This window comes from Mesorhizobium sp. B264B1B, assembly GCF_020165765.1.
Lineage (GTDB): Bacteria > Pseudomonadota > Alphaproteobacteria > Rhizobiales > Rhizobiaceae > Mesorhizobium.
Window position 1 is genome coordinate 1 of the sequence record NZ_JAIUIS010000023.1, and the last position, 57671, is coordinate 57671.

Here is a 57671-nt window from a genome sequence, read left to right on the forward strand (position 1 = left end):
CCCCCCCCCCCCCCCCCCCCCGCTCCTGTTTTTGCGTGACCGGCAATTAATTCATGGCCTGCTCTCAGGCCGCTTTCGCTTCCGTCTCGTGCAGCGCGAAGGATCGTCCATCCGCGTCGAAGATATGAAGGTCTCCGGCGTCGGCGCTCAGCCGCAGTGTCGCCCCGCGCTTGACCTCGACATTGCCCGGCAGCTTGGTCACCAGCGGCAGGTCGGCGCGGCCGATGTCGACATAGACGAGTTGCACCTCGCCGAGCTGCTCGACATAATCCACCGTTCCTTCGAACAGATAGTCCGTGCCGCCGGCGATCGTCAGGTCCTCCGGCCGCACGCCGAAGCTCACCGACGCGCCCTTGGCCGAGGCCGGCGTCGCGATCGGCACCGTAGCCTTGCGGCCGCCGACATGACTGATGACGGTCGGATTGCCCGATTTGTCGATGGTCGCCGGCAGGATGTTCATGGCCGGCGAGCCGATGAACTGGGCAACGAACAGATTGCCGGGTTTCTTGTAGAGTTCCATCGGCGTGCCGACCTGCTCGATATGGCCCTCCTTCAGCACCACGATGCGGTCGGCCAGCGTCATCGCCTCGACCTGGTCGTGGGTGACATAGATCATGGTGGTGTTGGGCATCGATTCCTTGAGCTTGGCGATCTCGATGCGGGTGGCGACGCGCAGCGCGGCGTCGAGGTTCGACAGCGGTTCGTCGAACAGGAACACCTTCGGGTTGCGCACGATGGCGCGGCCGATGGCCACGCGCTGGCGCTGGCCGCCCGACATCGCCTTGGGGAGGCGGTCGAGATAGTTGGTCAGCTGCAGGATCTCTGCCGCCTGGCGCACGCGCTTGTCTATCTCGGCCTTGCTTTCCTTGCCGATCTTCATCGAAAACGCCATGTTGTCGTAGACCGTCATATGCGGATAGAGCGCGTAGGACTGGAACACCATGGCGATGCCGCGTTTCGACGGCGGCACGTCGTTGACCACCTCGCCGGCTATTCTGAGCTCGCCCGAGGTGATCTCCTCGAGCCCTGCGATCGAGCGCAGCAATGTCGACTTGCCGCAACCCGACGGCCCGACGAAGACGATGAACTCGCCCGATTTGATGTCGAGGTCGATGCCGTGCAGAATGTTGAGATTGCCGTATGATTTCTTCACTTGCCTCAGCGTGACATCGGCCATGTTTCCCTCCAGTGGTCCCTAGAATTCAGTCGATGCGCCCGAACCAGGCGCCGTAGCCGCCGAGGCGGATGGAGCCGGAGCTCTGCTGTCCCGAAAATCCGTGTCCGGGCAAAGGTTGCAGCGATCGACCGCCAAGGTCAACCTCCGCTGGCCCGGATCCCAGGTTGAAGACGCAGACGATCTGCTCGTTGCCGGCGCGGCGCGTGAAGGCGACAGTGTCGCCCTGGCTCTCGATGAAACTGATATCGCCCTTGGCCAGCGCCGGATGGGCGCGGCGGAAGCCGAGAAAGCGCCGGTAGTGTTCGAGCAGCGAATGCTCGTCGCCTTGCTGGACATTGACGGCTTGCGACAGGTGCTTGGCCGGCACCGGCAGCCACGGCTTTGCCTGGGAGAAGCCGCCGTTCCTGGCGCTGCCGTCCCACACCATCGGCGTGCGGCAGCCGTCGCGACCCTTGAATTCCGGCCAGAAACGGATGCCGTAGGGATCTTGCAGATCCTCGAACCGCAATTCGGCTTCGCCGAGCCCCAGTTCCTCGCCCTGATAGATGCAGACCGAGCCGCGCAAGGACATCAGCAATGCCGAGATAACCTTGAGATACGCGGTCGGGTCGGCTTCGTTGGCGGCCCAGCGCGAGGCCGGGCGCATCACGTCATGGTTGGAGAAGGCCCAACACGACCAGCCGTCGCTGGCAACCTTGCCAAAGGTTTCCAGCACCGAACGGACCTTGGCGGCGCTGATCTTTTCCGGCGCCAGGAAGTCGAAGGAATAGCACATGTGCACGCGCTTGCCGCCGGCTGTATAGGCCGCGACAACGTCCAGTCCGCGCTGTGAATCGCCGACCTCGCCGACCGCGGCCGTTGCCGGATATTCGTCGAGCAGGGCGCGGAAGCGTTCGAGGAAGCCGAGGTTCTCCGGACGGCTCTTGTCGTAGATGTGGTCTTGGTAGTTGTAGGGATTGACCGCGGGTGCGGTCTGGTCGTTGCGCTGCTCCGGCGGCAGCGGCGGGTTGTTTTCCAGCCCCTGGCTGTGGAAGTAGAAATTGATGGTGTCGAGGCGGAACCCGTCGACACCGCGCTCCAGCCAGAAGCGGGTCACGTCGAGCAGCGCGTCCTGGACTTCGCCGTTGTGGAAATTGAGGTCCGGCTGTTCCGCGAGAAAGTTGTGCAGGTAGTATTGCTGGCGGCTGGTGTCCCATTGCCAGGCCGATCCGCCGAAGATCGACAGCCAGTTGTTGGGCGGCGTGCCGTCCGGCCTGGGATCGGCCCAGACGTACCAGTCGGCTTTCGGATTACTGCGGTTCGATCGGCTTTCCCTGAACCAGGGATGGATGTCGGCGGTGTGCGACAGCACCTCGTCGATCATCACCTTCAGCCCCAGCCTGTGCGCCTCCGCCGTCAGCGCGTCGAAATCGGCCAGCGTGCCGAACATCGGGTCGACGTCGCAGTAATCCGAGACGTCGTAGCCGAAATCCTTCATCGGCGATTTGAAGAAGGGCGAGATCCAGATGGCGTCCGCGCCGAGCGCGGCGATATAGGGCAGCCGCCCGATGATCCCCTTGAGGTCGCCGATGCCGTCGCCATTCGAGTCCTGGTAGCTGCGCGGATAGATCTGGTAGATCACGGCACCTCGCCACCAGTCGCTATCGACGGCGAGATCGGGCCTCGAACTGGCTTTCAAAGCGGATTGCATGGTTTCAGCCTCCTTTCACCGAGCCTGCGAGCAGCCCGCGGACGAAATAGCGCTGCAAAGAGAAGAACACGATCAGCGGCACGATGATGGTCACGAAAGCCGACGTCGTCAGGATCTCCCAGTCGCCGCCACGCGAGCCGAGCAAGGCATTGAGCTTGGCGGTCAGCACGATCTGATCCGCCTCCGTGCCAAGGAAAACCATCGCCACCAGGAGATCGTTCCATACCCACAGGAACTGGAAGATGGCGAAGGACGCCAGCACGGGAAATGACAGCGGCAGCACGATCTTGACGAATATCTCGAAATCGCTGGCGCCGTCGATGCGCGCCGATTCCATGATCTCGCGCGGCAGGCCGGCAATGTAGCTCCGCAAGAGGTAGATGGCGAAGGGCAGTCCGAAGCCGGTATGCGCCAGCCAGATGCCGAGATAGGTCTTGGAGGGCACGCCGAAGAAGGCGCCGACGCCGTTATAGAGCTTCAACAGCGGGATCAGCGACATCTGCAGCGGCACCACCAGCAGGCCGATGATGACCGCGATCAGAAGCGCGCGCCCGGGAAAGCGCATCCAGGCCAGAGCGTAAGCCGCAAAGGCGGCGATGAGGATCGGGATGACGGTCGCCGGGATAGTGACGGTCAGCGAGTTCATGAAGGAGCGGCCGATGCCTTCCGAAAACAGCACGGTCCTGTAATTGTCGGTGGTGAATTTCGGCGGCGCCGAGGAGGCATAGTAGACGCGCTGGCCGCGGTCGCCCTCGAACGCCTTGGGCGAGGTCATGACGAAGCTGCCGTCGGCATTGAGCTGCAAGGTAACGCCATCGCCGAGATCGGCCGATGTGCCGGCCGGATATTGTGTCGGTGCCGCCGACTTGACGCCGAAGGCGCTGATCTCGCGCTTGGCGCCATCGCCGAAAATGTTGCCCTGGAGGACGAACTTGCCGTCCTTCTCGACCTGCGCCGAGGCGGGCGGCAGGCGTCCAGCTTCGGTCTGGGTCGAACTTGCGAACGAGTTCCACCAGCCCGAGGCGATGATCTGGTCCTTGTCGCGCAGCGACGATACCAGGATGCCGAGCGTCGGCATGGTCCAGATCGCAACGAAGACCAGCACGGCGATGTGAACGCCGAAGCGGCTGGCGAAGGAGTTTCCGGTCGCGACGGTCATCTCAATGTCCTCCCGTCTCTTTGTTGGCCTGGCGTATGTTCCAGACCATGATCGGAATGACCGCGATCATGATGATGATGGCGATTGTCGCGCCGCGGCCGAAATCACCGCCGCCACGGAACATCCAGTCGAACATCAGATTGGCCAGCACCTGGCTGTTCCATTGGCCGTTGGTCATGGTCAGGACAATGTCGAATACCTTGAGCACCAGGATGGTGATTGTGGTCCAGACCACGGCGATGGTGCCCCAAATCTGCGGCACCATGATTTTCCAGAAGATCTGGAACGGATTGGCACCGTCGATGACGGCGGCTTCCAGCGTCTCTTCCGGAATGCCGCGCAGCGCCGAAGACAGGATGACCATGGCAAAGCCGGTCTGGATCCAGATCAGGATCACCATCAGGAAGAAATTGTTCCAGAACGGCAGCGATATCCAGACCTGCGGCTGGCCGCCGAAATGCTGGATGATGGCGTTCAGGATTCCGATCTGCGTCTGGCCTTCGCCGCGATACTCATAAATGAATTTCCAGATGACGCTGGCGCCGACGAAGGAGATCGCCAGCGGCAGGAAGATCAGGCTCTTGGCGATCGTGCCCCACCAGATCTTGTCGGTAAGCACGGCGATGATCAGGCCAAGGAAGGTACAGGCGGCGGGCACTACGGCCAGCCAGAGCACATTGTTGAGGATCGAATTGCGAAACTCGCGGTCGCCGAAAGCCCATTGATAATTGGCCAGGCCGACGAAATTGGCGCCGCCGCGATCGAGGAAGGACAGCCGCAGCGTCTCGACCACCGGATAGATGAGATAGATGGTCAGGATGATCATCGCCGGACCGACGAACAGCCAGGGCCGGATCAGCCCTTGCCGGCGCAGATTGTCGACGGCGGCGGCACCCGAGACGCCGCGCGAGGGAAAGGTGACATCGAGCAGTTTGTTGGCGCCCCAGAAATAGGCGACGCAGCCGCCGACGCCGATGATGATGACGAATATGGCCGAGAAAATCTGAGCCGCCATGGGTCCCTCTCCCTGCACGACCCGCCAGGATGGAAACGATCCTTGCGATTGCGCCGCGCGCCGATCTCGTTGTTGAGCGCGGGCAGGCAGGGAAGCGTGTGGCTCCGTGCCCGCCGCATGCCGGAATGTCTACGCTGTCACGACTGGATCTGACCCGTCCCGGTTGGCCGGGCTGGGATGTTGCGATGGGGCCGGTCGGATCCGGGCCAACTGGCCCGGATCCGCTCGGGAGGTGGAAGCCTAGGCCTCCGCGGGTGCGGCTCTTACTTGATCGCGTCCCAGCTCTTCTGGATGTCGGTGGCGACGTCCTGCGCCGACTTGCCGCCGACCAGGTCGATCATGCCGGTCCAGAAGGCGCCGGCGCCGATCTTGCCCGGCATCAAGTCCGACCCGTCGAAACGGAAAGTCGAGGCATTGGCCAGGATCTCGCCCTGCTTGCGCAGCGCATCGCTGGCATAGGCATCCTTGTTGACCGCCTTGAACGGCGTCACGAAACCGCCTTCGGCCATCCAGATCTCATGGGCCAGCGGCATCTTAAGGAATTCGATGAACGCGCGGGCGGCCTTCGAGTCCTTGGTGATCATCGCCAGCGTTCCGGCGCCGAGCACGGGAGTGCCGAGTTCGGGCTTGGACGCATAGGGCGGAAAGTAGAAGAAGTCCGCGTCCTGGCCGATTTTCGTGCCTTCCGGGAAGAAAGTCGGGATGAACGACGCCTGATGGTGCAGGTAGCATTTCGGCGGCACCGCGAAGAGGCCCTTGGGGCTGTCGCGGAAATCGGTCGCCGCGACCGCCTTGGCGCCGCCATCGACCATCTTGTCGTCGGTCGCGATCTTGCCGAAGATGTCGATTGCATTGACCACGGCCGGGTCGTTGAAGGGGATCTCGTTCTTGACCCATTTGTCGTAGGTTTCCGGAGACTGCGTGCGCAGCATCAGGTCTTCCACCCAGTCCGTCGCCGGCCAGCCGGTGGCGCCGCCCGAGCCGAGCCCGATGCACCACGGCGTGCCGCCGTCGGCGATAATCTTCTTCTCGAGATCGGCGAGTTCTTCCTGCGTCTTCGGCACCTTGTAGCCGGCTTCCTCGAAATTGTCCGGCGAGTACCAGACCAGCGACTTCACGTCGGCCTTGTAGGGGAAGGCGAAGAAGCCCGGCTTACCGTCCTTGTCCTTGAAGGTGCCGAGGTCGACCCATGACTGGCCGGCGCCGTAATTGTCCTTGACCCATTTGGCGGTATCGTCGCCGAGCGGCGTCAAGAGACCCTTGGAAGCAAGGTCCTGGATCAGGCCGGGTTGCGGCAGAACGGCGATGTTGGGCGGGCTGCCGGCCTGCGTGTCGATGACGATCTGCTGCTCGTAATTTTCCGAGGAGGAATATTTGATCTCGGCGCCGGTGGCTTCCGAGAAATAATCGAGTACGCCGCGCACCAGGGTCTCGTCCTCGCCGCGCCATGGCCCGAAGATCGACAGGGTCTCCCCCTTGAGGTCGACTTTCTTGAGCTCTTCGTAGTTTGCCCAGTTGAAACGCTTGTCGTCGCCCGGCTTGAATTTCAGTTCGGCCTGCGCGGGCGCGCCGAGGGCGAGCACGGCAAGCGCGGCGCCCAGCAAAAGCATTTTCTTCATCGGTATTCCCTCCCAGTGGGTCACAAACACCGGACGGAACCTCCATTCCGCCCGCCGACGCCGCAGGACTGTGACTCAGTCGGAAAGGAACCGCAACCTTTCGAAGAGTCTTCCAAAGCGCTTTGGCTATTTCGATCTCGCCATTGAATCGTCCAGAAGTCAAGAGGCGTGGTAACTTAATCGATTTAGTTCCGGAGTCTGGCGCCTGGAAAATCGCGCTACAGCATGCTTTTTTGGCAGTGCAGCAGCAATTTATGTTTCAAACCTGCACCAAGCCTGCCTATGGTCGCCATGATATGACGGGCCTGCCGCAGGGCTTGGGTCGATTCAATTTGAAAGCGCTTTGAGGCATGGAGCCCTCTCGTGAACCTGAAGCAACTCGCGCACATGCTGGCGCTTTCGCAGACCACGGTAAGCCGGGCGCTGAACGGCTATCCCGAGGTCAACGAAGAGACGCGCCGGCGCGTCATGGACGCCGCCAAGCGCCATGGCTATCGCCCCAATCCGAGCGCACGCCGGCTTGCGACCGGCAAGTCCGGAATGATCGGCTATGTCTTGCCGACGGGTGCTGCCGTCGACATCGACCCGCACTTCGTCGAATTCCTGTCTGGCCTTGGCGATTATGCGCGCTCGCACGAGCTCGACCTGGTGCTGTCTCCCGCCGACGCCGACGACCAGGAGACGACTTACCGGCGCATCGTCGCCAACCGCCAGGTCGACGCCGTCTACATCTCCTCGCCGACGCCGGCCGACCGGCGCGTGGCGCTGGTCAACACGCTTGGCATACCCTTCATCATCCATGGCCGCAGCGAAGGTTTCGATTTCGATTATCCCTATCTCGACATCGACAATGAGGGCGCCTTTCACGAGGCGGCACGGCTGCTCGTCCAGCTCGGCCACCGGCGGCTGGCGCTGATTAATGGCGATGACCGCGAAACCTTCGCCGTGCATCGCGAGCGAGGCGTGCGCCGGGCGCTCGCCGCGAGCGGCCTGACCTTGGGCGACCGCCATGTCTGCTCCGTTGCCATGACCGAGGAGAACGGCTATCGCGCCGCCCGGCGCCTGCTCGAACAGGACGGCGCGCCGACCGCGATCGCCTGCTCCAGCCTGATCATGGCGCTCGGCGTCGTGCGCGCCGTGCGCGACCTCGGCCTGAGCATCCCCGGCGACATCTCATTAATTGCACATGACGACGTCTTCCCATGGCTGAAGCCGGAGAATTTCTCCGTACCGCTGTCGACGACGCGCTCCTCGATCCGGCTCGCCGGCGCCCGCATCGCCGAGCGTCTGGCCGCACGGATATCGGGCCTGGAGGAGGGCCCGCGCGGCGAGGTCTGGCCGGTCGACCTGGTGATCAGGGGGTCGGTTGCCGGAGCGCCTGCCTAGGGTTAGAGCCAATCGCTCCGAGGGGCCGAGTTCGACCGCTTGCGGGCGTTGCCGGAAGATCGATTGCAGTGTCATGGATAGTGGTCTGCCTGCACCGCGCTTGCTTTGGCTTTTAGAGGGTGGCAACCAGTAAGCCAAAGCCATCAACCAGCCCTCCTGGATGCCCAATTTGCCCATATTCCCGTTCTCCGAAATGGACCCAATCCAACATCCTGGCCCACCGCCGAAGCGTTCGGAGGTGGTCATCATTGGTGGCGGCATTATCGGCGTAACGACGGCTCTTTTCCTGGCGGAGCGGAACATTCCGGTCACGCTGCTGGAAAAAGGCCGCGTTGCGGCCGAACAATCGTCCCGAAATTGGGGCTGGATTCGAAAGCAGGGGCGCGACGCAGATGAACTGCCAATTGTCATCGAGGCTTTTCGCCTATGGTGGCAACTGGCTGAGGAATGCGGCGAAGACATCGGGCTGGACCAGACAGGTGTGACCTATCTGGCGAACTCCGACAAGGACATGGCCGGTTTCGAAGAGTTCATGAAGATCGCCGCCATCCATGGGCTCGACACTCGCCTCCTGGACGCGGACGAAACCGCGAAACTCATCAAGGGCATGTCGCGCAAGTTCAAGGGCGCGATGACGACGCCCTCCGACATGCGCGCGGAGCCTTGGTTGGCGGTACCTGCGCTTGCTCGTCTTGCCGTCCGAAAAGGCGCCAAGATCATAGAGAATTGCGCAGCGCGAACCCTCGAAATCTCAGCTGGCAGGATCAGAGGAGTGTGGACCGAGGCGGGATACATTGAAACCTCCAGCGTACTGGTCGCGGGCGGCGCCTGGTCGTCGCTGTTCCTGAGAAGACACGGCGTCTCCATCCCCCAACTCAGCGTCAGGGTAACCGTAGCCGCAACGGAGCCTATGCCTGAAATCTATGCAGGTGCGGCAGCGGACGAACACATCGCTTTCAGGCGCCGACAGGATGGCGGATACACGCTCGCCCCGGGAGGCAGTAATTTGCTTTACCTGGGACCCGACGCATTCCGGCACGCCACCAAGTATCTTCCCGCCCTCATGGCCAACCCGCTCGGAACCCGCTACTTTCCGTGCGCCCCATCGGGTTACCCTGACAGCTGGTCGATTCCGCGCGATTGGACCCCGGATTCCCAGAGTCCTTTCGAAAGAATGCGCGTGCTCAACCCGGCCGCTGAACGCTCCGGCCTCCGTTCTGTAGAGCGCAATTTCAGACGCCTTTTTCCACAGTTCGAAACAGTTCGCTTGAAGGCAGGCTGGGGAGGCATGATTGACGCCATGCCCGATGTCGTCCCCGTCGTGGATCACGCCCGGGCAGTCGTCGGTCTTTTCGTGGCCACGGGAATGAGTGGTCACGGCTTCGGTATCGGACCTGGAATCGGTCGCGTCGTTTCCGACCTGATACAGGGTAACGCGAGTGGGCATGATCTCAGCCGCTTTCGGCTGTCACGCTTCTATGATGGAAGCGCCGTTCGGTTGGGTCCGGCCCTCTAGATGTTTAGTCCAGCATTCGTCCCGTCTCGGCCATCGCAAATAGCCGACTGAATTTAGGAGCATGTTGCCAAGGATCATTCCTTCGCCGTCTCGGCGGCCTTGATGTCCAGCAGCCCGTAGCCGAAGTCATCGTCCCGCCCTTTCGAACCGAGATCCCGGGCCGTTGCGGCAAGCGCCTTTTCGATGGCGTCGGCCGAGCGGTCCGGCGCGGCGTGGATGAGATTGGCAATGGCGCCCGAGACGATCGCGGCGGCGAACGATGTGCCGGTGACGACATCCGAGCCGGCTCCGCTCGGCGCCACCATCTCGACGCCCGGCGCCGAGATGAAGACATAGCCGCCGCGATTGGCCTGCGGCATTAGCCCATCCCTGGCGTCGGTGGCGGTCACCGCGATGACGCCGTCGAAGGCGGCCGGGTAGCCATAGGGCGCCTTGGGCCCGTTGTTGCCGGCGGCGGCGACCAGAACCATGCCGAGCGCGCGTGCATTGCGGCAGGCGACGCCGAGCAGGTCGTTCTTCGGACCGACGAAACTCATATTGATGATGCGCACGTCCTGCTCGGCCGCCCAGTCGAGCGCAGCGAGGATGACGTCCATTGTCGACTTGCCGCCTTCGAAGGCGCGTGCGTGATAGATCCTGGCGCCGGGCGCCATGCCCTTGAGCGCGCCGACGCCGGCGATCAGCCCGTCGATTGAGGTGCCGTGGTCGCGCTCTTCGACCGGCACGTCGGGCATAGCGTCGAACTGGCCGGCGATGACCCCGGCCAGTGTCGGATTGGTGTCGTCGACGCCGGTATCGATTACCGCGACGCGGACGTTCTCGCCGCTCGCCTGGTTGGCGTCGAGCGCGATGCGCTCGAACGCATAGTTGACGATGCCCGCCGCCTGCTGAAGCGAATAGATATGGTTGGGCTCACGCCGCTGCGTGCGGCTGTCGGCGGCAAGCTGCGCCAGCACCACGCCGACGGGGCGGCCGTCGGGAATGCCGAAGCGCACAAGCATGGTGCCGAGCAGAAACGACCGCCGCTGCGAGCGCACATCGAGGCCGAAGGAAGCGGCGATCTGCTGCACGGCGCCCGCATCGCCATCGACGGTCACCAGCACCTCGTCGGGCACGAAATCGCCGGCCACGGCGCGTGGCGGCTGAACGGCGATGAGATCGCTCGGCGAGACGATCGGCCCGCCCGAAGGCGGTCCGGCCTGCGTGCCGGCGGGCGGCGCCGCCGGGTCCGGCCGTGGCGTCGGCACCGGTGCCGCGGGAGCGGCCGGATTGGGAAACAGGTCGACGATCAGGGCGGGAAGAAACACGGCACCGGCTGCGCCGTCACTGTCGCCGCCGCCCTTGCCGTCCTTGCCACAGTCGGCGCCTGCCGCATCGGTGCCGTCGCGGCAGTCGATCTTTCGGTCGGCATTGGCGTCGTTGCCCTGCGCCGACGCAGGCCCGGTGGCGATCGTCATCGCCGCCGCAAGGATTGCCGCAAATCGAATGACCGCCTCAGCCGCCATCGGCCGGTTTCCTTCCCTCGATCACGGTGTCGGTGAAAGGCTGGGCGGCAACAAGGCCGAGTTGCCTGGTGTAGTCGGCCGCGTTGGCGGCCGGAATGCCGAGCCGGAACACGCCCTCGGCGGTCGGTCCGTCCAGGATCTTCAGTCCGCTGCTGCCGAGAAAGGCGGCGATGTCGGACATTTTCGCGTCGGGCCTGAACTTGACCAGGGCGAACGGCATCTTCGCCATCTCGTCCTGCGCGCCCGCGATCTCGAAATTGCCGCCCTTGCCGCCGGGCTGCACGAACGACTGCACCATGACCAGCGCCAGCAGAGCCGCGGCCGCCGCCCAGGCGACGCCGACCGGCAGCGCCATGAAGCGGCTCCAGGCCTGCGCCAGCCAGGACGAACCGGCGGCGGCGCGCGCCGGGCCAGCCTCGGCATCGAGCGCCCTGGAAAAGCGGCTCAGCGCATCGGCCGGCGGACGGATCGCCTCATTGGCGGCCGCGGTGCTGGAGAATTCAGCCTCCGCCTCGCCAAGGGCGGCCATCGCCGTCGGATCGCTGGCCAGCCATTCCTCGACGGCCTCCAGTTCCGAGCCTTCCAGCGAACCGTTCAGGTAGAACGGCAGCAACGTTTCCATTTCGTCGCGGCGCGACATCTTTTCAGCGGCGCTCATGGCCACCCCCTGTCGTAACCGGCGGCCTTGAGGGCTTCGCCGAGTTTCTTGCGGGCATAAAACATGCGGGTCTTGACGGTCGCGACCGGGATGTCGAGCACCTCGCCGATCTCGGTCACCGATTGCCCCTGATAATAGGCGAGATCGATGACCACGCGATGCTCGCGCGGCAAGGCATCGATGAAGCGGCGCAGGGCGGTGCTCTTGTCCTCCTTCATGGCAACGATCTCGGGCGTATCGGCGCCGTCGGGCACCGCGGCTGCGGCCTCGTCGTCGATCCAGTCTTCCTTTTTCTTGCGCAACAGGGACAGAGCCTTGAAGCGGGCGATGCCGAGCAGCCATGTCGAGACTTCGGAACGTCCCTCGAAACCCGGCGCCTGGCGCCACAGTTCGAGGAACACCTCGTTCGCGATGTCGTCAGCCATCATTTCCGATCCCGTCTGGCGCGCCACGAAGCGGTATATCCGCGCGTGGTGGCGCATGAACAGGAGCCGCACGGCGGCCCGGTCGCCCTTCGCGACCCGCTCGACAAGCGCGCGATCGGTCTCCATCGCGCCGGTCATGACCGATCGAGCCGCCTGGCTCCTGCCTGCTCTGTCGCTGATCGGCTCAAAAAGGTTCATCCTCCGCCAAGGAATTTGCGGAGGCTAACCGAAGAAGATGAGCCTTGCCAGTGGGTGAAGGGGAAGCTAGCTCAGGAAAGGCTTCGCCTTCATCGTCGCCGGCACCGACACCCCCAGTCGGCTTAGAACCGTCGGCGCCAGCTGCAGCTGGTCGAGCAGTGTGTCGGCATCCGGTCCCTTGCCGGCGCCGAAATAATACAGCGCGAAATCCTGCATCTCCTCATCATGGCCGCCATGGTGGCCGCGGTCGGTCTGGCCGTGATCGGCGGTGACGATCACTTCATAGCCGGCGTCGCGCCAGCGCGGCAGGAAAGCGGCCAGCATGCCGTCCATCGCGTAGCAGGCATGGTCCATCTCGTGACAGTCATGGCCGAAACGGTGGCCCATCGAGTCCAGCGTGCAAGTGTGCAGGATGCCGTAGTCGATGCCGTGGCGGCTGCTCAGCATGGTCAGCGTGGCGAACAGGTCGACGTCGCTCGGCGTCATCTGGTTGCGCGCGTTGTAGCCGGTCATGGTGTGGAAGCGGCCATGCGTGATCGGCCCGCCCGGCTCGTCATACTCCATGTCCTCGACGAGGTCGAACGGGTAGGAACGGAAGAACTCCGACCAGTAGGAGTGGGTGACCGCGCCGGTTATTCCCCCGGCCCCGGTGACCTCCGAGAAGATGTCGGGCTGGCTGACGCGGAAGCGGTTCTCGTTGGAAAGAATGCCATGCGCCTGCGGCGGCACCCCGGTGTGGATCGAAGCATAACAGCAGGCCGAGGTCGACGGCAGCACCGAGCGCATCTTCCATACCCGCGCTTCGCCCGACTGCACCCAGCCTTCGAGGTTGCCCATCAGCCGGCGCCAGTTCCGGTAAGGCACGCCGTCGAGGATGATCAGCAACAGTTTGGTCTTGAGCGCCACGAGCTGCTCCATGCGATTGTCGGGGGAACGAGCACGCCGCGTGTCGCACGGACACGCGGCGTGCTCGGCAGGAACTTGATGTCAGGCGTTCAGCCAGCATTCGGCGAGCGCGTAGCCGTCCATCATCTCGCCGATCGGGCTCTTGGCGAAGCCGCCGATCTTGTTGGTGGCGGCGTCGATGAACTGGTTGAAGAAAGGCACGATCAATCCGCCTTCGTCGCGCATCAGCTCGGCCATGTCGTGATAGATCGCCTTGCGCTTGTCCTGGTCGAGCTCGCCGCGCGCCGCAAACAGCATCTTGTCGAACTCGGGCCGCTTGAAACGCGTGTCGTTCCAGTCGGCGTTCGACACATAGCCGGTGGAATACATCTGGTCCTGCGTGGCACGCCCGCCCCAGTAAGACAGCGAGAAAGGCTGCTTGTTCCAGACCTCCGACCAATAGCCGTCGCCAGGCTCGCGCTTGATCTCGATCTTGATGCCGGCCTTGGCGGCACTCTGCTGATAGAGCTGTGCCGCATCGACGGCCCCGGGGAAGGCGACGTCGGAGGTGCGCAGCAGGATCGAGCCGCTGTGGCCCGACTTCTTGTAGAGCGCTGCAGCCTTTTCCGGGTCGAACTTGCGCTGTTCGATGGCCGAAAACAGCGGATAGGCCTCGTTGATCGGGAAGTCATTGCCGACCGAACCGTAGCCGCGCAGGATCTTTTCCAGCATCTCGTCGCGGTCCATGGCGAGCTTGAGCGCCATCCTGAGATCGCCGTTGTCGAAGGGCGCGGTGTCGCAGAACATGTTGAACGGGTAATAGCCCTTGCCCGAAACGTTCTCGATGCTGACGCCGGGGATGCGCTTGACGAGATCGACCACCTTCGGCTCGACGCGATTGATCATGTGCACCTGGCCGCCTTGCAGGGCCGCCAGCCGCGCCGTCGCATCGTTGATGACGACGATCTCGACCTGGTCGGCATGGCCCGCCTTGTCGCCCTGCCAGTAATTGGCGAAGCGCTCGCCGCCATGGCGCACGCCGGGCTGGTTGACGGTCACCTTATAGGGGCCGGCGCTGATGCCCGCGTTCGGATCGTCCTTGCCGCCATTGGGCTGGATGACGAGATGATAGTCGGCCATCAGATAGGGGAAGTCGGCATCGGCGTCGGCAAGCGTGACGACGACCTCCTTGCCGTTGGCCTTGATGCCCTTGATGTTCTTGAGAATGCCGAGTGCGCCCGACTTCGACTTCTCGTCGGCGTGGCGCTCGATGGTGGCCGCGACATCCTCCGCGCCGACCGTCTTGCCATTGTGGAACTCGATGCCGTCGCGGATCTTGATCGTCCAGGTCTTGGCATCCGGGGAAGCGCCGATGTCCTCGGCGATCAGGTTGACCAACCTGTTGTCGGGGGTGAGGCGAACCAGATATTCGCCCCACTGCTTGCCGAAGCTGAAGGTGACCTGGCTGAGGTTCAGCGCCGGATCGAGGCTGTTGGTCGATTCGCCGCCCTGCAGGCCGGCCTTGAGAATGCCGCCCTTGACCGGCGTCTGCGCGAAGGCTTTCCCGGCCAGCGTCGTTGCCAGCGCCGCCGACATGCCCAGCGCCGCGGTGCGCCCGAGAAAGTCACGCCGCGATATCCGGCCTTGGCCGGCGAGTTCAGCGAGATGGTCGAGTTCAGTCTTCATGTCCTACCCCTTTTTGAAACAACCGCACACAGGCGATGCCGTCCGAAGGACGTCTGGCCCTCCAGTGTTGCATCCGGATGACGTTCGTCATCTCCTTGACTGGCGAACCGCTGGCTAGTTCCCGGCGCTCGCCATGCGTCGCCCCTTGATCGCCTTTTCCAGCCAGCCGATCTCCATTTCCGGAACCGAGGACAGCAGGAGGTCGGTATAGGCATCGAAAGGCGGTGTGAGCACCTTGCTTTTGGAACCGTAACGGACCACCTCGCCGCGATACATCACCGCGATCGAATCGGCGATCGACCTTACCGTCGCAAGGTCGTGGGTAATGAAGAGATATGCGACCTTCTCGTGCTGCTGCAGGTTCAACAAAAGCTTGAGAATGCCGTTGGCCACCAGCGGGTCGAGCGCCGAGGTCACCTCGTCGCAGATGATCAGCTTCGGTTTGGCGGCGAGCGAGCGGGCGATGCAGACGCGCTGCTTCTGGCCGCCCGACAGCTCCGCCGGATAGCGGTCGAGGAAGCCTTTGCCCATCTCGATCTCGTCGAGCAATTCGGCGACGCGCCGGTCGCGCTCACGTCCCCGCATGCCGAAATAGAACTCCAGCGGCCGGCCGATGATGGTGCCGACGGTCTGGCGCGGGTTCATGGCCACGTCGGCCATCTGGTAGATCATCTGCAGCTGCCGCAGATCCTCCTTCGGCCGGTCGGCAAGCCGGTTGGCAAGCGGGCGCCCGTCGAAGGTCACCGTGCCCTGTTCGGGCGGCAGGAGCCCTGTGATGGCGCGCGCCAGCGTCGACTTGCCGGAGCCGGACTCGCCGACCACCGCCAGCGTCTGGCCGGGATAGATATCGACGGAGACGTTCTTCAGCACCTTGACATGACCGCCGCCATACGCGGCGGTGACGTTCTTCACGGACAGGAATGGCGAGACGCCGGGTTTCTGCTCGGCGTGTTCGATCTCGTGCACTGACACCAGAGCGTTGGTGTACTCCTGGCGCGGCTCCTTGATGATCTGGCGGGTGCCGCCCCATTCGACCAGCCGGCCGTGGCGCAGCACCATGATCTCGTCCGACACCTGGGCGACGACGGCGAGGTCGTGGGTGATGTAGAGCGCGGCCACATGCGTGTCGCGGATGGCGTCCTTGATCGCCGACAGCACGTCGATCTGCGTCGTCACGTCGAGCGCCGTCGTCGGCTCGTCGAAGACGATCAGGTCCGGTTCCGAGCACAGCGCCATCGCCGTCATCACACGCTGCAGCTGGCCTCCGGAGACCTGGTGCGGGAAACGCTCGCCGATGGTTTCGGGATTGGGCAGGCTCAGCTTCTTGAACAGCGCGACGGCGCGTTTCTCGGCCTCCGCGCGCGTCGCCCTGCCGTGCAGGAGGGTGGCTTCGACAACCTGGTCCATCAGCCTGTGCGCCGGGTTGAACGCCGCTGCCGCCGACTGCGCGACATAGCAGACCTCGCGGCCGCGCAGCCTGCGGAAACCTTCCTTGCCGCCCTTGAGGATGTCGCGGCCGTTGAGGAGCACCTCGCCGCCGGTGATGCGCACGCCGCCGCGCCCATAACCCATCGAAGACAGGCCGATGGTCGACTTGCCGGCACCGGATTCGCCGATCAGGCCGAGCACCTTGCCCTTTTCCAGGGTCAGCGAGACGTCGTGGACGAGCGTGATGGTCTTTGGCGCTTCGCCCGGTGGGTAGACCATGGCTTCGATGCGCAGGTTGCGGATATCGAGGAGCGGGCTGGATTTCGCTTTGCTGTCGGCCATCATCCGCGTCCTCCTTTCAGGCTTGTCGTGCGGTTGAGCACCCAGTCGGCGACGAGATTGACCGAGATCGCAAGCGCCGCGATCGCGGCCGCCGGTATGAGCGCCGCGGCAATGCCGAAGACGATGCCGTCCTTGTTTTCCTTGACCATGCCGCCCCAGTCGGCATCCGGCGGCTGTACGCCGAGGCCAAGAAAGGAGAGCGTCGACAGGAACAGCACGGCATAGATGAAGCGCAGGCCGAGTTCCGAGACCAGCGGCGACAGCGCATTGGGCAGGATCTCGCGGAAGATGATCCAGGTGCTGCCTTCGCCGCGCAGCTTGGCGGCTTCGACATAGTCCATGACGTTGATGTCGACGGCCACCGCGCGCGACAGGCGGTAGACGCGGGTCGAGTCGAGAATGCCCATCACCAGGATCAGCGTCACCAGGTTTGTCGGCAGCACCGAGAGCACGACAAGGCCCATGATCAGCGTCGGGATCGACATCAGAAGATCGACGAGGCGCGACAGCAGCGTGTCGAACCAGCCGCCGAACACCGCCGCCGAAAAGCCGAGAATGGCGCCAAGCGAGAAGGACAACGCCGTGGCGAGCACTGCGATGAAAAGGGTGATGCGCGCACCATAGATCATGCGCGACAGCAGATCGCGGCCAAGGTTGTCGGTGCCCAGCCAGTGCGCCGCCGACATGGGCTCCCAGACGTCGCCGACGATCTCGCCATTGCCGTGCGGCGCAAGCCACGGCGCGAAGATGGCCGCCAGCACGAACAGGGCCGTCAGCACCAGGCCGACCAGCGCGGGCACGGGGATGCGTTTGATGTCGAGCATGCCCGCCCTCTTCATTTGGGATGCCTCAGGCGCGGATTGGCGACGATTGCCGCTATGTCAGCGATGATGTTGAGGCCGATATAGACGGCGGCGAAGATCAGTCCGACCGCCTGCACCACCGGCACGTCGCGCTTGGTGACGTGATCGACCAGATACTGCCCCATGCCGGGATAGACGAAGATCACTTCGACCACGACCACGCCGACGATCAGATAGGCGAGGTTGAGCATGACGACGTTGATGATCGGCGCGATGGCGTTCGGGAAGGCATGTTTGCGGATGACCGCGAAAGCCGAGAGCCCCTTGAGCTCGGCGGTCTCCACATAGGCCGATTGCATGACGTTTAGGATCGCCGCGCGCGTCATGCGCATCATATGGGCAAGCACCACCAGCGTCAGCGCCGCCGCCGGCAGCGCGATCGCCTGCATGCGTTCACCGAAAGGCATGCCGTCATATACGGTCGAGATGGCGGGGAACCACTGATGCTGAACTGCGAAGTAGAAGACCAGCAAGTAGCCGATGAAGAATTCCGGGAAGGAGGTCGAGGCGAGCGCCAGTCCCGAGATCAGCTTGTCGACCCAGCCATTGCGGTAGCGCACCGCGATCAGGCCAAGCGTTATGGCCAGTGGAATGGCCACGATCGCCGCCCAGAAGGCGAGGAACAGCGTGTTCCACAGCCGGCCCTTGATCGATGTTGCGATATCCTGTCCGCTCGACATGGCGGTCCCGAGATCGCCGGTCAAAACGCCGCCGAGCCAGCGGAAATACCTGATATAGGCCGGGTCGTTGAGACCAAGCTGCTCACGCAGATTGGCGAGCGATTCCGGTGTCGCCGACTGCCCTAGGATGGCTTGCGCGACGTCGCCGGGCAGGATCTGTGTGCCGGCGAAGATCAGGACCGAGACGGCCAACAAAAGGAGGATGCCCAGCGCAACGCGCTGGGCCACCAGTTTCACGATGGGTGAGGACATCTGGGCAAGGCCGGCTCAGGCTTCGAGCCAGCACTTTGCCAGGGCATAGCCATTCATCAACTCCTGGTGCGGATCGTCCACCCAGCCGCCCACCTTGGCGCCGGTGGCGTCGATGAACTGGTTGAACATCGGCAGGATCAGGCCGCCTTCGTCGCGCACCATGACGGCCATGTCGTGATACATCGCCTTGCGCTTGGCCTCGTCCAGCTCGGCGCGCGCCGCCAGCACCATCTTGTCGAAATCCGGGCGCTTGAAACGCGTGTCGTTCCAGTCGGCGGTCGACAGGTAGGCGGTCGAGTACATCTGGTCCTGGGTCGAGCGTCCGCCCCAATAGGAGGCGCAGAAGGGCTGCTTGTTCCAGACCTCGTTCCAGTAGCCGTCGCCCGGCTCGCGCTTGAGCTCGATCTGGATGCCGGCCTTGGCCGCGCTCTGCTGGAAAAGCTGGGACGCGTCGACGGCGCCGGGAAAGGCGACGTCGGAGGTCCTGAGCAGCACCGCACCGTCATGCCCCGACTTCTTGTAGTGGAACTTGGCCTTGTCCGGATCGTATGTGCGCTGCTCGATCTCGGTGAACAGCGGGTAGGCGGCATTGATCGGGAAATCATTGCCGAGCGAACCGTAACCGCGCAGCACCTTCTTCAGCATTTCTTCGCGGTCGATCGCCAGCTTCAGCGCCATCCTGAGATCGTTATTGTCGAACGGCGCCGTATTGCAGTGCATGATGAAGACGTAGTGCCCCGGTCCCGCATGGTTGCGGATGGTGACGCCCGGCACGCGTTTGATCAGGTCGACGATCTTCGGCTCGACGCGGTTGACCATGTTGACCTGGCCGCCCTGCAGGGCTGCCGTACGGGCCGTGGCGTCGTTGATGACGATGATCTCGATCTGGTCGGCATGGCCCATCTTGTCGCCCTGCCAGTAGTTGGCGAAGCGCTCACCGCCATGGCGCACGCCGGGCTCGTTGGTGGTGACCTTGTAAGGGCCCGCCGAGATGCCGGCATCGGCCTTGTCCTTGCCACCATTGGGCTGGACGATCAGGTGGTAGTCGCTGAGCAGGTAGGGCAGATCGGCATTGGCCTCCTTCAGCGTCAGCACCACTTCCTTGCCGCTGGCCTTGATGCTTTCGATGCCTTTCATGTAGCCGAGCGCGCCGGACTTCGACTTCTCGTCCGAATGGCGCTCGAGCGTGGCGGCGACGTCTTCGGCTGTCACCGTCTTGCCATTGTGGAATTCGACGCCGTCGCGGATCTTCAGTGTCCAGACCTTGGCATCGTCGGACGAGCCGATCTCCTCGGCGATGCGGTTCTCGAGCTTGCCCTCGGGGGAAAGCTCGACGATCAGTTCGCCCCACATTTTGCCGAAGGCGAACGGCACCTGCGTCATGAACAGGGCTGGATCCAGGCTGTTGGTGGACTCGCCGCCAACCAGGCCTGCCTTGAGCGTCCCGCCCTTGACCGGACCGGCTGCGCGCGCCGCGCTCGAAAGCAGTGAGTTGGCGAAGGTCGCGGTGACGCCGAGCGCTGCCGCCCGGCCGAGAAAATCACGACGGCTGAGCTTGCCTGAAGCGACACGTCGGCTAAGGAATTCCAGTTCGTTTGACATTTTGAGTTCCTCACTCTGTTGGTTCGACCTTAGTGGTCGTTTTCTTGTTTCTTGTGAGGGGAATAATGACCGCAAGGGAAAGCGGTAAGCAAGACCGAATGCGACATGCCGTGGCGTAAATGGCACGTCGCAATTGGACCAATGCCTTGCCGCTCAAACAAGCGAGCGCGGAACCGCCTGTTCGAAATTGCGTTCGAAGACGAGTTTTTCGCCTTCGTAAGCTTCAATTCGGGCGCTTACGATGAAGTTTTTGGCGTCGGAGCGTATTTCGGCCGATGTTTCGGTGCGCACCGACCATCCGCTTCGCGACAGGGTTTGCGTCCAATGCGTCCGTCCCGCGGCCGACAACGGATCGTCCGGATGAATCGTCCAGGTCTCGCGGGCGATGCTGCCGTTCGCCAGGCCATGCGCAAGATCGCGCACCTCGCCGAAATCGTCTTCTATGGAAAGCGTGACGATGCCGGTCTTCTCGTCGCGGTTGACGCGGCGTTCCGAATTGGCCGGGCGGATGGTCTCGGTTGCCCAGGGGGAAGCGGCCTCCGGCGCGGCGAACGTGACCTCGTCGCCCGTCGCCAGCGGGCGCAGGGGCAGCTTCAGCGTCGCCGCCGACAGGCTTAGGCGGACCGGCTCCGGCGAGGGCCAGATCATAGGCCAGTAGGCGTTCGAGACGGCTATGCGCAAATGGTGGCCGGCCGGCACGCGATAGGCGCACTGGTCGAGCACGACGCGTGCCGAAACGCTCTCGCCGGGGACAAGCGCTTGCGGGAATTCGTGGGAGAGGCGATGCGTGAGGTTGAGCACGCCATAGGAGATCAGCTCGGAGGCGCCATCGGGATGTACGTCGCAAAGCCGCACCGCGATGTTGGCCTGCGGGCGGTCGCAGGATAACCGGACGTAGACTTCCGGTGCGCCGACGACGTCGATCGCCTCGGCGAGTTCCGGCTGGTCGAAACACACCGACAGCGCGTCGTCGGGACGCTGGTCGCCCGGCAATTCCGGGCCGAAGGTGAACGGGAAATACTCACCGCCGGCCAGCCCACAGCTTTGCGGCGAAGCGATGGTGACGGATTTACCGCCCGCCGGGATCAATTCGATCGTTTGCGTCTTGATGTCGGGCGAAGGCCACTGCCGCTCCGCCACCCAGCGGCCCGGCCGTTCCGGATGCCAGCGCGCCGGCCGCACGCTGTCCATCACATAGGCGCGGTAGGCCGGGTCGGCCTCGACGCCGGTCTCGACGCCCTTTAGCCAGCGGTCCCACCAGCGTAGCGCTTCCTGCAGGAAGCCGATTGCCGGCTGGGGCCCGGCATAATGCGGGTATTTGTGGATCCAGGGGCCGACGATGCCTTTGACCGGCGCCTCGATGTTGGCGACGAGATGCGAGATGGTGTTGCGGTAGCCGTCATGCCAGCCGCCGATCGACAGCACCGCGGCCTTGACGGCGGAGAAATCCTCGCAGATCGAGCCGCGTTTCCAGTAGGCGTCGCGGTGCTGGTGGCCAAGCCAGAGCGGCAAAAGGAACGACTGGTTCTCCAGTCGGCTGAGCCACAGGTCGCGCCATCTGTTGTCGCCCGCCAGCAGCGGGTCCGGCGGCCGTGACGAATAGGACAGCATTGTCGAGGCCCAGCCGAAATTTTCCAGCAGCAGGCAGCCGCCCTTGTAGTGGATGTCGTCGGCATAGCGATCAACGGTCGAGCACAGGCTGATGACCGCCTTGAGCGCCGGCGGCTGCATGGCTGCCACCTGCAGGCAGTTGAAGCCGCCCCAGGAAATACCCATCATGCCGACATTGCCGTTGCACCAGGGTTGAGCCGCCGCCCAGGCGATGACGTCGCAGGCGTCCTGCAACTCCTGCTCGGAATATTCGTCGTCCATCAGCCCTTCGGAATCGCCATTGCCGCGCATGTCGACACGGATCGAGGCATAGCCGTGGCCGGCGAAATAGGGATGCGTCAGCTGGTCGCGAAAGATGGTGCCGTCGCGCTTGCGGTAGGGCAGGTGCTCGAGGATGACAGGCACCGGATCGTCGCCGGCATCTTCCGGCATCCACACCCGCGCCGACAGCCGGCAGCCATCCGGCATAACGATGCCCATATCAGGGAATTCGACGACCTTGCGGGGAAACTCGGTGACGGTTTTCATGGCGCGCATAACGCCTCGCGGCGCGGCAAGTTTCAATCGCCATTCGCGACTGGAGCAGTGGAATATGCGACCTGTGCCGCTGCTTGGTGCCCTCAGTTCAGCGGAATGTCGTTCTCGGCCTTGTTGGCCTGGTAGTCGCCAGAGAGCGCTTCATAAAGTGCTGCAATCTTGCCGATGCGCGCCTCCAGCCGCCCGCGTTCCGCCTCGGGCAGCGCCCGCACCAGCCTGCGGATCGAAAAGCTCTTCCAATAGGCGTTCTCGGCATTGTAACCGCCGGGATCGAGGGTGAAGACCTCTTTCAGGATTTTCAGATCGTGCGGGATGGCAAAACTGTCGCGCGAATCCTCGTGGCTGAACAGATAGTAGAAATTGTCGAAACCGGTCCAGGTGATCGCCGACAGGCAGAGCGAACAGGGCTCGTGCGTGGCCAGGAAGATGGCCTCCTTGGTGTCGACACGTTCGGCTTTGGGCATTTCGTAGAAGCGTTTCAGGCAGTGCACTTCGCCATGCCAGAGCGGGTTTTCGATCTCGTTGTTGGTTTCGGCCAGCACCAGCGAGCGGTCGCCTTTCTTCAGGATCGCCGCGCCGAACAGCTTGTTGCCATGGGCGACGCCTTCCTGCGTCTTCGGCACGATGTCGTGCTCGATGACGTCGAGCAGGCGGTCGATCAGCGAAATGTCGGTCATCAAAGGATCTCGTCGGGGAGATGAATCTCGTAGGCGTGCGAAAAATGGAATTCTTCGAGATTGGAGCCGTCGCCGCCACGGTCGACGATCAGGAAATCCTGGGGCTCACCCAATGGCGTCAGTACGCCGTGCCATAGATTGCGTGAATAATTGATGCCTTGCCCTGGCTTGGTGATGAAGGCATGCGGCTCGGCCGGACCGTCCTTGCCGTCATGACAGACGACGACCAGGAACGGTCGTGGCGACAGCGGGACAAAGGCCTGGCTGCCGAGCGGGTGACGCTCGACCATGGTCAGCGCCAGCGGCAATTCGTAAGGCGTGCCGCGCACCATCGAGATCAGCACGCGCGCATTCGGCCCCACGGCCTCGGCGGTCGCCAGATCATGGTAGCGCTCGGCCTTGCCGCCATTGATCGGGTAGTGGTTGTCGCCGCCCATGTCGATGACATCGCCGAACGGGGCAAAGCCCTCGCGGGTCAGCGGCCGCGCGACGATGCGGGTCACGGCGCACGCCCTGCGATCCCGGCACTGCCGAGCTTGGCGTGCCGGTTGACGTCCTTGTAGAGCAGATAGCGGAATTTTCCCGGTCCGCCGGCATAGCAGGCCTGCGGACAGAAGGCGCGCAGCCACATATAGTCGCCGGCCTCCACCTCGACCCAGTCCTGGTTGAGCCGGTAGACGGCCTTGCCTTCCAGGACATAGAGCCCGTGCTCCATGACATGGGTCTCGGCAAAGGGAATGACCGCGCCCGGTTCGAGGGTGACGATGGTCATGTGCATGTCATGGCGCATGTCGGCCGGATCGACGAAGCGCGTCGTCGCCCAACGGCCGTCGGTACCGGGCATCGGCGTCGGCCCGATGTCCTGCTCGTTGGTGAAGAAGGCTTGCGGGACCTCGAGGCCGCTGACGGACTCATAAGCCTTGCGTATCCAGTGAAAGCGGACAGCCGCATTGCTTTCGTTGCGAACAGTCCAGCCGCTCGACGGCGGCAGGAAGGCGAAGCCGCCCGGCCGCAAGACATGTCTTTCGCCGGCAAGCAGGACGGTCAGTTCGCCTTCGACCACGAACAAGGCGCCCTCGGCGCCGGCATCGGGTTCCGGCCGGTCGCTGCCGCCGCCGGGCGCGATCTCGACGATGTACTGCGAAAACGTCTCGGCAAAGCCCGACAGCGGCCTCGACAATATCCAGACGCGGGTCTTGTCCCAGAATGGCAGGGCGCTGGTGACGATGTCCTGCATCACGCCCTTGGGGATGACGGCATAGGCCTCGGTGAAGACGGCGCGGCCGGTCAGAAGCTCACTCTGGCCGGAATGGCCGCCATGTGGAGCATAATAGGTTCGCTCGGGCATCCTGATCGTATCCATGGGTTCAAACCTATTGCGGAAGCATGTCCTTGAGGCGGAAGAGCGCGATGCGCTCGACCTGTTTGCAGGCGGTCTCGAATTCGACGCCGCGGCTGTTGCCGATGCGCCTTTCGAACTCCGCCAGGATTTCTTGCCTGGTCTTACCCTTCACCGCGATGATGAACGGGAAACCGAAGGTGGTGACGTAGGCGGCATTGAGCTTGGAAAACAGCTCGCGCTCCTTGTCGGTCAGCTCATCGAGGCCGGCCGAAGCCTGTTCCCTGGCCGATTCAGCCGTCAGCCGCCTGGCCCTTGCCAGCTTGCCGGCAAGGTCGGGATGGGCGTTGAGCACGCCGAGCCGCTCCGTTTCGCTTGCGGCGCGGAAAACGCGGCAGAGCGCATTGTGCAGGCCGCCGGCGCTGTCGTGCGCCGGGCCAAGTTCCAGCTCGTAAGCGCGCTCGGCTATCCACGGCGAATGTTCGAAAACGCCGCCGAAAGCATGCACGAAGGCCTCGAATTCCATCCTCGAAGGGCGCAGCACCGGCGGCTTGTATGGATGGGTCTCGCGCCAATGCCTGGCGATGTCGATACGCCGCGCCAGCCAGACCTTGTCGTGCGACTTCACATAGTCGACGAAGCGCTTCAGCGCCGCCACCCGCCCCGGCCGCCCGACGAGGCGACAGTGCAGGCCGATATTCATCATGCGCGGCCGCCCAGCCTTGCCTTCGGCATAGAGCGTGTCGAAACTGTCCTTCAGATAGGCGAAGAACTGGTCGCCCGAGTTGAAGCCCTGCGGCGTGGCGAAGCGCATGTCGTTGGCATCGAGCGTGTAGGGGATGATGAGCTGTGGCCTGTCGGTCCCGTCATCCGCGAACCAGTAGGGCAGTTCGTCGTCATAAGTGTCGGAGACGTAGTCGAAGCCGCCTTCCTCCGCCACCAGCCGCACGGTGTTGACCGACGTCCGGCCGGTGTACCAGCCCGTCGGGCGCGTGCCTGTCACTTCGTAGTGCAGCCGGATCGCCTCCTTGAGGTCGCGGCGCTCGTCCTCGGCGCTGTGGTCGCGGTAGTCGATCCATTTCAGCCCGTGCGAGGCGATCTCCCAGCCGGCATCCTGCATCGCCGTCACCTGATCGGGCGAGCGGGCGAGTGCCGTGGCGACGCCGTAACAGGTCACTGGCACCTCGGCCTCGGTGAACAGGCGAAGCAGCCGCCAGAAGCCTGCCCGCGCCCCATATTCGTAGATCGATTCCATGTTCCAATGGCGTTGGCCCGCCCAGGGAGCCGCGCCGACGATTTCCGACAGGAAGGCTTCCGAAGCCTTGTCGCCATGCAGGACGCAGTTCTCGCCGCCTTCTTCGTAATTGACGACGAATTGCACGGCCACATGCGCGCCACCGGGCCATTTGGGATCCGGCGGATTGGCTCCGTAGCCGCGCATGTCTCTGGTGTAACGCATCGTCCCTCCCACGGGGCATCGCCCGAAGTATGATCAGGATATCGAAAGGGTGCTTCTCGCATTCCCCCGAAAATTTTTGAAAGTGTTTTTGTCGCACTCCGCTCGACCGGGACTTATGCATCGCCTTTAATTGGAGCACAATTCATCAGCAATGTTTGGCTGTACCGGCCGGTTTGTTCGTATTGGAATGGGAGGCGGACAATGGCAGAAACGTCGAAAATCGATGGCGGGCGTCTGACGACCCATGTCCTGGATACGGCAACCGGCAAGCCCGCGGCGGGATTGTCGATCGCGCTCTACCGGATCGATGGCCCGGCCAGGACGCATCTGAAGACGGTCGCCACCAACGCCGATGGCCGTTGCGACGCACCGCTTTTGGCCGACGCGGATTTCCAGACCGGCGAATACGAGCTGGTTTTCGCCGCTGGCGACTATCTGCGGCGCCAGGGAACGAAACTGCCCGAGCCGGCCTTCCTCGACACCGTGCCGATCCGCTTCGGCATGGCGGATGCCGTGCACTATCATGTGCCGCTGCTCGTCTCGCCCTACGGCTATTCGACTTACAGGGGGAGCTGAGACGTGGCCGAGGTCAAGATCCGTAACGATATTCGTTTTATCCTCAACGGCAGGGATGTCGTGCTGTCATCCGTGGCGCCTGACGCGACCTTGCTCGACTGGCTGCGGCTCGACCGATCGCTGCGCGGCACCAAGGAAGGCTGCGCAGAGGGCGATTGCGGCGCTTGCACCGTGCTGGTCGGCAGGCTTTCCGCCGGCGAACTGGTCTATGAAAGTGTCAACGCCTGCATCCGCTTTCTGGGTTCGTTGGACGGCACCCATGTCGTGACGGTCGAGCATCTCCGTGGAACGCCGGGCCAGTTGCACCCGGTGCAGCAGGCGATGGTGGATTTCCACGGTTCGCAATGCGGCTTCTGCACGCCAGGTTTCGTCATGTCGCTTTACGGCTTGTGGATGAAATCACCGGAACCGTCGGACGCGGCCATCGAAAAGGCCTTGCAGGGCAATCTCTGCCGCTGCACCGGCTATGAGGCGATCATGCGCGCGGCTCGCGCCATCTCCAGCTACGGCAAAGCACAGAAGGATCCGCTGGCGCTGGAGCGTCAGTCGATCATGGCCAGACTCGAGGCGATGGGCGACGGCGCACGGATCGAGATCGGCGCCGGCAAGGCGCGGCTCGTCGTGCCGGCTGACGTTGACGATTTCGCCGCCGTGCTCGACAAGGAACCGGGCGCCACCATCGTCGCCGGCTCGACCGATGTCGGTCTCTGGGTGACCAAGCACATGCGCGATATTTCGCCTGTCATCTTCATCGGCAATCTCGACGGGCTGTGCGCCATTGCCGAGGACAAGGACGTGATCTCGATCGGCGCCGGCGTCACCTATTCCGATGCCTTCGCGATGCTGTCGAAACGCATCCCGGCGCTCGGGCCATTGTTCGATCGCATCGGCGGCGAACAGGTGCGCAACATGGGCACGATCGGCGGCAACATCGCCAATGGCTCGCCGATCGGCGACACACCGCCGCCATTCATCGCGCTCGGCGCGCGGCTGACGCTGCGCCGTGGAAGCAAGCGGCGCACGATCCCGCTCGAGGATTTCTTCATCGCCTATGGCAAGCAGGACCGGCAGGCCGGCGAGTTCGTCGAGGCCGTGCATGTGCCGGTTCCGGCAAACGAAACGAAGTTCGGCGTCTACAAGATCACCAAGCGCCGCGACGAGGATATCACCGCCGCCCTCGGCGCGTTTTTTCTGACCTTGGCCAGGGACGGCACCGTGGCCGATATCCGCATCGCCTATGGCGGCATGGCGGCGACGCCGAAGCGGGCTGCGGCGGTCGAGAAAGCTCTGCTCGGCAAACCCTGGACCGAAGAAACAGTCGAGGCGGCGATGACCGAATACGCAACGGATTTCACGCCGCTCACCGACATGCGGGCAAGCGCTGAATATCGGGCTTTGGCGGCGAAAAACTTGTTGCTGCGTTTCTTTGTCGAAACCACCGGCACCAGGGCACCGTTCCAGGTGTCGCGCAACGAGGCGGCATGATGAACAAGCACGCCAGCGCCAATTTAAAGGCCGAAAAGATCGTCGGCGGCGTCGCCACAGACCAGCGCCATGATTCCGCGCACAAGCATGTCAGCGGCAGCGCCGTTTACATCGATGATATGCCCGAACCGGCGGGCACGCTGCATGGCTGCCTCGGCTTGGCCACGGCCACGCATGCCGCCATCGCCAAAATGGACCTGTCGGCGGTGCGCGCCGCCCCCGGCGTGATCGACGTGCTCACGGCAAAGGATGTGCCGGGCGAGAACGACATTTCGCCGACCGGGCGCCATGACGAGCCGGTACTCGCCGACGGCAAGGTACAGTTTTTCGGCCAGCCGATCTTTTGCGTGATTGCCGAGACGCGCGAGCAGGCGCGGCGCGCCACGAGGCTGGCAAGGGTCGAATACGAGGAATTGCCTTTCGTCACCGACATCGGCGCGCTTGATCCGAGCAAGGACAAACTCGTCACGCCGCCTCTGACGCTGAAGCGCGGCGACGCGGCTGCTGCGATCCGTCAGGCCCCCCGCCGGCTGAAAGGAAAAATGCGCGTCGGCGGCCAGGAGCATTTCTACCTCGAAGGGCATATCGCGATGGCGGTTCCCGGCGAGGATCAGGACGTCACCATCTATTCCTCGACGCAGCATCCGAGCGAAGTCCAGCACATGGTTGGTCATGCACTCGGCGTGCCGAGCAACGCCATTACCGTGGAAATGCGTCGCATGGGGGGCGGCTTCGGCGGCAAGGAAACGCAGGGCAACCAGTTTGCAGCGCTGGCCGCGATCGCCGCCAAGAAGCATCATCGGGCAGTGAAAATCCGGCCCGATCGCGATGACGACATGATCGCCACCGGCAAGCGGCACGATTTCCTCATCGACTACGAGGCCGGCTTCGACGATGAGGGCAATATTCTCGGCGTCGACTTCATGTTCGCGGCGCGCTGCGGCTTTTCTGCGGACCTTTCCGGGCCGGTCACCGACCGCGCGCTGTTCCACTGCGACAATACCTATTTCTGGCCGGCTGTGCATGCACAGTCGGCGCCGCTCTACACCAACACGGTCTCGAACACCGCCTTTCGCGGCTTCGGCGGCCCTCAAGGCATGGTCGGCGCCGAGCGTATCATCGACGAGGTGGCGTTCGCCGTCGGCAAGGACCCGCTCGAGATCCGCAAGCGGAATTTCTACGGCACCGCCGACCGCAACGTCACGCCCTACCATCAGGTGGTCGAGGACAACATCATCCACCGCATCGTTGGGGAACTGGAAGAAAGCGCCAGCTATGCAAGGCGCCGGCGCGAGATCTCGGCCTTCAACAACAACAGCCGCTTCATCAAGCGGGGCTTGGCGCTGACGCCGGTCAAATTCGGCATCTCGTTTACCGCCACGCATTACAATCAGGCCGGCGCGCTGGTGCATGTCTACACCGACGGTTCGGTGCATCTGAACCATGGCGGCACCGAGATGGGGCAGGGCCTCAACGTCAAGGTGGCGCAAGTGGTGGCGCAAGAGTTCCAGATCGATCTCGACCAGGTGAAGATCACCGCGACGACCACCGGCAAGGTGCCGAACACCTCGGCCACCGCCGCGTCGTCCGGCACCGACCTCAATGGAATGGCGGCGCAGAACGGCGCCCGCCAGATCAAGGACCGGCTGACCGATTTCGCCGCCGAGAAATACCAGGTGCCACGCGACCAGGTGCTGTTCCTGCCCAACAGGGTGCGCATCGGCAACCAGGAGATACCTTTCGCCGACCTCGTCAAGCAGGCCTATATGGCCCGCATCCAGCTTTCGGCGGCCGGCTTTTACAAGACGCCGAAGATCCACTGGGACCGCGACAAGGGCGAGGGCCGTCCTTTCTATTATTTCGCCTATGGCGCCTCCTGCTCGGAAGTCTCGGTCGACACGCTGACCGGCGAATACATGGTCGAACGCACCGACATCCTGCACGAGACGGGCCGCTCGCTGAACCGCGCCATCGACCTCGGCCAGGTCGAGGGCGGCTTTATCCAGGGCATGGGCTGGCTGACGACCGAGGAACTGTGGTGGGATGACAAGGGCCGGCTGCGCACGCATGCGCCCTCGACCTATAAGATCCCGCTGGCGTCGGACCGGCCTAAGATCTTCAACGTGACACTGGCCGATTGGCCGGAGGCCGGTGAGCCGACGATCCATCGCTCCAAGGCGGTCGGCGAGCCGCCCTTCCCGCTCGGCATGTCGGTGCTGCATGCCCTGTCCGACGCGGTGGCAAGCGTCGCCGACCACAGGATCTGTCCACGTCTCGATGCGCCTGCGACACCGGAACGCGTGCTGATGGCGATCGAGCGGCTGAAGAAAGAGGCGAAGACCTGACTCCGGCAAAACGTGCAAAACAGGCCGAAAAGGCCTATATTTCCCGACAGGGAATGTAAAAAATGAACACGACTGTGCAAAGCCTGAAAGCCTTTCTTGGCCAAACCGGCCGGGTCGCGCTCGTCGAGGTCGCGGCGACGAAGGGCTCGACGCCGCGCGAGAAGGGCGCCTTCATGCTCGTCTCGCAAGCAGCGACATCGGGCACGATCGGCGGCGGCCAACTGGAATATATGGCCATCGACAAGGCACGGCAGATGCTGGGCTCTTTACCCTCCTCCTTGCGGGGAGGGTCGGCGAGCGGACGCCGCGAAGCGGCGTCAGCGAAACGGGGCGGGGGAGCGGCGTTCACAGATCCCTCGACGACGACGTCGTCCAACCCTATCCACAAGGGGGAGGGTGAAGAGACCCGCCCCGACGCCCACGTGATCCTCGACGTGGCGCTCGGTCCGGAGATCGGCCAATGCTGCGGCGGGCGCGTCGAGGTGTCGATCCGCCTCGTCGATGCGACGTTGGCGCAGGAGCTGATTTCGGCCGCGGAAATCGAGCAGGCTGAACTGCCTTATGTCTACATCTTCGGCGGCGGCCACGTCGGGCAGGCGCTGGCCTCCGCGGTAGCGCTTCTCCCTGTGCGTGCCGTTGTCATCGAAACACGGGCCGACGCGCTAGACGGAATGCCGGAAGCCGTCGAGACGCGGCTGACCCCGATGCCTGAAGCCGAGGTGCGCAACGCGCCTGCAGGCAGCGCCTTCGCCATCCTCACCCATGATCATGCGCTGGACTTCCTGATTGTCGCCGAAGCCCTGAAGCGTGGCGACACCGCCTATGTCGGCATGATCGGCTCGAAGACCAAGAAAGCGACGTTCAGGAACTGGTTGCTGAAATCGGCGGAGGGTACGGAAGCGCAGTTTGCCCGCCTCGTTTCCCCAATTGGCGGTGACGCCGTGAAAGACAAGCGCCCATCCGTCATTGCCGCGCTAGCGGCCGCCGAGATCATGACGGCGCTGGTCAATCACGGCGCCGCGTCAAATGCCGGACGTCAGATGCCGCATGATAGGACGTTGGCCGGGTAAGGTCACGTCGCGGCTATACCGGTTGCTTCAAGCCCAGATGATCGCGCAGTGTGCGGCCCTCATACTCCCTGCGAAACAGGCCGCGCCGCTGCAGCTCCGGCACAACTAGGGTGGCGAAGGCATCGAGTTCGCCGGGGAAATATGACGGCATGACGTTGAAGCCGTCCGCCGCACCGCCCTCGAACCGGGCCTGGAGTTCGTCTGCGATCTGCACCGCGGTCCCGACGATGCGCCAATGGCCGCGTGCGCCGGCGAAATGGCGGGCAAGCTGGCGGATGGAAAGGCCGTCGCGGCGCGATTGCTCGATGACCAGGGCCTGCCGGCTTTTCATGCCTTCGCTCTCCGGCAATTCGGGCAGCGGCCCGTCGAGCGGATAGCGCCGAAGATCGGAGATGCTGAGATAGCTGGACAGCAGCGCTACGCCGACGTCATCGGGGATCAGCTCCTGCAGCTCCTCGTATTTCGCCCGCGCTTCCGCTTCGGTTTCCGCCACCACCGGGGCGACGCCGGGCATGATCTTGATGTCGTCCGGTTCGCGTCCATAGGCCGCCAGACGGCCCTTGAGATCGTCGTAGAAAGCCTTCGCTTCCGCGAAAGTCTGCGCGGCGGTGAACACCACATCGGCGGTGCGAGCGGCGAGATCGCGGCCGACATCCGAGGCGCCGGCCTGAACCATGACCGGGGCGCCCTGCGGCGAACGCGGCAAATCGAGTGGATCGCACACCGAAAAGCTCTGGCCGTCATGGCCGGAGGCGCCGAGCTTGCCGTGCCAAAGCCTGGTGACGACTTCGGCGAATTCTCGTGCCCGTTCATAACGATCGGCGTGGGGTCTGAGACCCGTTGCGCCGAAGTTGGCGGCCTCGATCGGGCTGGCCGACGTGACCAGGTTCCAGCCGGCGCGCCCGCCGCTCAGCTGGTCGAGCGAAAGGAAGGTTCGTGCCAGCCCGTAAGGCTCGTTGTAGCTGGTCGAAGCCGTGGAGACGAGGCCGATGCGGCTGGTCTGGACAGCGAGTGCGGAAAGCAGGCTGATCGGCTCGAAGCCGATCGAACGCGAGGTCTGGCTGGCGATGCTGACATCGGCTTCGCGCAGGCCGGCCGCATCCTCGCAGAACAACAGGTCGAATTTCGCCGCTTCCGCCGTGCGCGCCAGCGCGACGTAATGATCGATGTCGATCCCGGCCTTCACATGGGCCTGGGGATGCCGCCAGGCGGCGATATGGTGGCCCGTCGCCCACAGAAAGACGCCGAGCTTCATCTGGCGCGCGGTCATCGGTCGCCTCCGCCGCTGAGTCCCAGATGCGAGCGCAGCGTTGTGCCCCCATGGCTCTGTCGAATCACGCCGCGCCGCCGCAGCTCCGGCAGAACGCGATTGGTGAAATCGTCGAGCGCTGAAATGTGCGCGGACAGCCGGATGTTGAATCCGTCGCAATTGTTCGCCCGGAATTCTTCCTCCATCCTGTCGGCCAGCCCGGCGACGCCGTTGGCGGCGAGGGGTATGTCAGCCAATATTCTCACGGCATCCGGTTCGCGCCCGGACGCGGAAACGCGGCGCCTGAATTCGTCATGGCGTGCCCTGCGCCGCGCTGCCTGCCTTTCGTCCAGCAGGATGACATCGGCTGTGCGCGCGGCAATGTCGAGGTCGCCTGCCGCCAGGCCGGACAGGACCAGAACCGGCGTATCCTGCGGCGAGCGCGCCACGTTCAGCGGTCCGCGCACGGCGAAGAATTCGCCCTTGTGGTCGAGTTGGTGCATTTTTCCGGGATCGTGAAAGCGGCCGCTGTCTTTGTCGAACAACAGCGCGTCCGCCTCCCAGCCATTCCACAAGCCCTGGACGATGCCGATGTATTCCTCGGAGCGGCGGCGAAACTCGTCGCTGGAAAATCCATCCGGCCGGCTGAAATTGGCCGCCTCGCTCGGCGCCTGCGCCATCGTTGCGTTCCATCCGGCGCGACCGTGGCTGATGATATCGAGCGAGGCGAACCGGCGCGCCAGATTGTAGGGCTGGTGGGCAACCATCGACGCGGTGGCGACCAGCCCGATCCTGCTCGTCACGGTCGCCAGTGCGGCAAGCAGGGTCGTCGCTTCGAACGGGTTGCCCGACCCGGCCCTGCCCGGCGGCGCATCGTCGAGAACAATCATGTCCAGCCCGGCCGCTTCCGCCCGCTGCGCGAAGCCGGCCAAGTCGCTGAAGGTGAGCGCGCCGGCCTGCCCGGCCGTGGAGGCAATGTTGAGCGAAACGGTGAGATGCATTGTGGCTAGCTCGTCAGTCGGCGCAAAGCCCATCGGCCATGAGGCGGCATCCGCGAACCTAAGTTCGCCTTCGCGCAAGGCAACCCTTGCGACTGGGCCAGGAGCCGCTCACTTGCCGACCAGTATGTCCTTGATCAGCCGCTGGCAGCGCTCGGCCATGAAATCCAGCAGCAGGCGCACCTTCGGGTCCTGCAGCTTCTTGTGCGGATAGACGGCGGCGAACTGCACCGGCGTCGGCGGCGTGCCGGCCAGGATGATCCTCAGCCGCCGGTCGCGGATGAACGGCTCGACCTCGAAGCGCGGCTTGTTGATGATGCCGCGCCCCGACAGCGCCCAGCCGGTCAGCACGTCGCCATCGTCCGTATCATAGGGCCCGTGCACCTCGAATTTCTGCGGTCCGTTCGGCGTCTGCAAGGTCCAGACATATTCGCGCGCGCCGGAATAGCGCAGCATCAGGCAATCGTGCTTCCTGCTGATCAGTTCCTGCGGCTCGGCCGGCTCTCCGCGCGCCTCCAGATATTTGGGTGCCGCCACCAGCACCCGCTCGCATTCCATGATGCCGCGCATCCTGAGGCTGGAATCTTCGATGATACCGAGTCGGAAGGCGACGTCGATGCCCTCTTTCATGATATCGACATTGTGATCCGAGAGCCTCAGCCGCACTTCGATATCAGGATATTTGTCGTGGAAATCGGGAATACCCGAGGCGACCAGGCGGCGGCCGAGGCCGAGCGGCGCGGTCACGCGGATGGTGCCGCGCGGCTGACCGGAAAGGGCCGAAACCGCGGCCTCCGCCTCGGTGATCGCTTCCAGCACCTGCTTGGCGCCGGTGTAGAACACCGTGCCATGCTCGGTCGGCATCAATTGTCGTGTCGTGCGGTTGAACAGCCGCACACCAAGGTGCTTCTCCAGCTCCTTGATTCGGTTGGAAGCAACCGCCGGCGAAATGCGCATGTCGCGCCCGGCCGCCGACAGATTGCCGAGCTCGACCACGCGGACGAAGACGGCGATGTTGTCGAGATAGGCCATGCGGTTCAGGGGCTTTCAATCAAGCTGTGTGCGAGCAACCTAGTATTTTCCAATTTTTTTTGAAAGTCATCGCACACCTCGCCTCTTTCCGTTTGCGCGCCACACCGTAAAGTCGCTTCATCGGCAGGGACGACTTCAATGATGGATTTCGCTATTTTCTGGGACTGGCTGAGCTTTGCCGTGCGCTGGCTGCACGTCATCACCGGCATCGCCTGGATCGGCTCGTCCTTCTATTTCGTCGCGCTTGATCTCGGTTTGCGCCAGCGACCGGGCATGCCTGTCGGCGCCTTCGGCGAGGAGTGGCAGGTGCATGGCGGCGGCTTCTATCACATCCAGAAATACCTGGTCGCGCCGGCCGAGATGCCGGAACACCTCACCTGGTTCAAATGGGAATCCTACGCCACCTGGCTGTCCGGCTTCGCCATGCTGTGCGTGGTCTACTATGCCGGGGCCGACCTGTTCCTGATCGATCCCAACGTGCTGCCGATGTCTGTGCCGGTCGGGATCGTCCTGTCGATGGCGACGATCGGCGTCGGCTGGGTGGTTTATGACCTGCTCTGCCGTTCGCCGCTGGGCAAAAGCGATACAGGCCTGATGCTGGTGCTCTACTGCGTGCTGGTGTTCATCGCCTGGGGACTGACCCATCTGTTCACCGGCCGCGCCGCTTTCCTGCATCTGGGCGCCATCACCGCCACGATCATGTCGGCCAATGTCTTCATGGTCATCATCCCCAACCAGAAGATCGTCGTTGCCGACCTCATCGCCGGCCGCAAGCCGGATCCGAAATACGGCAAGATCGCCAAGCAGCGCTCGCTCCACAACAATTACCTGACGCTGCCGGTGCTGTTTCTGATGCTGTCGAACCATTACCCGCTGGCGTTCGGCACTGAGTTCAACTGGATCATCGCCTCCCTGGTGTTCATCATCGGCGTGTTGATCCGCCACTACTTCAACACCGTGCACAAGCGCGCCGGCAACCCGCACTGGACCTGGCTGGGCGCCCTTGTCCTGTTCCTCATCATCGTCTGGTTGTCCACCGTGCCGAAGGTGTTGACCGGCGAACCGAAGGCGTCCGCCTCGGCGCAAGTCTATATCGCTTCGGCCCATTTCCCGGCCGTGCGCGACACCGTGCTCGGCCGCTGCTCGATGTGCCATTCACAGGAGCCGGTCTACGAGGGCATCTACCATGCGCCCAAGGGCGTGATGCTGGATACAGACGCCGGCATCGCCGAGCATGCCCGCGAGATCTATCTGCAGGCCGGCCGCAGCCATGCCATGCCGCCCGCCAATGTCAGCCAGATCACCGACAAGGAGCGGGCGCTGCTGGTGGCCTGGTTCGAAGGCGCGGGGAAATAAGCATGACATCGACACTTCTGCGTGGCCGCACGCTGTCCTTCGTGCGCTGGCCTGAAAGCATCGATGATCATTCCGCCTGGCGCTACGAGGAGGATGGCGGCCTGCTGATCCACGACGGCGGGATCGTCGCTGCGGGCGCTTACGTCGATGTTGAAAGGAAGGCAGGCGAGACAACGAGAAGGATTGATCACCGGCCGCATCTGCTGCTTCCGGGCTTCATCGATGCCCATGTGCATTTCCCGCAGATGCAGATCATCGCCTCCTACGGCGCGGAACTGCTCGATTGGCTGAACGCCTACACTTTCCCGGAGGAGACGAAGTTCGCCAATGCGCAGCATGGCCGGCGCGTCGCGCGGCTATTCCTCGACGAGATGGTGCGCCACGGCACCACGACGGTTGCCGCCTACTGTTCCGTGCACAAGGCCTCCGCAGAAGCTTTCTTCGCCGAGTCGCATGACCGCAACATGCTCAACATCGCCGGCAAGGTGATGATGGACCGCAACGCGCCCGATGGCGTGCTCGACACGCCGCAATCGGGCTATGACGACAGCAAGGCGCTGATCAAGGAGTGGCACGGCAAGGGCCGGCAGCTTTATGCCATCACCCCTCGCTTCGCGATCACCTCGTCGCCGGAGCAGATGGAGATGGCCGGCGCGCTATGCCGCGAATACCCCGACCTGCACATCCAGACGCATCTGTCGGAAAACCATGCCGAGATCGCCTTCACGCAGGAGCTTTATCCGTGGTCGCGCGATTACACCGACGTCTATGAGCATTACGGGCTGTTGGGTAGAAAGAGCCTGCTCGGCCATTGCATCCATCTGTCGGAGCGGGAAGCGGACGCGCTTTCGGACAGCGGCTCCGTAGCCGTGTTCTGCCCGACCTCGAACCTTTTCCTCGGCTCCGGCCTGTTCGATTATCAGCGCTACCGCACCCGCGATAAAGCCCTCCGCATCGCCGCCGCCACCGATGTCGGTGGCGGCACCAACTATTCCATGCTGCGCACCATGGACGAGGGCTACAAGGTGATCGCGCTGAACGGCGAGAAGCTGAACCCGTTCCAGTCCTTCTGGCAGGTCACGCGCGGCAACGCCGAGGCGCTGTCGGTGGCGCAAAGGATCGGCACGCTGGAGGAAGGCACCGATGCCGATATCGTCGTGCTGGACGCCAGGGCGACGTCGTCGATGCGGCTCAGGATGGAGACCGTCGAGACGCTGGCGCAGGAACTCTTTCTCTTGCAGACGCTGGGCGATGATCGCGCCGTGCGCGAGGTCTATGTGGCGGGTCGGCCGGCAAAAACCGATTTGGCAATTTAGAACGTGACGGCGCGTTCCTTGCTTGACCCGGGCTTGACCCAGCGGCAACCATCCGTCAAAGCGTGCGGCGACGTTGAAAGGGGAACGACATGGCCGTTGCCGAAGACATCGCTCTGATCAAGAGACAGGAGGAAGTCCTTGTCTTTCCCGCCTTCGACGAGGCAGTCGCGTTCAGTGTCGGGTCCGCGATCCGCGACAGGGCGCTCACCGAGAATCTCCCGGTCATAGTCGACATCAGGACCTTCGACCGGCCGCTGTTCTACGCCGCCATGCCGGGCTCGAACGCTTCCAATCCCGACTGGGCGCGGCGCAAGATCAACGTCGTCAAGCGGTTCCTGAAAAGCACTTACCGCATGGTGCTGGAACAGCAGCGCCCCGACCGCACTTTCAAGATCGGCGAGGGCCTGGATATTGCTGACTACGTGCTGGCCGGCGGCGGCTTTCCCGTCACGGTCAAGGGTGTCGGGGTCATCGGCGTCATCGCCGTCTCCGGGTTGCCGGAGCGCGAGGATCACGGCGTGGTGGTCGATGCGCTGTGTAATCATTTGGGCCTCGACAAGCGCGAACTGGTATTGCCGCCGGAAGAAAAATCGTGACATCGGCGCCGCCCCTCATCCGCCTGCCCGTCCTTCGCAGCAGCTGCGCTGTAGCTGCTGCGGGTGGAAGTGAAACGCTCCACCGCTGGCTATCCCCCTATGCCCGTTCTTCACGGGGAGAGGGTCGGGGTGAGGCGCAACGTCAGCTCTGCAAGAATGCGCGAAACGCTGCTGGCTGCCGGATATGACCATTCTCGATCCCAAATCCTTCCTCACCTCCATCTTCAACGCCGCCGTCGCCGCCGCCGATCCGGAAAAGACCATCCGCTATCATTTGCCGGTCAGGCCCAAGGGCCGCACCATCGTGATCGGCGCCGGCAAAGGCTCGGCGCAGATGGCGGCGGCCTTCGAGAAAGCATGGGACGGCCCGCTCGAAGGACTGGTCGTCACCCGCTACGGCTATGACGCGAAATGTGAGCGCATTGAGATCATCGAGGCGGCGCATCCGGTGCCGGACGCCGCCGGGCTCGAGGCTTCGCGGCGGCTGCTCGGGAAGGTGCAAGGGCTGACCGCCGACGATCTGGTGGTGGCGCTGATTTCCGGCGGCGGTTCGGCGCTGCTGCCGTCACCGGCAACCGGCCTGACATTGGCCGACGAGATCGCCGTCAACGAGGCGCTGCTGGCGTCGGGCGCGCCGATCGCGGCGATGAACACCATCCGCAAGCATCTTTCCACCATCAAGGGAGGCCGGCTGGCCGCCGCCGCCTGGCCGGCCAAAATGGTGTCGCTGGTTGTCTCCGATATTCCCGGTGACAATCCGGCGCTGGTCGCATCCGGCCCGACCGTTCCCGACACCGGCAGCCGGGCGGATGCGCTGGCGTCGATATCAGCCTACGGCATGAACCTGCCGGCCTCGGTCATGGCGCATATCAATTCACCGGCCGCCGATGCACCAATTCCCGGGGATGAGCGCTTTTCGCGCAACGAGGTGCATCTGATCGCCTCCGCCGGCGTGTCGCTCGAAGCAGCCGCAGCGGAAGCGAGCCGACAGGGCATGGAAGCTGTCATTCTCTCGGATGCCATCGAAGGCGAAGCCCGCGAGGTGGGCGGGGTTCACGCGGCCATCGCGCGCGAAGTAGCGACACGCAATCGGCCTTTCTCAAAGCCGGTGCTGATCCTGTCCGGCGGCGAGACCACGGTGACGCTGCGTGCCAAGGGGAAAGGCGGCCGCAACTCCGAATTCCTGCTCGCCTTCGCCATCGGCATCAATGATGTGAAGGGCATTCACGCCCTGGCCGCCGACACCGACGGCATCGACGGCTCGGAGGACAATGCCGGCGCCTTCGCCGATGGTTCCACGGTCGCGGGCCTGCGCGCGGCCGGCATCGACGCCAAGGCGATGCTGGCAGGCAACAATGCCTGGACGGCTTTCAACGCGGTCGGCGATCTGTTCGTGCCCGGTCCGACCGGCACCAATGTCAACGATCTCAGGGCCATCCTGATTCGCTAATCGTTTGGATCAGGCAGCCATCAGCCGCTTCACCTGCTTCATGTCGTCAAGGAACCGTTCTCGCTCGGCCTCCTTGTCCGCACGGTCACGGATGCGCAGGATGAAGGATGGATGGATGGTGATGAACACACGCATGCCATCTTCCCGCTCGATCGCCTGGCCGCGCATCTTCGTCACCGGAACCGCCTTGCCGAGCAGCGACAATGCCGCCGTTGCGCCAAGCGCCACGGCAAGGTTCGGTTTGATCAGTCCGAATTCCTGGTCGAGCCACCAGCGGCACGCCTGAATCTCGCCGGCGTTCGGCTTGGAATGAATGCGACGCTTGCCGCGCGGCTCGAACTTGAAGTGCTTGACCGCATTGGTGACGTAGACTTTCTGGCGGTCGACCCCGGCGTCGTCCAGTATGGCGTCGAACACCCTGCCGGCCGGGCCAACGAAGGGAGCGCCGGCGAGATCTTCCTGATCGCCGGGCTGCTCGCCGACGAAAATCACCTTGGCGCCGTCAGGCCCTTCGCCGAACACGGTCTGCGTCGCATCGCGCCACAGCGGGCAGCGGTGGCAAGCCTTCGCTACCTCACGCAGCTCCGAGATCGAGGTGACATCTGGCAGTGGCTCGTCGGACGGCCCGGAAATGCGCCTGGCCGGCCTCTTCGCTTCATGCGTTTGGCCTGTGGTCGCCATCATCCTGTCCTGTCGGTTCTGACACTGAAATGGACGGGAAGGGCGATGGTTCCTCCGAGGGCTCAGACCTCGTGCAGATAGAGGTGATAGTCCAGCTCGCTGACCGTGCGCGCCACGCGCAGGTATTCGGACTGCTTGATCGCCACGAAGGTGCGGTGCAGGTCTTCGCCAAGCGCGCCTTTGAGGAAGCTGGACGCTCTGGCCGCCTCGATCGCCGCGCGCCAGTCGACCGGCATGGTCGTGCGCGTCACCGCCGCCTCATAGCCGTTTCCGGTCGTCTCGGGGCCGGGGTCGAGGCCTTCGTCGAGCCCTTTGACGATGCCGGCAAGCACGGTTGCCGCGATCAGATAGGGGTTGGCGTCGACGCCCGACGGCCGATGCTCGATGCGCCGGTTCCTGGCGTCGCCCGCCGGCACGCGCAGCGCCACCGACCGGTTGTTGACGCCCCAGGTCGGCGCCACCGGTGCATAGGATTGGGAGACGAAGCGCCGCCAGGAATTGGCGTGCGGCGCAAACACCAGCATCGATTCCGCCATGGTCTGGATCAGGCCGCCCAGCCCGCGCAGCAGTGGCAGCGACCAACTCTCGCCACCGGCCTCCGAAAAAACGTTTCGGCCAGCCTTGTCCTGCAGCGAGACGTGGAAATGCATGCCGGAGCCGGCATATTTCTCGATCGGTTTGGCCATGAAGCAAGCGGTGACGCCATGGCGGCGCGCCTGCGCCCGAACCAGCCGTTTCAGCATGACGAGGTCGTCGGCCGCCCGCATCACATCCTTGCGGTAGTTCAGCGTCAATTCGTACTGGCCGGGCGCATATTCGGAAATCACGGTCTCGGCCGGAATGCCCTGTGCCTTGGCCGCGGCATAGATGTCGGTAAACAGCGGCTCCATGCCGTGCAGATGGTCGACCGAGTAGACCTCGGTCTTGCCCGAGACGCGGCCATCCAGCACGGCGTGCGCCGGCTGCACCTTGCCGTCGCTGTCGCGCTCATTGGCGAGGAGAAAAAATTCGAGCTCGAAGGCGCCGGCCGGGTACAGCCCCTTGGACGCCAATATGTCGACCTGCCTTGCCAGCGCCAGCCGCGGGTCCGATGACATCGGCGCGCCGTCGAGATGATACATCGCCATCAGCACCTGGCCGCGCGGCGGGTTGGTCCCGTGGAGCGGCACCAGCGTGCCAGGAATCGGCCAGGCGCGCAGATCGCCGTCGCCGGTGGTCCAGATCAGCCCGGTCTCGTGCACGTCCTCGCCGGTGATGTCGAGGCCGAGGATCGAGATCGGCATGTGCCGGCCGCCTTCGAAGATGGCTTTCAGCTCGTGCCGGCGCACGATCTTGCCACGGCCGACGCCGTTGGCATCGGTCAGCACGATATCGAAGGCTTCGATCTCAGGATGGGCGTCGAGAAAGGCCTGCGCCTCGGTGGGCGTCGAGCCCGAAGGTGAAGTCATGATGGAGCCCGGCCTGGCTTGCGCGCCTGTCTGTTGGGTGGCTTGTCTCATGCCGCAAGCTCCGCCGCAACTGCGCCGAAGGCGGTGATCAGCCGGTTGACCTGGGCGCCAGTGGTCGCCGGAGAGATCAGCATCATATTGTGGAAGGGCGCGACAAGCACGCCGCGATTGACCAGCGCGACATGGATGGCGGCTTCGAGTTCCGGCGCGTGCGCGGCCTCCGCCTCCGCCCCATTGCGCAGCGGGCCCGGCGCGCAGATGAATTCGACGCGGGCGCCGACGCGGGCGACATGCCATGGCAGGCGGTAGCGGTCGATGACCGTGGTCAGGCCGGCATCGAGCCGCCGCGCCAGATGATCCATGCGGTCGTAGTTCTCGGCCGTCATCACTTCTTCGAGCGCGGCGCGCATCGCGGCAAACTGCAGAGGATTGGCTGAGAGCGTCGTGCCCATGCCGGAATAACCCGGCTCTTTCGTCCTGTTGTAGTCGGCGTAGCGCGAGGCGACCTCTTCGCTCATGCCCCATACGCTTGCCGGTACACCACCGGCGATCGGCTTGCCTAGCACGAACAGGTCCGGCTCCAGCCCGTATTTCGCGGAATAGCCGCCCGGTCCGGTCGAGATCGTATGCGTCTCGTCGATCAGAAGCAGCGTGCCGGCCGCGCGGGTCAGCTTTCGCAGCGCCTCGTGGAAACCGGGATCGGCCAGCACCATGCAGGAATTGGTCAGCACCGGTTCGGCGATGACGCAGGCGACATCCTTGTCCCTGAGCGCTGCCTCCAGCGCGGCGACGTCGTTGAACTCGATGACCTTGGCCGTGCGGCTGAGATCGCGGAATTCGCCGGCCAATCCGGGCCGGTTGGCCGGCTTGCCGCCGATCAGCCGCACCATCGTCTCGTCGACAGAGCCGTGATAACAGCCGTTGAAGACCAATATCTTTTCTCGCCCGGTGACGGCGCGGGCAACGCGCAGCGCGAAGCGGTTGGCATCGGTCGCCGTCGTGGCGATCTGCCAGAACGGCAGGCCGAAGCGCTGTTGCAGCAGCGGTCCAATGGCGAGCGCATCTTCCGAAGGCAGCATGTATGTCAGGCCGCGTCCGGCCTGCCGGCGGATGGCGCGCGCTATCGCCGGCGGCGAATGGCCGAACATCGATCCGGTGTCGCCGAGGCAGAAATCGTCGAGCCTGTTGCCGTCGATGTCGGTGATCGTAGCGCCTTTGGCGCTCTCGACCAGGATCGGAAACGGCGTCGGCCAGTCGTTCATCCAGTGCATCGGCACGCCACCGAAGAAGCCGGGCAGGCCGTTGCCGGCCTTGGCCTGCGATTTCGGCCGCGCCTTGCGGAAGCTGGCGCCTTCGGTATCCCGCAATGCGGCGATGCGGTCGCGGCTGACGCCGCCAATGGACGTGTGGGCGCTGTGCATGAAACCCCTCTCTGGCGCAGTAGTGGAGTAGTGGGGTAGGCGCTCAACGGCCCGGATGCTCTAAACCCGCTCCCATATTGCCCTACTCCCCTACTCCCCTAACCCGTGATGTCGATAACGCCGCAGTCGCCGGCGGCACTGCCGAAGGCGATGCGGCGTTCTTCCCTGTCCCACATCATCGAGGTGATGGCGCCCTTGCCGGGGCGACGCAACAGCACTTCCTTGGCGTCGGAAAAACGCACCGCCATCACCATGCCGTCCTCATAGCCGATGGCGACGACATCCTGGCTCGGATGGCAGGCGACTGAGGTCACCATCGCATTGCCGCGCGTACCGAGTTCCAGCGGCGCCTTGCCCATTGGCCCGTCCTTGCCTGAAAACGGCCAGACGATCGCCGCCGGCGCGCCGGAACTCGCCAGCCACTTGCCTTTCACGCTCCATGACAGGCTTTTGACCTTGGCGGGATAGCCGCTCATGCGCATGTGCTTGCCGTCCGCCAGCTTCCAGCCGTGCAACGCGTTTTCCTGCATGGTGGTGACCAGGAAGGCGCCATCCGGCGAGAAGGTGATGCCGGTATGGGCGCCGGCCCATTCGAGCTCCACCGGCTTGCCCTCGGCGGCCGGGAAATGCAGCGTCGCGCCATTGTAGCGCGCGACGCCGAAGCGCATGCCCTTGGGCCAAAATGCCAGCCCCTCGACCGAACGCGGATGGGCGAACTCTTTTGTGTGGCCGTCGGCAAAGCGCACATAGGCGGTCTTGCCTGTAGCGTAGGCGATGGCGCCTTGCGGGCCAGCGGCGACGCTGGTGACCCACTTCTTGCCCGCGCTCGCCAATTCCTTGGCCTCGCCGCCCGCTTTCACCGCAAACACCTTGCCGTCTTCGCCGCCGGTGAGCAGCCGGTCATTGGCGGCATCGTGGAAGGCCGCGAGCAGCCCGTCATTGGCCTGCACCGTCTTGTGGCCATTGTCGAGCCGATGGACGGTGCCGTCGGCCAGCGCGAAATGCGGCACGTCGCGGAGGAAGGCGGCGGCAAGGCAATGGCCTTCGAGATCAAGCGGGGCGACGGTCGGCATGTAGGACAGGTCCATTCCAGATTGTTGCTGGTCGTCTCGGGAGCCGCCAGCGCGCCAGGCGCGGCCCCACCCTCTCCCGCAAGGGGAGAAGGAAGAGCGGGCAGCGCTACCGCCATAAAGTCCGGAAATCAAGCGGCCTGGCAGGCCTCGAAGCTCTTCCTCAGCCGTTCGGGGTCCAGTTCGCGACCGATGAACACCAGCCGGCTCTCATGCTTCTCGCCGTCTTTCCAGGCGCGCTGGTGGTCGCCCTCGATGATCATGTGCACGCCCTGGATGACGTAGCGCTCGTCGTCGCCCTTCAAGGCGATGATGCCTTTCAGGCGCAGGATGTTCGGCCCCTCCATCTGGGTGACCTTCTCGATCCAGGGGAAGAATTTCTTCGGATCCATCTCGCCTCCCCGCAGCGAAACCGACTGCACCGTCACGTCATGGATGTCGGATGGGTGCGCGTGATGGTCGTGTCCATCGTGGTCATGATCGTGCCCGTCATGATCGTGGTGGTGATGATCGTGGTCGTGGTCATGATCATGATCATGACCATGGTGGTCATCATGCGCCTCGAGGAAATGCGGGTCGTTCTCCAGCGCCCTGGACAGGTCGAAGGCGCCGCGGTCGAGCACTTCCGACAGCGCCACGCCGGCGCGGGTGGTGCGATGGATCCTTGCGGCCGGGTTGATGGCGCGGATCGTCGCTTCCACCTTGGCCAGTTCTTCTGGTGTGACGAGGTCGGTCTTGTTGAGCACGACGACGTCGGCGAAGGCGATCTGGTCCTCGGCTTCCTTGGAATCCTTCAGCCTGAGCGGCAGGTGCTTGGCGTCGACCAGCGCCACCACGGCGTCGAGCTTCGTCTTGGAGCGCACGTCGTCGTCCATGAAGAAGGTCTGCGCCACCGGCACCGGATCGGCGAGACCCGTGGTCTCCACCACGATGGCGTCGAAGCGGCCGGGCCGGCGCATCAGGCCCTCAACGACGCGGATCAGGTCGCCGCGCACCGTGCAGCAAACGCAGCCATTGTTCATCTCGTAGATTTCCTCGTCGGACTCCACGATCAGGTCGTTGTCGATGCCGATCTCGCCGAATTCGTTGACGATGACGGCGTAGCGCCTGCCGTGGTTTTCCGACAGGATGCGGTTGAGCAGCGTCGTCTTGCCGGCGCCGAGATAGCCGGTCAGAACGGTTACGGGGATCTGCGTCTGTGCGTCGCTCATGGCTTGCCTCGAATGGATGGGCCTTGAAAGATTTCGGCGGCCTCGAAAGGGATTGTCGGCTCCATATAGGATGCGCGGCGGGCTTTTGCACGAGGCAAACCGCGAATGGCTGCGGTCCAATCCCTAGGTCAGCGTCTCGTCGAACTAGGCGGCTGGCGGCGCCCTGCAGGCCATGCGGTATCGGTGCGCAAAAAGAGCCTGTGGACGACCACGGCCGGCCGATCCACCGCAATCGCTTTCGCGAAAAGTCGTTTGTCATCTAACTGAAATAATCATCTGGCATTAGCCACGGCGGGTACCGCAATGCTTGCCGGCAAAGCTGTTTCAGGCGCCGGAATCTTTTGATCGTCGATTGCCAACCGGCCGGCTGCGTCTATGCTGCCCGCACCGGTATGGCCGAAGAGGGATGACCATGGCCAAGGCGGACAAGACTGCGACAATGAGCCGGCTGCATTCGGCGGCAAGGCTGGCAAGAACAGCGCTTGCGGCACGGCTGCTGGCGCATGGCTTCTATGCCGGCCAGGACCAGATCATGCTGGCGCTCGACCGCGAGGACGGCCAGACCCCGGGCAATCTGGCTGGCCGGCTCGGCGTGCGCCCGCCCACCATCACCAAGACCATCAATCGGCTGCAGGCACAGGGTTTTCTGCAAAAGCGCGCCTCCGACGCCGATGCCCGCCAGGCGCATATCTTTCTCACCGACACCGGTCGCGAGACCATCCGCGCCATCGAAAAGTCGGTGAAGAAGACCGAAAAGCAGGCGCTGAAGGGCCTCGACAAGAAGGACCAGAAGGCGCTGTTCAAATTTCTTGCCCGCATCGAGGCCAATCTTTCGAACGAAGAACTGGCCTTGATCGACGACGACGCCGAGTCGGACGACTGACCGCCGGTGCGGTGATCAGGCTGCCGCTGCGGCCCCACGGATCAGCGAAGACCAGCGTCCCGGCGTCATGCCGAATGCCTTCTTGAATTGCCTGTTGAAGTGGCTTTGGTCGCTGAAACCGGCCTCGGCCGCGATCTGTGCCAGCGGCTCGCCGGCGGCGATCATGCGTCGCGCGCGCTGAAGCCGGCGCATCAAAAGGAAACGATGCGGGCTGGTGGAGAAAGCGGCGCGGAAATGCCTGGACAAGGCATAGCGGTCGAACCCGGTAACCGCCTCCAACTCGTCGGATCGCACGGGCCGGGCAGAGTTTTCCGTGAGATAGTCGCGCGCCAGAGCGGCCGCCCGCCAGGCCGTTCCCGGCACCGCTCTCGCCGGCTGGCCGGCATGGCGGGCGAGCCCTTGCATCAGTTGCGCCAGGAAGTCGGCGACGAACAGCTCATCGAGTTCCTCCTCCAGCGGACCCAGCGCCGAAAGCAAGGTCGCGCGCAGGCGTTCGTCCGCCACCACGGCCTGCCTGACGAAAGGCAGCGATGCGCCGCCGAGGCAGTCCAGCATCAGTGACGGTTCCAGATAGAGGATCCTGTAGCGCAGCCCGTCCTCGGTTCCGGCGCCGCCATCATGCAGTTCGTCGGGATGCAGGACGATGATCTGGCCGGGCAGGCTATGCCGCACCGCACCGCGATAGCGAAAGCTCTGCACGCCTTGCAGCGTCACCCCGATCGCATAGGTGTCGTGGCGATGCAGGTCGAAGGCGCTGCCGTGGAATCGCGCCTCGATGCGCTCCATGCCGGCAGGATCGCAGGCGGCAATGATGCAGTTTTCCGCGGCCTCCGCGCACAAACGTCCAAGACCCTGGAACGCCTGGCTGCCTAGATCGAGCGACATCGCTTCCTTTCGCCTTGAAAGGGGCACAACCCCGAATGGTCACTGTCTCATGTTCGATACGAAATTTGCAATCGTGCTCAGGGATGATCTGCCGGTCTGGCAAAAACTCAACGTCACAGCATTCCTGACCAGCGGCGTCGTCGCGCAGTTCCCCGATCTCATCGGCGAGCCCTATCGTGACCGCGCCGGCAATGTCTACAACCCGCTGTCGATCCAGCCCGTCATCGTGCTGTCCGCCGACCAGGCGACACTCGGCGCAATCCACAGCCGCGCCCTGGAGCGCGGAGTAACGAGCTCGCTCTATGTCGAGGAGATGTTCTCGACCGAGTTCGACGCCGCCAACCGCGCCGTCTTCGCCGAATTCGCGCCGGAAGACGCCAAGGTTGTCGGCATCGCATTACGCGCCGACAAGAAGACGGTCGACAAGATCACCAAGGGTGCTCGCATGCATCCCTGACGACCCGGGCCTAAGCCTGTCCGCAGCTCTTGTTGTGCCAGCCGCTTTTGGCTTGCCGCACGCCCGCAATTGCCGCAAAAGGTGGGCCTCAGCCCAGCTTTCCATCCGGCCTGCAAGTGAGTGCTCCCCAAACATCTTCAGAAAGCGCGACGCCGCCGGTGGCGATCCTGTGCATGCTTTCCACCTATGTCTTCTTCACCTTTCTCGACACCAGCAGCAAATACCTCGTCCTAGCCGGCGTCTCCGCGCTTGTCGTCGCCTGGGTGCGCTTTGCCGTGCATGTCGTGCTGGTCGGCGCGCTGTTGCGCGGCTGGCGTGAACCGGCGCGGTTCCGTCCGGCCAACCTGCCGGCTCATGTCCTGCGCGGGCTGTTCCTGTTCGGCTCGACCATCTTCAACGTGCTGGCGCTGCGGTCCCTGCAACTGGCCGAGACGACATCGATCTATTTCTTCGGGCCGATGGTCATCACCGCACTTGCCGGCCCGCTGCTTGGCGAATGGGCGGGCTGGCGGCGGTGGCTGGCGATCCTGGCCGCGTTCGCCGGGGTTCTGATCATCACAAGGCCGGGAGTCGGCGTTTTCGGCATCGGCCACCTGTTCGCGCTCGGCTCGATGCTGTCGAACTGCTTCTATGTGATCATGACCCGGCGCATGTCGGCGACCGAGACATCGGAAAGCCTCATCCTGTTTTCGGCACTGGCCCCGGCGGTGGTGCTCCTGCCCATGCTGCCGTTCTCGTTTTCCCTGCCGCATGATGGCTGGCACTGGTTCATCCTGCTCATGCTCGGCGTCTTTGGCGGCGTCGGTCATTGGCTTCTGGTGCAGGCCTATCGCATGGCCACCACCACCGCGCTCGCCCCCTATCCCTATTCGCAGATGGTGTGGATGATCCTTTCCGGGCTCATCGTCTTCAAGCAGTTCCCCGACCGCTGGACACTCGTCGGCGCCGCCGTCATCGTCGCCAGCGGTCTCTACATCGTTCATCGCGAGCACCGGCTGCGCCTGCGCAATCGTGCGGTGCTGGACGTCGAGGCGGAAGCGCTGGCAAAAAAACTTTGATTTAGCGTCGAAGGGTGGCATAAGGCCGCCTTTAAACAGTTTAAAAAAACGACGGGGGAGGGGAAGGCTGGCACAGAAGATCAAGCTGTCGACGATCGCGGATGCGCTCGGCGTGTCCACGGCCACGGTATCGCTGGCGCTGCGCGACAGCCCGCTGGTGGCAGGCGGCACCCGTGACCGCATCAAGGAACATGCCCGCGCCATCGGCTACATCTACAACCGCCGTGCCGCCAGCCTACGTACCTCGCGTTCGGGCATTGTCGGCGTCGTCGTGCATGACATCATGAACCCGTTCTTCGCCGAGATCCTGCGCTCGATCGAAAGCGAGCTCGACCGCAGCCGCCAGACCTTCATCCTGTCCAATCACTACGACCAGCTCGAGAAGCAGCGCACTTTCATCGACACGCTTTTGCAGCTCGGCGCCGACGGCGTCATCATGTCGCCGGCCATCGGCACTCCGGCCTCGGATATTCTGATGGCCGAGGAAAACGGCCTGCCGGCGGTGCTGATCGCGCGCACCGTCGAGGGCGCCGACGTGCCGGTTTTTCGCGGCGACGATGCCTATGGCACGGGGCTTGCCACCAATCACCTGATCTCGCTCGGCCACAAGCGCATCGCCATGATCGGCGGCACCGACCAGACCTCGACCGGCCGCGATCGCTACCAGGGCTATGTCAACGCCATGGAGGCCGCCGGGCTGGAAGTGCGGCCGGCCTGGCGCATCCCCGGCCCGCGCACCAAGCAGGCTGGCTTCGAGGCCGCCGGACAGTTTCTGGCCCTGAAGGACAAGCCGACAGCCGCCTGCTGCTGGAACGACCTCGTCGCCATCGGCCTGATGAACGGCATCGCGCGCGCCGGCCTGGTGCCCGGCCTAGACATATCGGTCACCGGCTACGACGATCTCGAGGAGGCGGCAATCGCCACGCCGGCGCTGACCACCGTGTGGAACGGTCAGCGCGAGGTTGGCCGCCGCGCCGCCAGCGCCCTGCTCGACAAGCTGAACGGGCAGACGGTGCGGCCCTCTCAGGAACTGATCAAGCCGGAACTGCATGTGCGACAGTCGACCGGCAAGCCGGTGGAGCGTGCATGACAAGGCCCGAGCAACTGCAAACCGTCGCCATCCTGGTGCCGGGGCATTTCAACGACCACGCGGTCGAGCGCATCGACCGGACATTCAGACGTGTCGGGATCGAGCGCGCCGAGCCGTCCCTGGTCACCGATGAAATGCGTGACAACGTGCGCGCCATCGCCTCGTTCGGCGGCATCAGCGCGGCCTTCATGGATGCATTGCCGAAGCTTGAGATCGTCGCCAGTTTCGGTGTTGGCTACGATTCGGTCGATGCCCGCCACGCTGGCGATCACGGCATCATGGTCACCAACACGCCGGATGTGCTGACCGAGGAGGTCGCCGACACCGCCATCGGCCTGCTGATCAACACCGTGCGCGACCTGCCGCGCGCCGAAGCCTGGCTGCGCGACGGCAGCTGGCAGCGCAAGGGCAACTATCCCTTGAGCCGGCTTACCTTGCGCGGCCGCAGCGCCGGCATTTTCGGCATGGGCCGCATCGGGCTCGCCATTGCCCGCCGGCTGGAGGCGTTCGGATTGCCCGTCGCCTATCACAACCGGCGCCGGGTCGAGGGCCTGTCCTATCCCTATCATCCGACGCTGAAGGGCCTCGCCGAAGCAGTCGACACGCTGATTTCGGTGGTCCCGGGCGGCGCCTCGACGGAAAAGGCGGTCGATGCCGAGATCCTGTCGGCGCTTGGCGCCAACGGCGTCTTCGTCAATGTCGGGCGCGGCAGCACGGTCGACGAGGCGGCGCTTGCGACAGCCCTCGCCAAGGGCACTATCGCCGCCGCCGGGCTCGATGTCTTCGCCGACGAACCGAACGTGCCGCGGGCGCTGCTTGACACGACCAATGCCAGTCTGTTGCCGCATGTCGGTTCGGCGTCGGAGCACACACGTCGCGCCATGGCGGATCTGTGCGTCGACAATCTGGTGTCCTGGTTCAGCGAGCGCCGGTCGATCACACCTGTGCCCGAGACGGTGCATGTGAAGGCGCGCTGCTGAGCGGTCGGGCTGCCATATTTATTAACGTCAGCTTAACCCTTTGAAATCATTCTTCATCCTGTCCGTACGCATGGATGAGGATCAGCATGAAAACGCTTTCCGTACTGATCGGAGCCGCCGCCCTGTTTGGCGGCGTTCAGCTGTTTCATGGCGGCACTGGCGAAAGCGTCGCTGAAGAGGCCGCGCCGCCCGACACCTACAGGCTGGTCGCCAATGGTGATGAGGGGGTTTGCGCAATCAAACGCGGCGCCACCGTCTCGGACGGCCTGTCGCTTTTGACCGTGGCTCCGAACTGTAGCCGACTGATGCCAGGCATCGAGCGGGCGAAATTCTGGCGCGAGCAGGAGGACGGCACGGTCGCCTTCAGCGTCAACGGCGTCGATCCGATCGTCACCTTCGCGGTCGCCGATGGCGACGGATTCGAATCCTACGCTCCTGCACTGCCGCTGCTGTCGCTGGCGGCCGCCGGGGACCCGAGCACCGACGACTGATTACTCCGCCGCCGCGCGGGCGCCGGCCTTGGCAGCCGCATGCAGGCGAACCGCGTCGCCGAAGGCCCGGAAGATCTTGGCCGAGTTACTATCCGACTTGACCCAGTATTCGGGATGCCACTGGACGCCGACCGCGAAAGCGCGGGCATCCTTTACAGAGACCGCCTCGACCGTGCCGTCGTCGGCCACGGCTTCGATCTGCAGCTTCGAACCAAGCCGGCCGATTGCCTGGCGGTGCAAAGAGTTGACCTTCATGTCGCCGGCCCCAAACACACTGGCCAGGCAACTGCCCGCCTTGATCGAAACGGTCTGGTGAATCGCGAAACGTTCGTCCTGATTGTCGCTCACCGGCGCGCGGTGGTCGAGCGAGCCTTCACGCTCCTGGATTTCAGTGCCCAGCGTGCCGCCCAGCGCCACGTTCATCTCCTGGATGCCGCGGCAGATGGCAAGCAGCGGCACGCCACGCTCGATCGCTTTGCGAATCAGCGGCAAGGTGGTGGCGTCGCGTGCCGGGTCATAGGGGCCGTTCGCCTCGCTGGCATCGCCGCCATAGAGCGAGGGGTCGACATTGGATTTCGAGCCGGTCAGCATGACGCCGTGGACCGACGACAGCAGCTCATCGAAATCGAGCCGATCGCCGAACGAGGGCACCAGCACCGGAAACACGCCGGCGCCGGCGATCGCCGCCTCCAGATATTGCTGTGGGGCGGCATGCCAGGTGTAGTTGTCGAATTGACGGACGTCGGTCGATATGGCGACGAGCGGCTGCTGCATTTTGGCTTTGTTTTCCATCTGGGCCGGGGGAATCCTGCCTTCAAAATAGGCGATCCCAGCACATTTTTCCATGACAAGTTTCGGTCTGTCGGATGGGCCACCAAACGGCCCGTTAGACTATAGTTGCAAGGCCCTGCGCACACGCCGTCAAATCAGGCCGCCACGCTGGACTCGACTCCTTGCCCGTGTATTGTTTCGCCCAGCCGTGCGGGGCATCGAGCATGCGCCGCACGTCGGTTTGTTGATCCAAAAGGGAGGACTTCATGGATCGTCGTTCATTCATCCGCAAGGCCGGGACGACCGGCGTTGGCGCCGCTGCGGCCGCCGCCACGCTCGCCGCGCCGGCCATAGCCCAGTCCAATCCAAAGGTGACGTGGCGGCTGGCGTCGTCCTTTCCCAAATCGCTCGACACGATCTATGGCGGCGCCGAGGTCTTCTCAAAGATGCTTTCGGAAGCCACCGACGGCAACTTCCAGATACAGGTCTTCGCCGCTGGCGAGCTGGTGCCCGGCCTTCAGGCGGCCGACGCCACGACCGCCGGCACGGTCGAGGCCTGCCACACGGTGGCATACTATTACTGGGGCAAGGACCCGACCTGGGCGCTGGGCGCGGCGGTTCCGTTCTCGCTCAACGCGCGCGGCATGAACGCCTGGCACTATCATGGCGGCGGCATCGACCTGTTCAACGAATTTCTCGCCACGCAAGGCTTGTTCGGCCTGCCTGGCGGCAATACCGGCGTGCAGATGGGCGGCTGGTTCCGCAAGGAGATCAACACGGTGGCCGACCTTTCCGGCCTCAAGATGCGCATCGGCGGCTTCGCCGGCAAGGTTGTGCAGAAGCTCGGCGTCGTGCCGCAGCAGATCGCCGGCGGCGACATCTACCCGGCGCTCGAAAAGGGCACCATTGACGCAGCCGAATGGGTCGGCCCCTATGACGACGAGAAGCTCGGCTTCTATAAGGTTGCGCCCTACTACTACTATCCAGGCTGGTGGGAAGGCGGCCCGACCGTCCACCTGATGTTCAACAAGGCGAAATACGAAGAGCTTTCGCCGACTTACAAGTCGCTGCTGCATACCGCCGCGCAAGCCGCCGATGCCAACATGCTGCAGAAATACGACTATCTCAATCCTGCGGCGGTGAAGCGGCTGGTGGCCGGCGGCGCCAAACTGCGTCCGTTCAGCCAGGAGATCATGTCCGCCTGCTTCGAGAAGGCCAATGAGGTCTACGCCGAAATGGAAGCCTCGAACGCGCCGTTTAAGAAGATCTGGGACTCGATCAAGGGCTTCCGTAAGGAGCACTATCTCTGGGCGCAGGTGGCCGAGTACAATTACGACACCTTCATGATGGTCCAGCAGCGCAACGGCAAGCTGTAAGGTTTTTCTGCCTCCTTTCGAAGACCCCGGACTCGGTAGTCCGGGGTTTATTCGTTGGGCGTCGGTGCTGGAAACATCGATAGTCGAAGGCGTCGAAACTTGCGCCGCAGGGCCGGGGGTCGAACGGGTTCGAAGCGACAGCGGCACTCAGCCTCGGTCCGGCACCACCACCACCTTGACCTCGCCGGCGGCAGGCGGGTTGGCGATTACCGCGGCGGCCTCTTCCAGCGGCACCTGCCTGGAGATCAGCCGGTCGATCTCGATCGCGCCCGAAGCGATCAGCTCGGCGGCGCGGCGGTGCGTGTAGGGATTGAGGAAGGAGCCGAGAACCTTCAACTCGCGAAACAGAAGATCGAAGGGCTCGAACGCCGCCTTCATGCCTTGCGGCACCACGCCGACAATGACGACCGTGCCGCCGGCCCTCGCCAGCCGCAGCGACTGCTCGACCGTTTCCTGGACACCGGCACATTCGAGCACCACGTCGACACCGCCGGGCACCAGTCCCGCTGGCCCGGAGATGGCATCGATGACGTCGGCGGCGCTTGCGTCGACCGTTGCCGTCGCGCCGAGCTCCTCGGCCAGTGCGCGCCGTGAGGCCTGTCGCGTCGACAGGATGATGGTCGTCGCCCCTGCAAGCCTTGCCAGTTGCACTGTGAGCAGGCCGATCACGCCGCCGCCAAGTATGGTGACCGAGGAGCCGGGCTTGATCTCGGCCAGATCCACGCCGTGGAGACAGCAGCCGAGCGGCTCGCAGAAGGCGCCGTGCGTCGGCTTCAAGTCCGCGGGCAGGATGAAGGCCTGTTTTTGCGGCAACACGACGTAGTCGGCGAAACCGCCGTCGCGATGGATGCCGATGGCATTGAGATTGCTGCACAAGTTAACGCGGCCGGCATGGCAATGGCGGCAGCGTCCGCAGGCGATGTTGGGGTCGCCGGTGACGCGGTCGCCGAGCGAGAAGCCGCTCACCGAATGTCCCATTGCCTCGACGATGCCGGAGAACTCATGGCCGGGTGTTACTGGCGGCCGGCAGGGAAACTCGCCGTGGAAGAGATGCCGGTCCGTGCCGCAGACGCCGCAGGACTCGATGCGCACCAGCAGATCGTCAGGCCCGGGAACCGGCTTGGCGACCTCGCGCAGCGTGATGCTGCCAACCGCTTCCAGCCGTACCGCTTTCATGATTTTGCGACCTCCGGCATCAGTTGAAGTTCGGCGGCTGCGACAGATCCGGCTGTGGTGCCGCCGGTTTGGCGGGCGCCGTGTCGCCGAAGTTCGGCGGTTGCGACAGGTCGGGTGCGGCAGGCGCGGCGGGCGGCGCGGCGCCAGTGGCGGGTGCGGTTCCGGTACCGGCCGGCGGCGTGCCGAGCGGCGTCAGTCCCGGCACCTCCGGCACCGTATAGTCGATCGTGCCGGAATCGACCGCTGTGCCCTTGTAGTGCATCACCATTTGCGGGAAGGCGATGGTGAGCCCGATCATGATCACCTGGATGCAGACGAACGGCACGGCGCCCCAATAGATCTGGCCCGTGGTCACCGGCGCGATCTGCTTGCCGGTCAAGCGGTCGAGATAGGGCACCCGGGCGGCGACCGAGCGCAGGTAAAACAGCGCGAAGCCGAAGGGTGGATGCATGAAGCTGGTCTGCATGTTGACGCCCAGAAGCACACCGAACCAGATCAGGTCGATGCCGAGCTTGTCGGCGGCCGGTGCCAGCAACGGCACGATGATGAAGGCCAGTTCGAAGAAATCGAGGAAGAAGGCAAGCACGAAGACCAGAATGTTGACGCCGATCAGGAAGCCGACCTCGCCGCCCGGCAGCGAGGTCAGGAGATGCTCGACCCAGATGTGGCCGTTGACGCCGTAGAAGGTGAGGGAGAAGACGCGCGCGCCGATCAGGATGAACAGCACGAAGGACGACAGCCTTGTCGTCGAAGCGAGCGCCTGCTTGACCACGTCGAGCGACAGCCGGCCTTTGATCGCCGCCATCGCCAGCGCGCCGACAGCGCCCATGGCGCCGCCCTCGGTTGGAGTGGCGATGCCAAGGAAAATGGTGCCCAGCACCAGGAAGATCAACGCCAATGGCGGGATCAGCACGATCACGACCTGCTGCGCCAGCCGCGACATCATGTTGATTTTCAGGCGCTGATCGGCGATCGCAACGATATAGATCACGGCCACGCCGATGCTGGCGCCGAGGATGTCGGCATTGTCGCCATGGGTCGGTGCGAGATAGCGGTAGGCCGCGTAGGAGATCGCCACCGTCGCCAGCAACGCCACCAGCAGCGACACGACGCCATGGCCGAGCGTGCGTGCTTCCAGCGGCAGCGCCGGCATCGAATTCGGCCGGACGATCGTCATGATCAGGATGTAGAGCATGTAGAGGCTGGTCAGCACGATGCCGGGGATCAGCGCGCCCGCATACATGTCGCCGACCGAGCGGCCGAGCTGGTCGGCGAGCACGATCAGCACCAGCGACGGCGGGATGATCTGGGCGAGCGTTCCGGACGCGGCGATGACGCCGGACGCCAGCCGGCGGTCATAGCCGTAGCGCAGCATGATCGGCAGCGAGATCAGCCCCATGGCGATGACCGATGCCGCCACCACGCCGGTCGTCGCGGCCAGCAGCGCGCCGACGAAGATCACGGCATAGGCAAGCCCGCCGCGGATCGGCCCGAACAGCTGGCCGATCGTATCGAGCAGGTCTTCCGCCATCCCCGATCGCTCGAGCACGATGCCCATGAAGGTGAAGAAAGGGATCGCCAGCAGCGTGTCGTTCGACATCACCCGGCTGCCGTAGAAATTATCCGGCAACGCATGCAGCAGCGGCCAGGCGAGATTGATCGAGCCGCCCGAATAGGGTGAGACCAGGACTCCGATGAAAAAGAACAAAAGTCCGTTGGCGGCGAGCGAGAAGGCGACGGGATAGCCGATCAGCAGGAATAGGACCAGCGAGGCGAACATGATCGGCGCCATGTTCTGGGCGATGAACTCGATCACGAGCGCACCTCGTCGGCCAGTGCCTTGGCTTCGAGTTCCGCCTGCTCATGCGCCGATATGAACGGGGTCGGGTCGTCCATGTCGCCGCGCATGATGGCGATCTTCTTGATGATCTCGGAGATGCCCTGCAGCGCTAGCAGGAAGAAGCCGACCAGCAGGATCGCCTTTGCCGGCCAGATGATCAGCCCGCCGGAATTGTTCGACATTTCACCGCTGCGGAACGAAAGCGACACGTAGGGGACGAAATAGATCACCATCAGCGTCACGAACGGCATCAGGAAAAAGACATGGCCGAAAAGGTCGATCCAGTGCTGCACGCGGCGCGGGAACAGGCCGTAGACGATATCGATGCGGATATGGTCGTTCTGCTTCAGCGTATAGGCCGCCGCCAGCATGAAGGCGGCGCCGAACAGGTACCATTGCAGCTCCAGCCACGCATTCGACGAGGTGTCGAACACCTTGCGGATGGTCGCGTTAGCGGCGCTCACTAGGATTGCCAGCAGGATCAACCACGATATCCATTTGCCGATGAACTCGTTCACACGGTCGATCGTCCTGGATAGAGCGAGAAGCCCTGCCATGCATTCCTCCCTGTTGGCCGAGGCGCGACGGCTCCCCCTTGTTTTCCGCCGCGCCGCTGTGGCCTAACCGTATGCCGTGCGTGGCAGGACGGGTCAACACAGGAGCGGCGCTGTCAACGCGGTTGTGAGACGAGGAAGCCGACGAAGCGCAGGCCGACGGCGCACGGTTTGGGAACCCGGAACCGGCAGCCGGCAGGGTTCGTGGGGAAAATCAAAACCTTAAGGCGGTCGTTTCGTTTCCGAAACAAGCTTATCGGTGGCAGGCGTCATGCAACCAAAGTCTGATGCTGATCACGCGATCTTGGTCTGGTCGCGGCCAGCGCCGATCAGCACCAGCATGGCGACGAGGAACAGGTACATCCACGCGTCGCGCCATTCCACCGGGAAATAGCCGGCCCACAGCGACTCGGCCATGCCGAAGGCGGCAGCGCCCAGGGCCGCCCGCGGCGGCGAGAGATAGCCGCCGACCGCTGTCACGAACAGGATCTTGAGCCCGTAGACGAGGCCGGAACCGAAACTGACATTGCCGTAATAGAGGCCGGCCATGACGCCGGCCAGCGCGGCGCAGAAACCGCCGAACAGCACTGCGTGGCGGAACACGGCGCGCACGTCGACGCCGCACATGGCGGCCGCCTTGGGATCGTCGGAGACGGCGCGCCAGCGCCGGCCGAAATTCGAATGGGCAAAGCCCCAAGCCGCAAGCGCCACCGCCCCCAGCACCACGGCGCAATCGAGCAGCTGGATCAGCGTCAATGTCGCCTTGAAGCCGGCATTCTGCGCGAAAACGACAGGTTGCGCCAGCATAGGCGGCAGCCACAAATCATGCGTGTCGGCGGCGATGCGGCTTGCTTCCGACAAAACCAGCAGGATGCCAAGCGTGGTCACCACGATCGCATTGGGCGAGCGGTCGGCCAGCGGTTCGAAGACGCTGCGCGACAGGACGCTGCTGATAAGCGCGGCGTAGAGGAAAGCCGCTGCGATGCCGAGCACCACCGCCGCCGTCAGCGTCAGCCACAGCACCTGGTAGCCGAAGGCGGCGGTCAGGATCATCGTCTGTCCGCAAAAGGCGAACAGCGCGCCATAGGCCAGGTTGG

Annotated in this window: 51 protein-coding genes (1 of these 51 running past the window's edge); 18 read left to right on the forward strand and 33 right to left on the reverse strand. The window is 64.0% G+C overall.

The window, feature by feature from the left end; all coding sequences use genetic code 11:
- Positions 1 to 64: 64 nt before the first annotated feature.
- From LB547_RS30395 to LB547_RS30415, 5 genes are all read right to left on the reverse strand, one after another.
- Entirely contained in the window at positions 65 to 1177 is a 1113-nt protein-coding gene (locus tag LB547_RS30395) for an ABC transporter ATP-binding protein (RefSeq protein WP_140501216.1), read from the reverse strand.
- A gap of 25 nt (positions 1178 to 1202) precedes the next feature.
- A complete protein-coding gene (locus tag LB547_RS30400) occupies positions 1203 to 2867 on the reverse strand; it encodes an alpha-glucosidase (protein WP_140512788.1) in 1665 nt (554 codons plus the stop codon).
- Positions 2868 to 2871: 4 nt separating this feature from the next.
- A complete protein-coding gene (locus LB547_RS30405) occupies positions 2872 to 4026 on the reverse strand; it encodes a carbohydrate ABC transporter permease (protein ID WP_140501212.1) in 1155 nt (384 codons plus the stop codon).
- A 1-nt stretch (position 4027) separates the two neighbouring features.
- Positions 4028 to 5041, reverse strand: a complete 1014-nt coding sequence (locus LB547_RS30410; protein WP_140501210.1) for a carbohydrate ABC transporter permease — start codon at positions 5039 to 5041, stop codon at positions 4028 to 4030.
- 263 nt (positions 5042 to 5304) lie between these two features.
- Positions 5305 to 6660, reverse strand: coding sequence for an ABC transporter substrate-binding protein (locus LB547_RS30415; protein WP_140501208.1), 1356 nt, complete (start codon positions 6658 to 6660; stop codon positions 5305 to 5307).
- 122 nt (positions 6661 to 6782) lie between these two features.
- Between LB547_RS30415 and LB547_RS30420 the strand changes: the two genes are divergently transcribed.
- The 3 genes from LB547_RS30420 (at position 6783) to LB547_RS30430 (ending at position 9562) form a co-directional block, all read left to right on the forward strand.
- On the forward strand, positions 6783 to 7007 hold the full coding sequence (locus LB547_RS30420) for a hypothetical protein (RefSeq protein ID WP_140559801.1): 225 nt from the start codon (positions 6783 to 6785) through the stop codon (positions 7005 to 7007).
- Between the two features lie 16 nt (positions 7008 to 7023).
- Entirely contained in the window at positions 7024 to 8046 is a 1023-nt protein-coding gene (locus LB547_RS30425; protein WP_140501204.1) for a LacI family DNA-binding transcriptional regulator, read from the forward strand.
- A 169-nt stretch (positions 8047 to 8215) separates the two neighbouring features.
- Positions 8216 to 9562, forward strand: a complete 1347-nt coding sequence (locus LB547_RS30430) for an NAD(P)/FAD-dependent oxidoreductase (protein ID WP_140763867.1) — start codon at positions 8216 to 8218, stop codon at positions 9560 to 9562.
- 74 nt (positions 9563 to 9636) lie between these two features.
- On the opposite strand, the gene LB547_RS30435 is transcribed toward LB547_RS30430, so the two are convergent.
- From LB547_RS30435 to puuE, 14 genes are all read right to left on the reverse strand, one after another.
- Positions 9637 to 11067: a S8 family serine peptidase gene (locus LB547_RS30435; RefSeq protein WP_140633678.1), complete on the reverse strand. Its 1431-nt coding sequence runs from the start codon at positions 11065 to 11067 to the stop codon at positions 9637 to 9639.
- Positions 11057 to 11725 carry an anti-sigma factor gene (locus LB547_RS30440; RefSeq protein ID WP_140501198.1) on the reverse strand — a complete coding sequence of 223 codons (669 nt, stop codon included), beginning with the start codon at positions 11723 to 11725 and terminating at the stop codon, positions 11057 to 11059. Before LB547_RS30440 ends, LB547_RS30435 begins: the two co-directional genes overlap by 11 nt.
- Entirely contained in the window at positions 11722 to 12288 is a 567-nt protein-coding gene (locus tag LB547_RS30445; protein ID WP_140512795.1) for a sigma-70 family RNA polymerase sigma factor, read from the reverse strand. Before LB547_RS30445 ends, LB547_RS30440 begins: the two co-directional genes overlap by 4 nt.
- Positions 12289 to 12414: 126 nt before the next feature.
- Positions 12415 to 13254, reverse strand: a complete 840-nt coding sequence (locus tag LB547_RS30450; RefSeq protein ID WP_140501194.1) for an alkaline phosphatase family protein — start codon at positions 13252 to 13254, stop codon at positions 12415 to 12417.
- 81 nt (positions 13255 to 13335) lie between these two features.
- Positions 13336 to 14919: an ABC transporter substrate-binding protein gene (locus LB547_RS30455; RefSeq protein WP_140633675.1), complete on the reverse strand. Its 1584-nt coding sequence runs from the start codon at positions 14917 to 14919 to the stop codon at positions 13336 to 13338.
- Positions 14920 to 15033: 114 nt separating this feature from the next.
- Entirely contained in the window at positions 15034 to 16689 is a 1656-nt protein-coding gene (locus LB547_RS30460) for an ABC transporter ATP-binding protein (RefSeq protein ID WP_140501254.1), read from the reverse strand.
- Complete coding sequence (locus LB547_RS30465) at positions 16689 to 17513, reverse strand: ABC transporter permease (RefSeq protein ID WP_140501190.1); 825 nt, start codon at positions 17511 to 17513, stop codon at positions 16689 to 16691. The genes LB547_RS30460 and LB547_RS30465 overlap by 1 nt, the downstream gene beginning before the upstream one ends.
- A gap of 11 nt (positions 17514 to 17524) precedes the next feature.
- Positions 17525 to 18484, reverse strand: coding sequence for an ABC transporter permease (locus LB547_RS30470; RefSeq protein WP_140512803.1), 960 nt, complete (start codon positions 18482 to 18484; stop codon positions 17525 to 17527).
- 15 nt (positions 18485 to 18499) lie between these two features.
- Complete coding sequence (locus tag LB547_RS30475; protein ID WP_140512805.1) at positions 18500 to 20086, reverse strand: ABC transporter substrate-binding protein; 1587 nt, start codon at positions 20084 to 20086, stop codon at positions 18500 to 18502.
- 153 nt (positions 20087 to 20239) lie between these two features.
- Positions 20240 to 22225: a CocE/NonD family hydrolase gene (locus tag LB547_RS30480; RefSeq protein ID WP_140633673.1), complete on the reverse strand. Its 1986-nt coding sequence runs from the start codon at positions 22223 to 22225 to the stop codon at positions 20240 to 20242.
- 92 nt (positions 22226 to 22317) lie between these two features.
- Positions 22318 to 22911: a nucleoside deaminase gene (locus LB547_RS30485; RefSeq protein ID WP_140501182.1), complete on the reverse strand. Its 594-nt coding sequence runs from the start codon at positions 22909 to 22911 to the stop codon at positions 22318 to 22320.
- Positions 22911 to 23414 (reverse strand): ureidoglycolate lyase, encoded by a 504-nt coding sequence (locus tag LB547_RS30490; RefSeq protein ID WP_140501180.1) that lies wholly within the window; start codon positions 23412 to 23414, stop codon positions 22911 to 22913. The genes LB547_RS30485 and LB547_RS30490 overlap by 1 nt, the downstream gene beginning before the upstream one ends.
- Entirely contained in the window at positions 23411 to 24274 is an 864-nt protein-coding gene (locus LB547_RS30495) for a bifunctional allantoicase/(S)-ureidoglycine aminohydrolase (RefSeq protein ID WP_140501178.1), read from the reverse strand. The genes LB547_RS30490 and LB547_RS30495 overlap by 4 nt, the downstream gene beginning before the upstream one ends.
- A 10-nt stretch (positions 24275 to 24284) precedes the next feature.
- A complete protein-coding gene (gene puuE, locus LB547_RS30500) occupies positions 24285 to 25709 on the reverse strand; it encodes an allantoinase PuuE (protein ID WP_140763864.1) in 1425 nt (474 codons plus the stop codon).
- Between the two features lie 201 nt (positions 25710 to 25910).
- Here puuE and uraH point away from each other — a divergent pair, with 201 nt between their 5' ends.
- The 4 genes from uraH to xdhC all read left to right on the forward strand — a co-directional run bounded on the left by uraH (position 25911) and on the right by xdhC (position 31185).
- Complete coding sequence (uraH, locus tag LB547_RS30505) at positions 25911 to 26285, forward strand: hydroxyisourate hydrolase (RefSeq protein WP_140501174.1); 375 nt, start codon at positions 25911 to 25913, stop codon at positions 26283 to 26285.
- 3 nt (positions 26286 to 26288) lie between these two features.
- Entirely contained in the window at positions 26289 to 27770 is a 1482-nt protein-coding gene (gene xdhA, locus LB547_RS30510; protein WP_140525604.1) for a xanthine dehydrogenase small subunit, read from the forward strand.
- Complete coding sequence (xdhB, locus tag LB547_RS30515; RefSeq protein WP_140763884.1) at positions 27770 to 30115, forward strand: xanthine dehydrogenase molybdopterin binding subunit; 2346 nt, start codon at positions 27770 to 27772, stop codon at positions 30113 to 30115. The genes xdhA and xdhB overlap by 1 nt, the downstream gene beginning before the upstream one ends.
- A 62-nt stretch (positions 30116 to 30177) precedes the next feature.
- Positions 30178 to 31185 carry a xanthine dehydrogenase accessory protein XdhC gene (gene xdhC / locus LB547_RS30520; RefSeq protein WP_140664222.1) on the forward strand — a complete coding sequence of 336 codons (1008 nt, stop codon included), beginning with the start codon at positions 30178 to 30180 and terminating at the stop codon, positions 31183 to 31185.
- Positions 31186 to 31198: 13 nt separating this feature from the next.
- Here xdhC and LB547_RS30525 read toward each other — a convergent pair whose 3' ends face one another.
- The 3 genes from LB547_RS30525 to LB547_RS30535 form a co-directional block, all read right to left on the reverse strand.
- On the reverse strand, positions 31199 to 32455 hold the full coding sequence (locus tag LB547_RS30525) for an LLM class flavin-dependent oxidoreductase (protein WP_140558763.1): 1257 nt from the start codon (positions 32453 to 32455) through the stop codon (positions 31199 to 31201).
- Entirely contained in the window at positions 32452 to 33435 is a 984-nt protein-coding gene (locus tag LB547_RS30530; RefSeq protein WP_140763861.1) for an LLM class flavin-dependent oxidoreductase, read from the reverse strand. The genes LB547_RS30525 and LB547_RS30530 overlap by 4 nt, the downstream gene beginning before the upstream one ends.
- A 108-nt stretch (positions 33436 to 33543) precedes the next feature.
- Positions 33544 to 34464 carry a LysR family transcriptional regulator gene (locus LB547_RS30535; protein ID WP_140558761.1) on the reverse strand — a complete coding sequence of 307 codons (921 nt, stop codon included), beginning with the start codon at positions 34462 to 34464 and terminating at the stop codon, positions 33544 to 33546.
- Between the two features lie 138 nt (positions 34465 to 34602).
- Here LB547_RS30535 and LB547_RS30540 point away from each other — a divergent pair, with 138 nt between their 5' ends.
- The 4 genes from LB547_RS30540 to LB547_RS30555 all read left to right on the forward strand — a co-directional run bounded on the left by LB547_RS30540 (position 34603) and on the right by LB547_RS30555 (position 39182).
- The gene (locus LB547_RS30540) at positions 34603 to 35820 is read left to right on the forward strand and encodes a urate hydroxylase PuuD (protein WP_140501161.1); all 1218 of its coding nucleotides are present in this window, start codon (positions 34603 to 34605) and stop codon (positions 35818 to 35820) included.
- A gap of 2 nt (positions 35821 to 35822) precedes the next feature.
- Positions 35823 to 37136, forward strand: coding sequence for a guanine deaminase (gene guaD, locus LB547_RS30545; RefSeq protein WP_140525601.1), 1314 nt, complete (start codon positions 35823 to 35825; stop codon positions 37134 to 37136).
- Positions 37137 to 37225: 89 nt separating this feature from the next.
- On the forward strand, positions 37226 to 37732 hold the full coding sequence (locus LB547_RS30550; RefSeq protein ID WP_140580611.1) for a heme-degrading domain-containing protein: 507 nt from the start codon (positions 37226 to 37228) through the stop codon (positions 37730 to 37732).
- Between the two features lie 184 nt (positions 37733 to 37916).
- Positions 37917 to 39182 carry a glycerate kinase gene (locus tag LB547_RS30555; protein WP_224703000.1) on the forward strand — a complete coding sequence of 422 codons (1266 nt, stop codon included), beginning with the start codon at positions 37917 to 37919 and terminating at the stop codon, positions 39180 to 39182.
- A 9-nt stretch (positions 39183 to 39191) separates the two neighbouring features.
- Here LB547_RS30555 and LB547_RS30560 read toward each other — a convergent pair whose 3' ends face one another.
- The 5 genes from LB547_RS30560 to LB547_RS30580 form a co-directional block, all read right to left on the reverse strand.
- Positions 39192 to 39989 (reverse strand): UdgX family uracil-DNA binding protein, encoded by a 798-nt coding sequence (locus tag LB547_RS30560; protein ID WP_318012575.1) that lies wholly within the window; start codon positions 39987 to 39989, stop codon positions 39192 to 39194.
- On the reverse strand, positions 39926 to 41311 hold the full coding sequence (locus LB547_RS30565) for a glutamine synthetase family protein (RefSeq protein ID WP_140501251.1): 1386 nt from the start codon (positions 41309 to 41311) through the stop codon (positions 39926 to 39928). Before LB547_RS30565 ends, LB547_RS30560 begins: the two co-directional genes overlap by 64 nt.
- A 47-nt stretch (positions 41312 to 41358) precedes the next feature.
- Entirely contained in the window at positions 41359 to 42732 is a 1374-nt protein-coding gene (locus LB547_RS30570) for an aspartate aminotransferase family protein (RefSeq protein WP_140763858.1), read from the reverse strand.
- A 98-nt stretch (positions 42733 to 42830) separates the two neighbouring features.
- Positions 42831 to 43805 carry a WD40 repeat domain-containing protein gene (locus LB547_RS30575; protein WP_140763855.1) on the reverse strand — a complete coding sequence of 325 codons (975 nt, stop codon included), beginning with the start codon at positions 43803 to 43805 and terminating at the stop codon, positions 42831 to 42833.
- Positions 43806 to 43933: 128 nt separating this feature from the next.
- A complete protein-coding gene (locus tag LB547_RS30580) occupies positions 43934 to 45013 on the reverse strand; it encodes a CobW family GTP-binding protein (protein ID WP_140501147.1) in 1080 nt (359 codons plus the stop codon).
- A gap of 412 nt (positions 45014 to 45425) precedes the next feature.
- Here LB547_RS30580 and LB547_RS30585 point away from each other — a divergent pair, with 412 nt between their 5' ends.
- Positions 45426 to 45896: a MarR family winged helix-turn-helix transcriptional regulator gene (locus tag LB547_RS30585; RefSeq protein ID WP_140501145.1), complete on the forward strand. Its 471-nt coding sequence runs from the start codon at positions 45426 to 45428 to the stop codon at positions 45894 to 45896.
- A gap of 15 nt (positions 45897 to 45911) precedes the next feature.
- On the opposite strand, the gene LB547_RS30590 is transcribed toward LB547_RS30585, so the two are convergent.
- Complete coding sequence (locus LB547_RS30590; protein ID WP_140501143.1) at positions 45912 to 46781, reverse strand: AraC family transcriptional regulator; 870 nt, start codon at positions 46779 to 46781, stop codon at positions 45912 to 45914.
- A 49-nt stretch (positions 46782 to 46830) separates the two neighbouring features.
- Here LB547_RS30590 and LB547_RS30595 point away from each other — a divergent pair, with 49 nt between their 5' ends.
- The 5 genes from LB547_RS30595 to LB547_RS30615 all read left to right on the forward strand — a co-directional run bounded on the left by LB547_RS30595 (position 46831) and on the right by LB547_RS30615 (position 50857).
- Positions 46831 to 47238, forward strand: coding sequence for a DUF2000 family protein (locus LB547_RS30595; protein WP_140763852.1), 408 nt, complete (start codon positions 46831 to 46833; stop codon positions 47236 to 47238).
- A gap of 173 nt (positions 47239 to 47411) precedes the next feature.
- Positions 47412 to 48296 carry a DMT family transporter gene (locus LB547_RS30600; RefSeq protein WP_181165295.1) on the forward strand — a complete coding sequence of 295 codons (885 nt, stop codon included), beginning with the start codon at positions 47412 to 47414 and terminating at the stop codon, positions 48294 to 48296.
- A 67-nt stretch (positions 48297 to 48363) separates the two neighbouring features.
- Entirely contained in the window at positions 48364 to 49386 is a 1023-nt protein-coding gene (locus tag LB547_RS30605) for a LacI family DNA-binding transcriptional regulator (RefSeq protein ID WP_140501249.1), read from the forward strand.
- The gene (locus LB547_RS30610; protein ID WP_140763849.1) at positions 49383 to 50366 is read left to right on the forward strand and encodes a 2-hydroxyacid dehydrogenase; all 984 of its coding nucleotides are present in this window, start codon (positions 49383 to 49385) and stop codon (positions 50364 to 50366) included. Before LB547_RS30605 ends, LB547_RS30610 begins: the two co-directional genes overlap by 4 nt.
- An 86-nt stretch (positions 50367 to 50452) precedes the next feature.
- Positions 50453 to 50857, forward strand: a complete 405-nt coding sequence (locus LB547_RS30615; RefSeq protein ID WP_140501137.1) for a hypothetical protein — start codon at positions 50453 to 50455, stop codon at positions 50855 to 50857.
- Here the strand turns inward: LB547_RS30615 and LB547_RS30620 are convergent, their stop codons facing one another.
- Positions 50858 to 51631 carry a gamma-glutamyl-gamma-aminobutyrate hydrolase family protein gene (locus LB547_RS30620; RefSeq protein WP_140763882.1) on the reverse strand — a complete coding sequence of 258 codons (774 nt, stop codon included), beginning with the start codon at positions 51629 to 51631 and terminating at the stop codon, positions 50858 to 50860. It abuts the gene before it with no gap.
- Between the two features lie 263 nt (positions 51632 to 51894).
- On the opposite strand from LB547_RS30620, the gene LB547_RS30625 reads away from it, so the two are divergent.
- A complete protein-coding gene (locus tag LB547_RS30625) occupies positions 51895 to 53004 on the forward strand; it encodes a TRAP transporter substrate-binding protein (protein ID WP_140501135.1) in 1110 nt (369 codons plus the stop codon).
- Positions 53005 to 53151: 147 nt separating this feature from the next.
- On the opposite strand, the gene LB547_RS30630 is transcribed toward LB547_RS30625, so the two are convergent.
- The 4 genes from LB547_RS30630 to LB547_RS30645 form a co-directional block, all read right to left on the reverse strand.
- Positions 53152 to 54180: a zinc-dependent alcohol dehydrogenase family protein gene (locus LB547_RS30630; RefSeq protein ID WP_140763846.1), complete on the reverse strand. Its 1029-nt coding sequence runs from the start codon at positions 54178 to 54180 to the stop codon at positions 53152 to 53154.
- Positions 54181 to 54199: 19 nt separating this feature from the next.
- Positions 54200 to 55996, reverse strand: a complete 1797-nt coding sequence (locus tag LB547_RS30635; protein ID WP_181167623.1) for a TRAP transporter large permease — start codon at positions 55994 to 55996, stop codon at positions 54200 to 54202.
- Positions 55993 to 56577, reverse strand: coding sequence for a TRAP transporter small permease subunit (locus LB547_RS30640; protein WP_140501131.1), 585 nt, complete (start codon positions 56575 to 56577; stop codon positions 55993 to 55995). The genes LB547_RS30635 and LB547_RS30640 overlap by 4 nt, the downstream gene beginning before the upstream one ends.
- 291 nt (positions 56578 to 56868) lie before the next feature.
- Positions 56869 to 57671 carry the 3' portion of a branched-chain amino acid ABC transporter permease gene (locus LB547_RS30645; RefSeq protein WP_140763843.1) on the reverse strand. It continues 103 nt past the right edge of the window, so only the last 803 of its 906 coding nucleotides appear in the window; the start codon falls outside the window, past its right edge — the gene reads right to left on this strand; the stop codon is at positions 56869 to 56871.

Excerpts from the sequence above, each read along its gene's own strand:
- LB547_RS30395 (WP_140501216.1), bottom strand. The coding sequence starts at position 1,177 with ATGGCCGATGTCACGCTGAGGCAAGTGAAGAAATCATACGGCAATCTC.
- LB547_RS30400 (WP_140512788.1), bottom strand. The coding sequence starts at position 2,867 with ATGCAATCCGCTTTGAAAGCCAGTTCGAGGCCCGATCTCGCCGTCGAT.
- LB547_RS30405 (WP_140501212.1), bottom strand. The coding sequence starts at position 4,026 with ATGACCGTCGCGACCGGAAACTCCTTCGCCAGCCGCTTCGGCGTTCAC.
- LB547_RS30410 (WP_140501210.1), bottom strand. The coding sequence starts at position 5,041 with ATGGCGGCTCAGATTTTCTCGGCCATATTCGTCATCATCATCGGCGTC.
- LB547_RS30415 (WP_140501208.1), bottom strand. The coding sequence starts at position 6,660 with ATGAAGAAAATGCTTTTGCTGGGCGCCGCGCTTGCCGTGCTCGCCCTC.
- LB547_RS30435 (WP_140633678.1), bottom strand. The coding sequence starts at position 11,067 with ATGGCGGCTGAGGCGGTCATTCGATTTGCGGCAATCCTTGCGGCGGCG.
- LB547_RS30440 (WP_140501198.1), bottom strand. The coding sequence starts at position 11,725 with ATGAGCGCCGCTGAAAAGATGTCGCGCCGCGACGAAATGGAAACGTTG.
- LB547_RS30445 (WP_140512795.1), bottom strand. The coding sequence starts at position 12,288 with ATGACCGGCGCGATGGAGACCGATCGCGCGCTTGTCGAGCGGGTCGCG.
- LB547_RS30455 (WP_140633675.1), bottom strand. The coding sequence starts at position 14,919 with ATGAAGACTGAACTCGACCATCTCGCTGAACTCGCCGGCCAAGGCCGG.
- LB547_RS30460 (WP_140501254.1), bottom strand. The coding sequence starts at position 16,689 with ATGGCCGACAGCAAAGCGAAATCCAGCCCGCTCCTCGATATCCGCAAC.
- LB547_RS30465 (WP_140501190.1), bottom strand. The coding sequence starts at position 17,513 with ATGCTCGACATCAAACGCATCCCCGTGCCCGCGCTGGTCGGCCTGGTG.
- LB547_RS30470 (WP_140512803.1), bottom strand. The coding sequence starts at position 18,484 with ATGTCCTCACCCATCGTGAAACTGGTGGCCCAGCGCGTTGCGCTGGGC.
- LB547_RS30475 (WP_140512805.1), bottom strand. The coding sequence starts at position 20,086 with ATGTCAAACGAACTGGAATTCCTTAGCCGACGTGTCGCTTCAGGCAAG.
- LB547_RS30480 (WP_140633673.1), bottom strand. The coding sequence starts at position 22,225 with ATGAAAACCGTCACCGAGTTTCCCCGCAAGGTCGTCGAATTCCCTGAT.
- LB547_RS30485 (WP_140501182.1), bottom strand. The coding sequence starts at position 22,911 with ATGACCGACATTTCGCTGATCGACCGCCTGCTCGACGTCATCGAGCAC.
- LB547_RS30495 (WP_140501178.1), bottom strand. The coding sequence starts at position 24,274 with ATGGATACGATCAGGATGCCCGAGCGAACCTATTATGCTCCACATGGC.
- puuE (WP_140763864.1), bottom strand. The coding sequence starts at position 25,709 with ATGCGTTACACCAGAGACATGCGCGGCTACGGAGCCAATCCGCCGGAT.
- uraH (WP_140501174.1), top strand. The coding sequence starts at position 25,911 with ATGGCAGAAACGTCGAAAATCGATGGCGGGCGTCTGACGACCCATGTC.
- xdhB (WP_140763884.1), top strand. The coding sequence starts at position 27,770 with ATGAACAAGCACGCCAGCGCCAATTTAAAGGCCGAAAAGATCGTCGGC.
- xdhC (WP_140664222.1), top strand. The coding sequence starts at position 30,178 with ATGAACACGACTGTGCAAAGCCTGAAAGCCTTTCTTGGCCAAACCGGC.
- LB547_RS30525 (WP_140558763.1), bottom strand. The coding sequence starts at position 32,455 with ATGACCGCGCGCCAGATGAAGCTCGGCGTCTTTCTGTGGGCGACGGGC.
- LB547_RS30530 (WP_140763861.1), bottom strand. The coding sequence starts at position 33,435 with ATGCATCTCACCGTTTCGCTCAACATTGCCTCCACGGCCGGGCAGGCC.
- LB547_RS30535 (WP_140558761.1), bottom strand. The coding sequence starts at position 34,464 with ATGGCCTATCTCGACAACATCGCCGTCTTCGTCCGCGTGGTCGAGCTC.
- LB547_RS30540 (WP_140501161.1), top strand. The coding sequence starts at position 34,603 with ATGATGGATTTCGCTATTTTCTGGGACTGGCTGAGCTTTGCCGTGCGC.
- guaD (WP_140525601.1), top strand. The coding sequence starts at position 35,823 with ATGACATCGACACTTCTGCGTGGCCGCACGCTGTCCTTCGTGCGCTGG.
- LB547_RS30550 (WP_140580611.1), top strand. The coding sequence starts at position 37,226 with ATGGCCGTTGCCGAAGACATCGCTCTGATCAAGAGACAGGAGGAAGTC.
- LB547_RS30555 (WP_224703000.1), top strand. The coding sequence starts at position 37,917 with ATGACCATTCTCGATCCCAAATCCTTCCTCACCTCCATCTTCAACGCC.
- LB547_RS30565 (WP_140501251.1), bottom strand. The coding sequence starts at position 41,311 with ATGACTTCACCTTCGGGCTCGACGCCCACCGAGGCGCAGGCCTTTCTC.
- LB547_RS30570 (WP_140763858.1), bottom strand. The coding sequence starts at position 42,732 with ATGCACAGCGCCCACACGTCCATTGGCGGCGTCAGCCGCGACCGCATC.
- LB547_RS30575 (WP_140763855.1), bottom strand. The coding sequence starts at position 43,805 with ATGCCGACCGTCGCCCCGCTTGATCTCGAAGGCCATTGCCTTGCCGCC.
- LB547_RS30580 (WP_140501147.1), bottom strand. The coding sequence starts at position 45,013 with ATGAGCGACGCACAGACGCAGATCCCCGTAACCGTTCTGACCGGCTAT.
- LB547_RS30585 (WP_140501145.1), top strand. The coding sequence starts at position 45,426 with ATGGCCAAGGCGGACAAGACTGCGACAATGAGCCGGCTGCATTCGGCG.
- LB547_RS30590 (WP_140501143.1), bottom strand. The coding sequence starts at position 46,781 with ATGTCGCTCGATCTAGGCAGCCAGGCGTTCCAGGGTCTTGGACGTTTG.
- LB547_RS30595 (WP_140763852.1), top strand. The coding sequence starts at position 46,831 with ATGTTCGATACGAAATTTGCAATCGTGCTCAGGGATGATCTGCCGGTC.
- LB547_RS30600 (WP_181165295.1), top strand. The coding sequence starts at position 47,412 with ATGCTTTCCACCTATGTCTTCTTCACCTTTCTCGACACCAGCAGCAAA.
- LB547_RS30610 (WP_140763849.1), top strand. The coding sequence starts at position 49,383 with ATGACAAGGCCCGAGCAACTGCAAACCGTCGCCATCCTGGTGCCGGGG.
- LB547_RS30615 (WP_140501137.1), top strand. The coding sequence starts at position 50,453 with ATGAAAACGCTTTCCGTACTGATCGGAGCCGCCGCCCTGTTTGGCGGC.
- LB547_RS30620 (WP_140763882.1), bottom strand. The coding sequence starts at position 51,631 with ATGCAGCAGCCGCTCGTCGCCATATCGACCGACGTCCGTCAATTCGAC.
- LB547_RS30625 (WP_140501135.1), top strand. The coding sequence starts at position 51,895 with ATGGATCGTCGTTCATTCATCCGCAAGGCCGGGACGACCGGCGTTGGC.
- LB547_RS30630 (WP_140763846.1), bottom strand. The coding sequence starts at position 54,180 with ATGAAAGCGGTACGGCTGGAAGCGGTTGGCAGCATCACGCTGCGCGAG.
- LB547_RS30640 (WP_140501131.1), bottom strand. The coding sequence starts at position 56,577 with ATGGCAGGGCTTCTCGCTCTATCCAGGACGATCGACCGTGTGAACGAG.